This is a genomic window from Halomonas flagellata (genome assembly GCF_022487945.1).
GTDB lineage: Bacteria > Pseudomonadota > Gammaproteobacteria > Pseudomonadales > Halomonadaceae > Halomonas > Halomonas flagellata.
In genome coordinates this window covers 1-54,302 of sequence record NZ_JAKVPY010000023.1, presented here as the reverse complement: position 1 = coordinate 54,302, position 54,302 = coordinate 1, and the positions used below count along the sequence as shown (strand labels likewise).

The following is a 54,302-nucleotide window of genomic DNA, read 5'->3' as shown; positions in this document are numbered from 1 at the left end:
GCGAGCCGAGGGGCTGCCGAGGGGCGACCTCGGCCAGGTCGAATCCTTCGCCCGCCGCGTGTTCGCGCAGGTTGCCGACCACCTGCGAGTCGTCCCGATGTGCGCCGTAGCCTTCCCCTGCCCGTCGGGCCTGACGGGCCCGGTAGCTCAGCCAGGCCTGTCCCGACACCAGCATGACGAGCCCGGCGAGGATGCCGAGCCCCGGAGCGGCAAAGGGGGAAGTGCCGAAATAGGGCATGGGAATGGCGTTCTGGATGGCTGGCGTGCCCGGCAGCGCCGTCATGGTGAAGGTGAAGGCCCCCAGGGCGATGGTGCCGGGGATCAGCCGCTTGGGCAGGCTGGCCTGGCGAAACAGGGCCGCGGCGATCGGGTAGACCGCGAAGGCCACCACGAACAGCGAGACGCCGCCATAGGTCATCACCGCGCAGGAGAGCACCACCGCCAGGATGGCGCGCGTGTCGCCCAGGCGCTCGACGATGGCGCTCGCCAGTACCTCGGCACTGCCCGAATCCTCCATCAGCTTGCCGAACACCGCCCCCAGCAGGAACAGCGGAAAGTAACGGACGATGAAATCACCCGCGGCGCCCATGAAGACCTCGGTATAGCTGGCCAGCAGGGGGGTGTCGACCGAGACCAGTGCCACCAGCGCGGCCAGTGTCGGCGCCAGGATCAACAGGCTGAGGCCGCGATAGGCGAGATACATCAACAGCAGCAACGCCACGGCAATCGCCAGGATACCGATCATCCGCGCTCTTCTCCGCCATGCTTGGTGGGGGCCGCGTCGTCTGCCGTCGAGACCGGGCGAAACGTGTCCGCGAAGACCGCATTCAGGTCGAAGGTCGAGCGCTCGCCAAGAGTGTCGAAGTGCTCATCCAGCCACCGGTCGGCCCAGGCGCGGCCCTGGGCATGCAGGCGGGAGAGGAAGTCCCACTCGGCATTCATCTTGCTGGAGGCGCTCAGCGCTTCGGCCTCGTGCTCGGCATGGATCAGGTGCAGGCGCATCGAGCGGTAACTCTCGAGCTCCAGCCCCTCCGCCTCGATCAACTGGTGCAACAACTGAATGCTGCGTAGTTCCTTGATCAGGCTCGAGTTGAAGGTGATCTCGTTGATCCGGTTGATGATCTCCCGGGAACTGTCGGGCAGCTTGCGACGCACGAGGGGATTGACCTGGACCACCACCAGGTCACGGCAGCCCTGATCGTCGACCAGCGGATAGAGCGCCGGGTTGCCGCTGTAGCCGCCGTCCCAGTAGGCCTCGCCATCGATTTCCACCGCCGGAAACATGAAGGGTAGGCAGGCCGACGCCATCACGGTATCGACCGTCAGTTCGGGTTGGCGAAATATCTTCGCCCGTCCGGTGCGCACATTGGTGGCGGTGACGAACAGCTTGACCTTGCGGCAGGCGTTGACCCGTTCGAAATCGACCAGCTTGAGCACCAGATCGCGCAGCGGGTTGATGGCGAGGGGATTGAGCTTGGCGGGGGCGATCAGCTGCGTGAGGCTCTCGAAGAACAGATAGCTCGGCGAATGGTCGAGGCTGTCGTTACCCATCAGCCGGTCCCAGGGGCTGCGCTGAACGGGCGAAAGGCGTGCCGCATCGCTGACCGCCTTCCAGAAGGTATGCAGTGCCGCACGGGCGCCATCGCGACCGCCCTCGTGTAGCCCATCGGCCAGCACCACGGCGTTCATGGCGCCCGCGCTGGTGCCGCTGATCCCGTCGATTTCCAGCCGATCCTCTTCCAGCAGGCGATCCAGCACGCCCCAGGTCAAGGCCCCGTGCGAGCCACCGCCCTGCAACGCCAGGTCGATGCGCTTCCTGTCGCCCTTCGCCATGCCTTCCCCCGCTCACACATGAATGCTGCAACGCAGTGTAGGCCTCCTGCCGGCATCTGTCTGCACCATGCCGCCGGGTCGCCTAGTGTGCCGCGTCGCCGAGGGGCCGGTAGAAGAGGAAGTCGCCGACCTCGACCGTCTTGATGTATTCCTCGGCCCAGTGGGGGGCCACCGTCCGTTGGTGGAAATAGAGGGCCCCCTCGGTGCGGTCCGGCAGCTGCTGGTTGAGGGCTCGCCGAGCGATCTCCTTGGCGATCTCGTAGCGGTCATCCTCCACGACCTCATCCGGGCGGCCATCGCACCACCACGAGAACTGGCAGGCGCCCTGCTCGGAGCCTTGCTTGACGACGTCACAGACCGTATCGGGGAAGCCCTCGTGACCCAGCCGGTTCATGACGACATTGGCGACGGCCTCCATGTCGGCGATCCCTCCGCCCTTGGCCTCCCAGTAGATGCTGCGGGCGAGGCAGGTGATCGCATCGTCCAGCGGGGCTTCGCCGGCGGGGTCGACCGCCTGTGCCTCGGGCCGCGTGATGGTCTCGGCGGGAGAGGCGGGCGCCTGACTGCCCTCGGGCGCGGCGTTCTGTTCGAGTTCCTCCGCCTTGCTCCTGGCGGCTTCCGCCTGCGCCGACGGATCGGCCGCGACGGCCTGGCCCATGAACAGGAGGAGCGCGACGCAGGTCGCTATCCATAGTCGGCGCATCGGCTGCACCTCTCGGATGAAGCCTGTCTGACCCACGCCCGCACGAGTTGTCGGCGGGCCGTTCCCGCCGAGCACGAGCCCCGGTCGAGCCGCCTGGCGGCATCGGCCGGAGTTGACGCTGGACGGCATCGCCTTCAGGGAAGCGATATCGTTTCAGTATAGTGTTGTGTGCCCGCTATCGGTTCGACTGCCCGCGGGGAGCCGTCCAGCGGTGCGGCACCATGTCGGCCAGGCGCACGGGCTGGCGGCGCCGGCCCCACTGGCCGGGCGGGCCGGCGAAGACGCCGGCGCAGGCGGTACCGCAGTAGCGGCAGTGGCCGTCGTCGGTCAGGTTCCAGCTCGAGAGGGCGTACCAGTCGCGCTCGATCAGCAATTCCCCGCAGCCGTGGCAGTAGGTGCTGCTGCCGAGTGGGTCGTGGACGTTGCCGGTGAAGGCGTAGCGCACCCCGTTGGCCCGGGCGATCTCCCGCGCCCGGCTCAGGGTGGCCGGCGGGGTGGGTGGGGTGTCGCGCATCTTCCAGTCGGGGTGGAAGGCGGTGAAGTGCAGCGGCACGTCCGGGCCGAGATGATCCACCACCCAGCGGCTCAGTGCCTCGATCTCCCGGGACGAGTCGTTGTGATCGGGGATCAGCAGGGTGGTGATCTCGAACCAGACGTCGGTCTCGTGGCGCAGGTAGAGCAGGGTGTCGAGCACCGGGCTCAGGCTGCCGCCGCAGATCTTGCGGTAGAAATCCTCGGTGAAGGCCTTGAGGTCGACGTTGGCGGCGTCCATGTGGGCGAAGAACTCGCGGCGCGGGGCGTCGCAGACATAGCCCGCGGTGACCGCCACCGAGTGCACCCCGCGTTCGCGGCAGGCATCGGCCACGTCCATGGCGTACTCCAGGAAGATCACCGGGTCGTTGTAGGTGTAGGCGACGCTCCGGGCGCCGAGGCCCGCGGCGGCCTCGGCCAGGCTTGCGGGGCTGGCGGCGTCGGCCAGGGTGTCCATCTCTCGGGACTTGCTCATGTCCCAGTTCTGGCAGAACTTGCACGCCAGGTTGCAGCCGGCGGTGCCGAAGGAGAGCACGGCGGTGCCGGGCAGGAAGTGATTGAGCGGCTTCTTCTCGATGGGGTCGAGGCAGAAGCCGCTGGAGCGCCCGTAGCTGGTGAGCACTACCCTGTCGCCCTGGCGGGCGCGCACGAAGCAGAGCCCGCGCTGGCCCTCGCGCAGCTTGCAGGCGCGCGGGCAGACGTCGCACTGCACACGGCCGTCGTCCAGCCGATGCCAGTGGTGGGTGGGATGCACGCTGCCGTCGAGCTCGCGGATCATGGGCAAGGACTCCTCGACTCCTTGAGACTGCCCGGCCCCGGTGTCGTTCCGGTGGCCCGCGGCGCAGGGGGCGGGAGAAGGCGCGCCGGCCGGGCAGGCCGGCGCCTCAGTCGGAGAGCGTGGCGTCCAGATGCGGTTCGACCGATCCCGAATGGTGACCATGGGCCAGCCAGTCGGCCAGGTGGGCGCCGAGTTCCCGGGCGTCGTCGTCGACCCCGTGGATGAAGCTCGACTTGCGCCGGCGCATGAACGGCAAGCCCAGGGCGTAGAGCCCCGGGGCGTCGACCACGCCGCCGTGGTGCCTGAGCTGCCCCTTGCGGTCGAGCACCGGCACCTGCAGCCATGAATAGTCGGGCCGGAAGCCGGTGGCCCAGACGACGGTGCGGATCTCGCCGCTGGCGAGGTCGAGGCCGAGGCGTGGCGAGTCCGGCACCCGGGTCGGCGCCAGGCGCTCCGGCGGCCCCGCCCCGCGATCCAGGCCGCTGTCCCTTGCCCAGCCGTCGATGGCTTCGAGCAGCCGCCCCAGCTTGAGGTCCGCCGCCGCGCAACGGGCCGACAGCGAGCCGGAGAACTGCAGCTTGCCATCGCGCAGGCCGGCCAGGCGCCCGACCAGCTCGACGCCGCGGTCGGTCAGCGCATTCAGGTCCAGGGTCGCCTGGTCCACGCTGCCCGCGAGCTGCGGCGAGGGCACGCGCCGGGCGCGGTCGATGTCGTCCACCTCGTCGAAGCGCTGGTCAAGGATGCCGGCCGCCTCCATCCACCACTGGATGTCCCGGCCCCGGTAGCGCCGGGGCATGCGCACATGCTCGCCCACGGCCAGCGTCACCGGTCGTCCGGAACGGTGGATCTCGTCGGCGAGCTGCAGGCCGGTGGCGGAGGCGCCGACGACCAGCACGCCGCCATCCGGCAACTGGCCCGGGTTGCGGTAGTCCCGAGCCGTCACGCTGGCGATGGCCGGCGGCAACTCGGCGGCCAGGGCGGGGAGTTGGGGCAGGTTGAAGGCGCCGCTGGCGATCACCACCGCCCGGCAGCGCCAGTCGCCCCGGTCGGTGATCACCCGGTAGCCGTCGTCTGCCGGCCGCACCGACAGCACCGTGGTGCCGGTCTGCACCGGGGCCGACAGCCGCCTCGCGTAGGCACGCAGGAAGGCGACGACCTCCGGCATCGTCATGAAGCCGTCGGGGTCGGGCCCCGCATAGCGGAGCCCGGGCAGCCGACATTGCCAGTTGGGGGTCAGCAGGCGCAGCGAATCCCATCGCTCGTGCCGCCATGAATGGGCCACCTCGCCGCGCTCCAGGAGCACGTGGTCGATGCCGCGCCGACCGAGGTGGTGGCTCATGGCGAGCCCGGCCTGTCCCGCGCCGATGACCACGACGGTCACGGCGCGGGCGGGACCGCGTTGCCGATGGCGAAGGCCGTCGATCATTTCACGCGTACCGAGACGTTGGTGGGGTTGGTGAGGGCGTCGTAGACCGCCGAACGCTTCTGGGACTGGGCAACCAGCGCCTCGATTTCCTCCCGGGAGGCGTCGGCGTCGATCTCGAAGCTGACCCTCACGTCGTCGAAACCGTTGCGCACGTCGCTGTCCATGCCCAGGATCCCCTGGATGTCCATGCTGCCTTCCAGGGTGGCAGTCACCGAGCGCAGCTGGATCTGGCGGTTCTGGGCGACGGCGGCGATGCCCGCGGTCAGGCAGCCGGCGAGGCCTACCAGCACGTACTCCACCGGGGTCGGGCCATGGTCCTCCGAGGCGAACACCTCGGGGTGGTCGGCATCGAAGGTGAAGCAGGTCTTGTGCCGCTGCTCTTCGCCGAGGCCGTGGTAGCCCTCGATGGTGGCCCGGCTGTGGGTACCGTTGACCCAGCCGCATCTGGCGCGCCAGGTGAAACGGGCGGCCTCGGGGGCCTGTGCCAGGGCTTCGCGGGCGCCGAGCAGGGCAGTGACGTTGACGCCGTTGTCGATAGGGCGGGTGGCGGTCTGCATGGGGGTCTCTCCTCTGGATGTTGTCGTTGTCTGACCGGTGAGTGATCGGTCAGACACGAGATTGCGCCGGGGCCGTGGGACCCAGCGTGGGAGAGGGCGTGGTTTTTCAGGGGGCGGGCGTGGAAGTGCTGCCGTCCGCGGGGGAAACGAGCTGGAAGGCCCAGACGCGATCCATCGGCATGCCGGCCTGATGCTGGGCCAGGCGCACCGACTCGGCGTCGGGGGCACGGTAGAGGCAGATCATCCGCTTGCCGCTGAGTGAGAAGAAGGTGCGCACGAAGCGCACGCGGTGGTTCTGCAGGCAGGCCGAGCCGGCGTCCTCGAGCGCCTGGATCGCCTCGACGGTGACCGGTTCATCGAAGGAGCGCTCCACCAGCACGTTGGCGCCGGCCAGGTCCGCGGGGGGCGGGCCCGGGGCATCGTGCACCGTGCCGGCCCACAGCCCGGTGACGTCCGCCCCCGCCTGGCGCAGCCCGATCCGCGCCGCTTCCGCATCCGGGGCGTGGAAGTGGCAGAGCAGCCGGTGGCCGTCCTTCGCCAGCAGGCTGCCCTGCCAGGCGATCCGGTGCAGGTCGAAGCACGCCTGTGCCCCCAGCGTCAGTGTCATCACGAGCTCTGCCCCGAGCGGTTCCTCGAAGTATCGCTCGACCAGGACGTCGATCACGTTTCCCCCTCCGCTTCCCTGTCGGCCAGCAGCTCGGCGACCCGGTGGCGGGCCCAGCGGGCGACCGGGGCCCGCTCGAGCTTCGCCATCGCGGCCGCATGACGCCGCCGGGCGACCGTGTCGCCGGCGGCACGGTGGGCCTCGGCGAGCACATAGTGGGCCAGCAGCTGCTCGGTGGCCCGCTCCAGGGTCTGTGCATGCGCCAGCGCCTCCCCGGCGCGTGGTAGGGCAGCGGTCGGCCGGCCTCGCTCAATGTCCAGCAGGGCCGCATGGGTCAGCAGGTACGAGAGCCGGTGCTTGGCGTCGGCGTGGCGCAACGCCGGAAGCGACTCCTCGAGCGGTGATGGGTCGTCATCGATGGCATAGCGACATAGCGCCTCCGCGGCACGGGCGAACGGGGCCTCGCTGCCGTCGCGAAGCCGCTCGCCGATCTCCATGAGGGTGGCGCAGCGTGACCGTGCCGCGGCGAAGCGGGAGCACTCGACATCGATCATCATCAGGTATTCGTTGGCCTGGAACTCGCCCAGGCGGTCCCCGGTGGCCTTGCACAGGGTGCGCGCGTCCTTGAAGTGCTCATCGGCCTCGGCGAGCCGGTTGTCGTGCCATGCCAGCAGGCCGAGGGCCATCGGGATGGCGGGGTGGCTGATCCGTCGCTGTGCGGCCAGCGCCCGGGCCTGGGCCAGCATGGCGGCCGCCTGGTCCAGGTCGCGCTCCAGCATGGCCAGGCACTTCGCCGTCTCCGCCATGGCCACGACCTGGTCGTGGTCGTCGGCGCTACGGGTCACCCGTTCGGCCTGCAGCGCCTCCTCGCGGGCATCCGCCCACTGGCCGTGGGCCCAGCGAACCTGGCTGGCCAACTGGTAGCCGAGACGGGCGTGGGCGAGGGCGCCATGCTCCAGCGCCTGCTCGGCGAGGGCCACCAGCTCATGGGCGGTGGTCTCCCAGTCTTCCAGCGGGGCGGCGCTGAGCATGATGTCGCGCAGTTCCAGCATGAGGCAGACACGCTGGGTGTCGGAGAGCTGCCCGGCCAGGGCCTCGCCCTTGTGGGCGAACCGCAACGCTTCATCGTTGGCGAAGAAACGCAGGCAGAGTCGCCCGGCGGTGATCATGGCCTGGGCCGCCAGCCCCGGATCGCCACTCAACTGGGCGTGATGGGCGAGCACAGCGGCATGATCGAGGTCGCAGGCCGTATCCTCGGTCAACCATTCGGCGATGCGCCGGTGCATCACCTGGCGCCGCGCCGGTGAAATGCCCTCGTAGAGGCGGTGTGCCATCCGGGCGTGGGAAAAGCACAGCCCGCGCTCGGTGGCTTCGAGGAGCTGCAGGCGCTCGGCCGCCTCCAGGGATTCACCGATCCGGTTGGCGTCCAGTCCAGTGAATCGGCTCAGTGATGCCGCATCGATGCAGGGCGACAGCACCGCCGCCCAGTGCAGCGTTTCCAGGGCGTCTGCATCGAGTCTCGCCAGCGCCTGGTGCATCCGCGCGTCGAGCGCTGCCCCGTCGGTGCCGGCCGGTGGGACATCGGTGGATCGGGCCGGGGGTGGCGCCTCGGCTGCCGGAGGGCCGAGCGGCTCCCGCCTGGCTCGCACCAGCGCCCCTGAGGGGGTAATGCCCGCCTCCTTGATCAACCGCATGCCCAGCTGGAAGTGCTGCTCGGCCTCGCGGGGGCGGCGAAGGGTCAGCAGCAGGCGGATCAGGCGGGCACGGGCGTCTTCGTCGAAGGGCGACAGCCGGACCAGGGCATGGGCGTGGGGCAGGGCCCGCTCGGGAGCATCCCCCAGACGCTCGACCAGCGCCGACAGCAGCGCTGTCTGGGCGCGCATGGCACGCTCTCGTTCGGCCAGACACCAGCTGTGGAAATCGTGGAAGTTCGCCAGGTCCAGGCCTTCAAGGAAGGGGCCGCGATAGCGCATGGCGGTCACTTCGAGGGTCTCGGTGTCGGCGCTTGCCACCCCCCGATCGGTCAACCGGTACAGAAGGGCTATATCGATATCGATGTCCGAGGTGTCGAGGCCGACCGTCAACCGATCGGCGATGAGGCGCGTGCGGCCAGGGGTATCCACCAGCCGGCGAAGCTTCGACAGGCTCCAGCGCAGTGAGCCGCGGGGATCGTCCGGCAGTTCCCACAGCAGGTCGCAGAGGTGCTCGCGACTGAATGAGCGGGCATGCAGGGCGAGGTAGGCGAGCAGGGCACGGGTCTTCTTCGATGGGGGGAGTGGCAATGGCTGGCCGTCTCGAAGCACTTCGAGATCACCGAGCAAGTTGAGGGTCAGCGCGCTCATATCGCTAGCCCCGGGTAGGATATCCTTTCCAGTATAGCGCGGTCGCCCATGCCGCCCTCGGCCCGATATCGCTCGGATGAGCCCACTGCCGCTGTGGTGCACCGTCATGCCCGGAGCGGCGACTTCCACGCCGGCCGCTGGAAAAACCACGCTGGCTACCACGATCACTTCCTCGGGCCCGCCCGATACTCCTGGCAGTGGCAGACACCACCGGTTCCCCGAGGAGGCTTGGCATGGCCCGTTACGACAGCATCCTGGAGACCATCGGCCGCACGCCGCTGGTCAGGCTCGACACCTTCGCTCCCCCGGGGGTGAACCTCTACGCCAAGGTCGAGGCGTTCAACCCCATGGGCTCCGTGAAGGACCGCATGGCGCTCGCGATCATCGAGCAGGCCGAGCGCAGCGGCGAGCTGCGCCCCGGCCAGACGGTGATCGAGGCCACCAGCGGCAATACCGGGATCGGACTCGCCATGGTGTGTGCCCGCAAGGGCTATCCGCTGGTGGTGACCATGGCCGAGAGCTTCAGCGTGGAACGGCGCAAGCTGCTGCGCTACCTGGGCGCCCGGGTGGTGCTGACACCGGCCTCGGAGAAGGGCACCGGCATGCTCGCCAAGGCCATCGAACTGGCCGAGACGCATGGCTACTTCCTGTGTCGCCAGTTCGAGAACGAGGCCAACGCCGAGGTGCACTCCCGGACCACGGCCCGGGAGATCCTCGACGACTTCCGGGGCGAGGTGCTGGACTGCTGGGTCTCCGGCTTCGGCACCGGCGGTACCCTCAAGGGGGTGGCCCGCGCCCTGAAGCAGGCAGCCCCGGCGACCCGTGTCGTCGTCGCCGAGCCCGATAATGCCCGGCTGCTGGGCAGCGGCCTGGTTCAGCCGCGTCACGCCGGTGGTGTCCCCGCCAGCCACCCGAGCTTTCGCCCCCACCTGATGCAGGGGTGGAGCCCGGACTTCATCTCCCGGCTCACCGAAGAGGCGCTGGCGGCCGGGCTCGTCGATGAGCTGGTGCCGGTGGCGGGTAGCGAGGCCCTGCGGCTCGCCCGCGAGCTCGCCCGCCAGGAGGGCATCTTCGTCGGCATCTCCAGCGGCGCCACCCTGGCCGCCGCCCTGGACGTGGCCCGGCGCTCGCCCGCGGGCAGCAATATCGTCTGCATGCTGCCGGACACCGGCGAGCGCTACCTCTCCACCCCGCTGTTCGAGGGCATCGGCGAGGAGATGAACGACGAGGAGCTGGCCCTGTCGCGTTCCACGCCGGGCTATCGCTTCGACACCGTGCCCGCCGCGGCCCGGCAGCCACAAGCGGAGCGGGGCGAGCGGGTGGAACTGGATGCGGAGGCCGTACGATTCGTCGACGGGATCGTGGCGGCGGAGCCGGTGGTGATGTTCGCCCTGGAGTGGTGCGAGTTCTGCTGGTCGGTACGCAAGCTCTTCGCGCGGCTGGGCATCGAGTATCGCAGTGTCGACCTCGATTCGGTGACCTACCAGGCGGACGACCTGGGAGGCAGGATCCGCGCCGTACTGGCCGAACGCACCGGGGCCAGGACCATTCCCCAAGTCTTCATCGGCGGCGAGCATGTCGGCGGCTGTAGCGAGCTGTTCGACGCCTGGCGTGACGGCTGGCTGCGCGCTCGTCTCGAGGCGTGCAGCATCGACTACCGCGGCGACGTCGACCTCGATCCCTACGACCTGCTGCCCGGGTGGCTGCACCCCCGCACAGCGACGGCGTGACGGACCCCGTAACCTGCCCATCCATCGAGGAGACCCTGCCATGTCCTTCATCCAGACCGTGGCACCCGAGCAGGCCTCGGGCGAGGTGCTGGCGATGTACCAGCGCCAGCAGGCCCACTTCGGCTACCTGCCCAACTATGCCAGGGCGTTCAGTCACCGCCCCGATGTGATGGCGAGCTGGGCGACGCTGCTGGCGACCATTCGCCGCCATGTCGATCCCCGGCGGTTCGAGTTGGTGACCCTGGCCGCCGCCCAGGCGCTGGGCAACTCCTACTGTGCACTGGCCCATGGCAGGGCGCTGGAGGGGCTGCTCGGTACCGACGATACCCGGGCCATCGTCGCCGGCGATGAACGGAGCACGCTGACCGAGGCGGAACGCGCCATGATGGATTTCGCGCGCCTGGTGGCCCGGGATGCGAGCAGCGTGTGCCAGGGCGATGTCAACCAGTTGCTGGCGCTGGGCTTCGCCGACGAGGAGATCTTCGACATCGTCACCGTGGCCGCGGCGCGGGCCTTCTTCACCAAGGTGCTGGATGGCCTCGGCACCGAGGCGGACGCCGCCTTCCGGGAGATGGCGCCCGAGTTGCGCGAGGAGCTCACCGTGGGGCGGGCCATCGCGGCGGCCGAGTCCGACAGGCGGCTTACGGAACAGCCATGAGGCCACCAGGCTCACCACCCGGGGCATGATCAGATAGACCACCAGGGGCACGATGGTGGCGGCGACCAGGCCGTGGCGGATGCCCCAAGTGACGAGGGCCCGGCAAGTGCCGGGCCCCACACCGTTTAGCCCTTCTGGACGGTGTAGCTCTGCATCAGGTTGGCGTAGGCGGGCAGGTGGCCGGCCAGCAGGCCGCCGAAGCCCTCGATGTCGTTGCGCCAGTCGCGGTGCAGCTCGCAACCGACCCCGAACCAGGTCATCAGCTGGGCGCCGGCCTGGGACATGCGATCCCAGGCGGCGTCACGGGTGGTCTGGTTGAAGGTGCCGGAGGCGTCGGTGACCACGAACACCTCATAGCCCTCTTCCAGGGCCGAGAGCACCGGGAAGGCCACGCACACCTCGGTGACCACGCCGGCGATCAGCAGCTGCTTCTTGCCGGTGGCCTTGAGGGCCGCCACGAGCTCCTCGTTGTCCCAGGCGTTGATCTGCCCGGGGCGGGCGAAGTAGGGGGCGTCGGGGAGGGCTTCCTTGAGTTCCGGCACCATGGGCCCGTTGGGGCCATCCTCGAAGCTGGTGGTGAGGATGGTGGGGATCTCGAAGAACCTGGCGATATCGGCCAGGGCCAGCACGTTGTTCTTGAAGTCGTCGGGGCTGAAGTCGCGCACCAGCGAGAGCAGGCCGGCCTGGTGGTCGACCATCAGCAGGGCGACATCGTCCTTGTTCAGGCGGTTATAGGCATAGGACATCTCATTTCTCCTTTGCTACCTCGGATGGAGCGCCCGGCGGGGATGCCGGGTGCGATCGGCCGCGGCGATGCCGCTAGCCATTCAGGTTGCCGAACTTGCCTTGCTGGAAGTCGGCAAGGGCCTGGTGGATCTCCTCCGCGCTGTTCATGACGAAGGGGCCATGGCCCACCACCGGCTCGTCGAGGGGCTCGCCGCCGAGCAGCAGCAGCCTGGCATCGTTGTTGGCCTCCAGGCGCAGCGCATCGCCCCGACGCTCGAAGGCCACCACCGCCTCGTCGCGTACCACGGCGTCGTCGTTGACCTGCACGGTGCCCTCGAGTACCACCAGCAGGCTGGTATGCCCCTCGGGCACCGCCAGCGAGACCTCGCCGCCTGCCTGCAGGCGCAGGTCCCAGACGTCGATCGGCGTGAAGGTGCGGGCTGGCCCTCGATGGCCCCGATACTCGCCGGCGATCACGCGCAGCTCGCCGGCCCGTCCCGGCAGCGAGACTCGTGGGATCTCGGCGTCGAGCAGGGTCTGGTAGGCCGCGGGCGCCGACTTGTGTTCGGCCGGCAGGTTGACCCACAGCTGCACCATCTCCAGGGAGCCTCCACGCTCGGTGAAGGCGGGGGAGTGGAACTCCTCGTGGACGATGCCCGCCCCGGCGGTCATCCACTGGACGTCGCCCTCGCCGATGCGCCCGCCGCCGCCGCTGGAGTCGCGATGCTCGAGCTCGCCGCGGTAGACCAGGGTCACGGTCTCGAAGCCGCGGTGGGGGTGAGCGCCTACGCCGCGGGGCCGCTGTGCCGGTGCAAAGTCGTGGGGGCCGGCGTGGTCGAGCAGCAGGAAGGGGCTGAGGTGGTCGGCGCCCAGGCGGTCATAGGAGAACAGCGAACGGACCGGAAAGCCGTCGCCGACCCAGTGGCCGCGGGGGGCACCATAGATGCCGAGGATCTTCTTCATGGTGTGGCTCCTGTTCGGATGACAGGCCGTTGGCCCGATGCAGGAAGACTAGGAGGGGAACGATGAAGGCGGTAGTGGGTATAATTCACACTCTCCGTTCCATGAATAGGACGACAAGGGCGGCTCAACCATGCAGGACCTCAACGACCTCTACTACTTCGCCCAGGTGGTGGATCATGGCGGCTTTGCCCCAGCCGGCCGGGCCCTGGGCGTTCCCAAATCGAAGCTGAGCCGGCGCATCGCCCAGCTGGAGGAGCGCCTGGGCACCCGGCTGATCCATCGCTCGACGCGCCACCTGTCGGTCACCGAACTGGGCCAGGCCTACTACCGCCACTGCGTGGCGATGCTGGTGGAGGCGGAGGCCGCCGAGGAGCTGATCCAGCGCAACCTCGCCTTGCCGCGGGGCACGGTGCGACTGAGCTGCCCGCCGAGCCTGCTGCACTACCTGATCACGCCGCTGCTGGTGCGCTTCATGCGGCAGTGTCCCGACGTGGAGGTGCAGGTGGAGGCCACCAGCCGCCGGGTGGACGTGGTCAGGGAGGGCTTCGACATGGCGATCCGGGTGCGCTTCCCGCCGCTGGAGGACAGCGACCTGGCCATGAAGGTGCTGTCGCGCAGCCCCCAGCGGCTGATGGCGGCGCCCGGCCTGTTCGGAGGCACGCCGCTGCCGCGCGCCCCCAGCGACCTGGCACAGCTGCCGAGCCTGGACTTCGAGCAGGTCGACAAGCAGCACGTCTGGGAGCTGGACGGACCGGACGGCATGACCGCCCAGATTCGACATCGGCCGCGGTTGGTCACCGACAACGCCGAGACCCTGCACCAGGCGGCCCTGAACGGCCTCGGTGTGGTCAAGCTGGCCCTGCTGGTGGCGGGGCGGGATCTCCAGGCGGGCCGGCTCGTCGACGTGCTACCCGGCTGGGAGCCGCGGGGCGGCATCCTGCATGCCGTCTTTCCCTCGCGGCGCGGGCTGCTTCCCTCGGTCCGGGCGCTGCTCGACTTCCTGGGCGACAACATCAACGAGCTGGACTTCACCAGCCTGGCGTCGCAGTTCCCGGGAGGGGAGTAAGGGCGTCTGCTGGCGGGTGCCGGGTGATTCCCTCGCGTCGCTGGCGCGAGGGATCAGCACAGCCGGCTGCCGAGCAGCAGCAGGCCGGCATCCAGGCTGTGCCAGCCCCACCAGGCCAGTGCCAGGGCGCCGGCGGTGGTGAGCGCGGCGGAGAGGACCAGGAGCCGATGACTGTGTGTCATGCCCGGACCTCGCTGGGCGTGGAGCGGCTGATGGGCTGTTCGCTGATGAACCAGTGCAAGGCCGCCGCCGCCACCGAGAGCAGGATGGCGAGCTGCCACACCAGGTCATAGTCGCCGTGGAGATCGTAGAAGTAGCCGCCCAGCCAGACGCCCATGAAGGAGCCCAGCTGGTGGAAGAGGAAGACGATGCCGCCGAGCATCGACAGATGGCGCACGCCGAACACCGCGGCCACGATGCCGTTGGTCAGCGGCACGGTGGAGAGCCACAGCAGGCCCATGGCGATGCCGAACAGGTAGGCGCTGGCGGGGCTCAACGGGAAGACGATGAAGGCGGTGATCACCACGCCGCGGATGAGATAGAGCCAGGTCAGCAGCCGCGACTTGGAGAAGTGGCCGCCGAGCCAGCCGGCGGTGTAGGTGCCGAGGATGTTGAACAGCCCCACCAGTGCCAGCACGGTGCTGCCCACGTGCACGGCGATGCCGTTGTCGAACAGGTAGCCCGGCAGGTGTACGCCGATGAACACCACCTGGAAGCCGCAGACGAAGAAGCCCAGGCAGAGCAGCCAGAAGCCGCGGTGGCCGGCGGCCTCGTCGAGGGCGGCCCGCAGGCTGATGTCGCTGTCCCGGCGGGGCGAGGGGCGGTCCCTGAGCATGCCGCCCAGTGGCACCATCAGGGCCGCCAGGGCGCCCATCACCAGCAGTGCCGCCGACCAGCCCAGCCACTCCAGCAGCCCGAGGGTGCCCGGCAGCATGGCGAACTGGCCGAACGAGCCCGCCGCGCTGACGATGCCCATGGCCATGCTGCGTTTCTCCGGTGCCACGGCGCGGCCCACGGCGCCGAGAATCACCGAGAAGGTGGTGCCGGAGAGCCCCAGGCCGATCAGCACCCCGGCGGACAGCGACATGCCCAGTGCGGAATCCGAGAGCCCCATGAACGTCAGCCCCAGGGCATAGAGCAGCCCGCCGATCGCCACCACCCGGGCGGCGCCGAAGCGGTCGGCCAGGGCCCCGGTGAAGGGCTGGGAGAGCCCCCAGAGCAGGTTCTGCAGTGCCAGGGCGAAGGCAAACACCTCGCGCCCCCAGCCGAGCTCGCTGCTCATCGGCTCCATGAAGAGCCCGAAACCATGACGCAGCCCCATGGCCACGGAGATGACCAGGCTGCCGAGCAGGACCAGCAGCAGGGTATGGCGACGAAGGGCGTCCATATCGAGATGCCTGTTTGCAGACTAATGAGTTGCCACTATCGCGCGTCCTCGGCCTGCTGGCCATGGTCGCTTTCTTGCGACAGTGCTGTCGCCCAAACGCCACATGGGTGATGTGGACGCTCTTCGCTAGAATGGGGGCCCGGATCATCACAAGGAGATTTCCATGCCCCGGCGCCTGTTGACCCTGTTCGTTGCCTTGCTCGCTGTCCTGCTGGTGGCCGGTTGCAGCTACCAGCCGGCGCGTATCAAGTCCGAGCCACTGATCGTCATCGATGACGACCGCGGCCACTCCCACGGCGGCAGCTTCTGCCCGCCGGGGCAGGCCAAGAAGGGGCGCTGCTGACCTTGCACGGTCTTTCCTCGCTCCGGGCTTGGCGTGACCGGGGCAGGGGATATACTGATTGGAAACACTGTTCGTTCAGTAGTGCCCGAGCCGCCATCCGCCCACAGAGGCAGTCATGGTCACGGACCGTGAGAGAAGGCGTACCGAGCCGGGAACGCGGGGAGCCGATCACCCGTTCATTGCCTTGCGAGGTATTCGCCATGATGACTCCCATGCGCCTGCTGATGCTCGCCGTGGTAGCCGGTACCCTGACACTGGCCGGTTGCAGCTATACCCCGGCGCGCATCCATTCCGAGCCGCTGATCGAGATCGACGGCTTCAGTGGGCATCGTCACCACGATCGCCATCGCCGCGTGGAGCGACACTACTACTACGATGACCGTCGCCGTGGCGGTTTCTGCCCGCCCGGGCTGAGGATGCAGGGCCGTTGCTGAGGCGAGGTCGAACGAGGATGCGATGAAGCTCTTCTATCACCCCGACCAGGAGCGCCATGCGCCGCCCACCTTCCTGCTGCGTGGCCGGACGGTGGCCTCCCCCGAGGGGCCGGTCCGCGCCGAACTGCTGGCCGAGGGTCTCGCCCGCGCGGGGCTCTCGCTGACCACGCCGGCCGATGCCGACAGTCCGATCCTGCGGGGGCGGCTGGCGCGGGTCCATACGCCGCGTTACCTCGATTTCCTCGAGACCATTCATGCCCGCTGGAGTGAGTTGCCGGATGCCGCCGAGATCGTCGCCCCCAATGTCCATCCCTGCGGCGGCGGGCACCACTATCCCCGGCATCCGGTGGGCCGGGTCGGCTGGCACATGCACGACATGGCCTGCCCCATGACCGCCGACAGCTTTGCCGGCATCCTGGCCAGTGCCGCCAGCGCCGAGGCCGCCGCCGAGGCGGTGCTGGCGGGCGACCGTGCCAGCTATGCGCTGTGCCGCCCGCCGGGGCACCATGCCGGACCGGAGCGGGCCGGCGGCTTCTGCTTCCTCAACAACTCGGCACTCGCCGCCACCGTGCTGCGCGAGCGCTTCTCGCGGGTGGCGATCCTCGATGTGGACCTGCACCACGGCAACGGTACCCAGGACATCTTCTATCACCGCGGTGACGTCTGGACCGGCTCGCTGCACGCCGACCCGGCCGATTTCTACCCCTTCTTCTGGGGCAGCGCCAACGAGGAGGGCCTGGGCGAGGGGCTGGGGACCAATGTCAACCTGCCGCTGCCGCTGGGCAGCGACGGGGCGGTGTTCCTCGAGCATCTCGACCACCTGATCGTGCGCCTGGCCGATTTCCGTCCCGAGGCCGTGATCGTGGCGCTCGGGCTGGACGCCCACAAGGCGGATCCCCTGGCCGGCCTGAGCCTGGAAACCGACGACTTCGCCCGGATGGGCCGACGGCTCGCCGATATCGGCCTGCCCACCGTGCTGGTACAGGAGGGGGGCTACCCCACCGAGCACCTGAGCGAGAACCTGGCCACCTTCATGGGTGGCTTCACCGGTGCCTGAGCGGTACCCTCGATCCGAACACCGGCTTGCGTTACGCCCATCCACCGCAAAGCGAGCAACGTCATGACCGTCCACTACCGCGACAGCAACCTCCGCCTGAACCAGGCCGCCGTTCACAACGGCACCGTCTGCCTCTCCGGCCAGGTGCCGGAGGCCTGAGATGCGCATCATCACGGCTGAGCAGGTGGGCGCCTCGCTCGAGGACCTGGCCGCCGCCATCGAGGTCTGAGAGCAGCTGGCGGCATGCCCATGACGGTGGGCCGCACCGGCCGCTTTCGCTATCCGTCACGGAAGGACGCTGATGATCATCGCTTTCATGGACGGCCTGCTGCGCCTGGCGCTGTTGCTCTCTACCGCCTGGGGCGCGCTGGCGCTGGCCCATCGGCTGCCGTTGTCGACGGCGGGCCGAAGGTTGGGGGTGGCGGGCTGGGTGGCCGCAGGCGGGTTCTGGCTGTGGCTGCACTGGCTGGGCGCGAGAGCCGCCCCGCTGGCCGGCATGGCGGTCCAGATGGCCGCGCTGCTCGCCTGGTGGCGCGGCCTGCGCCCGTCGAAGGACCTCGACTGGGCCGAGGACGTGGCGCAGCTGGCCACCGGCGAGGTCGAGGGTAACCGGCTGACGCTGCACCATGTCCGCCACTTCACCTGGCAGACTCGGGACGAGGCCGTGAGCGCCTGGGAGGCCCGGCATTACGACCTGGACCGGCTGTCGTCGGTGGACCTCATCATCTCCAGTTGGGGCCGCCCGGGTATCGCCCATGTGCTGATCAGTTTCGGCTTCCGGGGTGCCGGCGACGAGATCGACGACTTCGTGGCCTTCTCGGTGGAGGTGCGTCGCGAGCGACACGAGCGCTTCTCGGAGGTCGGCGGCTTCTTCAAGCAGTACGAGCTGGCGATCATCGCCGCCGACGAGCGCGATGCGGTGCGCCTGCGTAGCAACGTGCGCGGCGAGCGGGTCATCCTCTACCGTGTCACCCTTTCGCCCGAGGACCGACGCGAGTTGCTGCTGGCCCTGGTCAAGGTGGCCAATCGGCTCGACCACGAGCCGCGCTTCTATCACACCATCACCGCCAACTGCACCACCCTGGTGTTCGCCATGATGCGCCGCATCATCGAGGGGTTGCCCATGGACCACCGCCTGCTGCTGACCGGGCTGCTGCCCGGCTATGTGCACGACCATGGCGGGCTCGTCGAGGGCTACTCCCTGGCCGAGCTTCGCCGGCTAGGGGATATCACCGAGCGTGCCCGCCGGGCCCATGAGGCCACGGACTTCTCGCGCCGCATCCGCCAGGGCGTGCCGGGCTGGGAGTCGTTCGCCGGCCCGCACGAATAAAAGCGCCACGACGGCGAGCGTCGTGGCGGCATGCGGCTCCTCCCTGGGCATCGTCCCGATGCCATGGCCCCTGCCGTCAAGACCTGGGCCTCCCTCGGGTGCGTCCCGCACCCTCGCATCCCTGGCGTGGGGGTGGCAGTATCCCTTGCCTGTCCCGCCTGGCGGGCCCCTCCTTTATCGCGCATCAGGATGACAGCCCGATCACCGGGCGATGACGATATCGTGACGGCGAGCGTGGCTCACTTCTCCAACGAGCCGAGCAGGCCGCGCAGCAGCGAGAGCTCCTTGCGGCTGGGCCGGGCGCGGGCGAACAACGCCTGCAGCTGCGCCTCGGTGCGGGCGTGGGGCTGGGTGAGGAAGCCGCTTGCCTGCATGACCCGGCTCAGGTGGTCGTGGAAGTGGGCGAGCTGCTCCCGGGTCGGCTGTCGCTCCCCGGCGGGGCGGGGTGGCCGGTAGCCGCTGCCGGGGCGCCGGCACCAGGCCTTGAACACCTCGTAGGCGAGCACCTGTACCGCCTGGGCCAGGTTGAGGATACCGTAGTCCGGGTTGGCGGGAATGCTCACCTGGTGACTGCAGCAGCGGATCTCGTCGTTGGTCAGGCCGAAGCGCTCACGCCCGAACACCAGCGCCACCGGGTCATGGACGGCATGCGTCACCAGCTCGCCGGCCATCGCGTCCGGTTCGTCGAAGTGGGGCAGCGGCAGGCTGCGCAGCCGCGCGCTGGCTCCCACCACCTGCACGCAATCGGCCACGGCTTCCTCGAGGGTGGCCACCAGCCGGGCCTGGTCGACCAGGTCCTCGGCCCCGGCGGCCAGGCGCGAGGCCTCCGGGTCGGGAAACTGGCGCGGATTGACCAGCACCAGGTCGGTGAGGCCCATGGTCTTCATGGCCCGCGCCGAGGCGCCGATATTGCCGGGGTGGTAGGTCTGGACGAGGACGACGCGGATGTTGGAGAGCATCTGGGGTCTTGCGCTTTCGTGTCGAGAGGGCGGAAGGCGACAGTGTACGTGAGCTACGAGCTACGAGCTACGAGCTACGAGCTACGAGCTACGAGCTACGAGCTACGAGCTACGAGCTACGAGCCACGGGCTATTGTCGGCTCGGGGCCCGTGGCGCAAAGCGCGGGGCGCAACAAAAAACCCCGCCGGTCTCCCGGCGGGGTCTGTCTCAGGCGAAGCCTGGGGCAGGGGCTGGCTTACATCATGCCGCCCATGCCACCCATGCCGCCCATGCCGCCCATGTCCGGAGCAGCGTCCTTCTCTTCCGGGTCGTCGGCGATCATGCACTCGGTGGTGATCATCAGACCCGCCACGGAACCGGCGGACTGCAGCGCAGAGCGGGTCACCTTGGCCGGGTCCAGCACACCCATCTCGAACAGGTCGCCGAACTCGCCGGTCTGGGCGTTGTAGCCGAAGTTGCCTTCACCCGCCTTGACCTCGTTGAGGATCACGGAGGCTTCCTGGCCGGCGTTGGTGACGATCTGACGCAGCGGTGACTCCAGGGCGCGCAGCGCGATGGCGATACCGTGGGTCTGGTCCTCGTTGTCGCCCTTGAGGTCCTTGATCTTGGTCAGCACGCGGATCAGGGCGGTACCACCGCCAGGCACCACGCCTTCCTCGACGGCGGCGCGCGTGGAGTGCAGGGCGTCCTCGACGCGAGCCTTCTTCTCCTTCATCTCCACTTCGGTGGCGGCACCGACGCGGATCACGGCGACACCGCCGGCCAGCTTGGCGACACGCTCCTGGAGCTTCTCGCGATCGTAGTCGGAGGAGGTTTCCTCGATCTGGGCGCGGATCTGGTTGACGCGGGCCTCGATGTCACCCTCGCCACCGGCACCATCGATGATGGTGGTGTTTTCCTTGGACATGGTGATGCGCTTGGCGCTGCCCAGGTGGTCCAGGGTGGCCTGCTCGAGGGTCAGACCCACTTCCTCGGAGATCACGGTGCCGTTGGTCAGGATGGCGATGTCCTGCAGCATGGCCTTGCGACGATCACCGAAGCCGGGCGCCTTGGCGGCGGCGACCTTGACGATGCCGCGCATGGTGTTGACCACCAGGGTCGCCAGGGCTTCGCCCTCGATGTCCTCGGCGATGATCGCCAGCGGCTTGCCGGCCTTGGCGACGGCTTCCAGCACCGGCAGCAGTTCGCGGATGTTGGAGATCTTCTTGTCGACCAGCAGCAGGTAGGGGTCTTCCAGCTCGACCGCCATGGTGTCCTGGTTGGTCACGAAGTAGGGCGACAGGTAGCCGCGGTCGAACTGCATGCCTTCGACCACTTCCAGCTCGTCTTCCAGGCCACGGCCTTCGTCGACGGTGATGACGCCTTCCTTGCCGACCTTCTCCATGGCCTCGGCGATGATCTCACCGATAGGCGCGTCGCCGTTGGCGGAGATGGTGCCGACCTGGGCGATGGACTTGCGCTCGGTGCAGGGCACGGCCAGGGCCTCGATCTCCTTGACCGCGGCGATGACGGCCTGGTCGATGCCACGCTTGAGGTCCATCGGGTTCATGCCCGCGGTCACGCCCTTCATGCCTTCGGTGACGATGGACTGGGCCAGCACGGTGGCGGTGGTGGTGCCGTCACCGGCGACGTCGGAGGTCTTGGAAGCGACTTCCTTGACCATCTGGGCGCCCATGTTCTCGAACCTGTCCTTGAGTTCGATCTCCTTGGCGACGGAGACGCCGTCCTTGGTCACGGTCGGGGCACCGAAGGATTTCTCGAGCACCACGTTGCGGCCCTTCGGCCCCAGGGTGGCCTTCACGGCGTTGGCCAGGATATCGACCCCACGGGCCATGCGCTTGCGGGCGTCGTCGGAGAACTTGACTTGTTTTGCTGCCATTTTCGAAGTCTTCCTATGAGTTCGTGAACGTCAGATTTGAGCGGTATTCGTGCGAGTCTCGGCGTTGCTTCGGGCTGTTCAGCCTTCGACCACGGCCAGGATGTCGGACTCACTCATGATCAGGACTTCTTCGCCGTCGATCTTCTGCTTCTCAACGCCGAAGCCCTCCTTGAAGATCACGGTATCGCCGACCTGCACATCCAGCGAGCGGACATCGCCGTTGTCGAGAATCCGGCCATTACCGACGGCGAGTACTTCGCCTCGAGTCGGCTTTTCCTGGGCGTTACCCGGGAGCACGATGCCGCCAGCGGTTTTCTGTTCTTCTTCCACGCGACGGATGACGACGCGATCGTGCAAGGGACGGATGTTCATTGCTCACGTTCTCCTGATGGTTTGCTGTGCCATGACGTCACTGCCATGGCGGTTCATCATCACCCTCGCGGTCGGGCCGCGAGGTGGAGGCGACGAATCGCCTTCCTTGTCGATGGCCCGGGGCTGACCCCGTGCCGAAGCCTGTTGCTGAGCGAGAAGTGGGGGCTGGGCAGGGGCTTTCAAGGGCGCCGAAGAAAAAAAATTCATGCCCGGCCCTCGCTCAACGGCGCCGCTCGTCGCGGCCGATGAAATCACCTTCCAGGGGGGCCTCCCGGGAGTCGCTGCCGGAAGCTTCCTGCTCCTGCCGTGGGGCGTCGTCCCCGCGGCCGGCCTGTTGCCAGTCGGCAGCGGGTCCCTGGTCGGGGCGGGAGCCACGGCGGTGCACCGTGCGGTGCTGCAGGCGGATGCCGAGCCACCCCAGCAGGCGACCGAGCAGGCGCCGGGCATCGGGAACCAGGCAGATAAAGCCCAGGGCGTCGGAGAGGAAGCCCGGCGCCATCAGCAGGGCGCCGCCGAAGATCAGTGCCGCCCCGGTCAGCAACTCGCCGGAGGGTACCTCGCCCCGGGCCATGCGTTCCTGGGCGCGGGCGAAGGTCGCGACCCCCTCGCGGCGTATCAGGTGTAGGCCGATGAAGCCGGTGGCCAGTACCAGAAGCAGCGTGGTCAGCAGGCCGATCTGGCTGCCGACGGAAAACAGGATGACGAAATCGAGCAGGGCGAAGAGGGTGAAGGCGAGCAGAAAGGGCATGACGACTCCGCGGGTGGCAGTTCCGCAGAGGATGGGGGCAGTGGGGGAAAAATCAAGCGGCAGTGGTAGTGAGGCGCCTTTACCTGCCAAAGGTGGAATAAACTTCCATATCTCGATATGACAATGATGCAGTGCATCATAAAGGATGGGGCGGGCCAGCGCCGACCCGCCCGGAGTCCCCCGCTAGAACTCCACCTGATCCTGCAATCCATCGACGGTGCTAGCGCCGATGCCGCTGACCCGGGTGAGGTCGTCGAGGCTCTCGAAGGCGCCGTTCGCTTCGCGCTCCTCGATGATGGCCTCGGCACGGCTGGGGCCGATGCCGGGCAGCTCCGCGAGCAGTTCGGCGTCGGCGCTGTTGACGTTGATCGGCGCGACTTCCTGGGCCAGCGCCGCCAGTGGCGGCAGCCCCAGCAGCAGCCCGAGGATCATGGCGACGACGGGACCTTTCTTCCATTGCTTCATGATGACTCTCCCTTCGGTTTTCCGTTGTGCTCAGGCACCCCGCGGGTGCCCCCTTCAAGCTAGCGTGGGCCTGCCGGCTGCAAGGTCGGCCATTGCCGTCAGTGACTGTCGGCCGGTTGCCATGATCGTTGCGGGTTTTCTCCGACATCTGCTGTCCGCCAGGGCTGATATACTGCCGACAGCATTCCGCCCTCCCACTTCACCCCTGACTGGAGACCGGTCCGTGTCCACCGATTCGCCGCTGATCATCGCCCTCGATTATCCCTCCCTGGATGCCGCCCTTTGCATGGCCGACCAGCTGGACCCCGCGCGTTGCCGGGTCAAGGTGGGCAAGGAGCTGTTCACCCGCAGCGGGCCCGACGTGCTGGAAGCCCTGCACGGGCGTGGTTACGAAGTGTTCCTGGATCTCAAGTTCCACGACATCCCCAATACCGTGGCCGGGGCCGTGCAGGCCGCCGCCGAGCAGGGCGCGTGGATGGTCAATGTCCATGCCAGCGGCGGGCGGCGCATGATGGAGGCCGCCCGCGAGCGGCTCGACAGGCATGGCCTGGCGACCCACCTGATCGCGGTGACGGTGCTGACCAGCATGGCGGCGGGGGACCTCGCCGAGGTGGGGGTCACCGCGAGCCCCGGCGAGCAGGTCGAGCGCCTGGCGCTGCTGGCGCGCGACAGCGGCATGGCCGGCGTGGTCTGCTCGGCCCGGGAATCGACGCGGCTGCGTACGCTGTGCGGCGACGACTTCCTCAAGGTGACCCCGGGCATCCGTCCGAGCTTCGCCGCTGCCGGCGATCAGCGGCGCATCATGGCCCCGCGCGACGCCATGGCGGCCGGCAGCACCCATCTGGTGGTGGGGCGGCCGGTGACCCAGGCGGAAGATCCCATGGCGGCGCTCGCCGCCATCGAGGCGGAACTGGCCGGGGAGTGAGCGCTACTCGCCCTCGATGCCGGTGATCGGCTTGGTGGTGCCCCAGCTGCGACAGCTGGGGCACTGCCAATGCAGCTGTTCGCCGGCGAAGCCGCAGCGTCGGCAACGATGCCGGGGAAGGGCCTTGAGCAGGGTATCGGTGTGGCGCTTGAGCAGCAGGATGCGCTCGGCGGGCTCGCCCCGGCCGTCGTGTCGGTAGAGGTCCATCAGGTAGTCCACCGCCCCCAGGCTCGGTTTCCGGTTGAGCTGTTCGCTGACCAGGTCGATGGCGGCCTGCAGGCCCTCGCGCTGGCGCAGGGTCTCGGCGAGCAGGATGATCACGCTGGTGGAGGGCGCGCGCTCGAGCAGCTCCCGCAGGCACTGGATCAGGCCCTCCTCGTCGTCCAGCAGCCGATAGGCCCTGGCCAGCGGCTCGAGGATGGTGGGGGCGAAGGCCGGATCCTGATCGGGGATGCGCTTGAGGAGGCGGATCTCCTGCTTGTAGTGACCGGTATCGTGCTCCATCCCGGCCAGCAGCAGGTTGGCGCGAACGCAGCGCCCGTCGGTGGCCAGCGCCTGGCGCAGGCGGCGCCGGGCCAGCGCCGGGCTGGAGGTGTGGCGTTCCTGCTCGGCCAGTTCGCAGAGCCAGTGGGCGGCGGCACGGCGGATGTCGTCGTGCTGGCGCACCAGCTGGGGCAGGGCCACGTCCAGCGCCGCCTTCCATTCCCCTTCACGCTCCAGCAGGTCGACCAGCAGTCGCTTGGCCGACTGGCGGATCTCCTCGTCCTGGGTGTCTCGCACCAGGCCGTGCAGCAGGCGTTCGGCGCGGTCGAGCAGCCCCAGCTTGAGGAAGTCGCGTGACAGCTCGAGCTGGACCCGTTCGCTCTGAATGGCGGTGAGGGTCGGGCGGGCGAGCAGGTTCTGGTGGATCTTCACCGCACGGTCGGCCTCGCCACGGGTGCGGAAGAGGTTGCCCAGGGTGATGTGGGTCTCGATGGTTTCGCTGTTGACCTCCAGGGCGGCCACGAAGGTCTCGATGGCTCGGTCCTGCTGATCATTGAGCAGGTAGTTGAGGCCCACGAAATAATCCCGCGCGAGGGGTGTCGAGGGCGCGGGATCGTGGTAGCGACTGCGGTCGCGGCGGCCGAGCCACCAGCCGATGGCCACCGCTGCCAACAACAGGGCCAGCAGCAGAACATCGGGCATTTAGGGGAGTTCCTTCATCTCCTGGATGCGCAGGCGGTCGAGCTCCTTGCGCTGCTGCTGGTTGTGACGCTGGGCGCGGGTCAGCAGGGTGCGCAGGCGGAGGTAGACGCCAGTCATGGCCAGCATCCCCAGCAGCACGCCGCAGGCCAGGGCGGCCAGCAGCCATACCGACAGCGAGGCAGCGGGAAGCTCGATCCAGATCAGGTTGAGGGGCAGCGCCTGCTGATTGTTGACGGCGAAGAGGATGCCGATGAGCAGAACCGCCAGCAAGATGATGGCCAGGATCAGGCCTTTGAGCCAACGCATGAACTTGTCCCCTGTGATGTCAGTCGGTATGGCAATGGAAATGGGAGCCCGGTGGGTGGAGTAGCACTCAGTAGCCGAGGGCACGACTGGCGTCTACCTGCTCGCGCAGCTCCTTGCCGGGCTTGAAGTGTGGCACGAACTTGCCGCTCAGCGCGACCGGTTCGCCGGTCTTGGGGTTGCGGCCGACCCGCGGCTCGCGATAGTGCAGCGAGAAGCTGCCGAAGCCGCGGATCTCCACGCGCCCCCCCTCGGCGAGGGTGTCGGTGATATCGTCGAGGATCAGGCGCACCGCCGCTTCGACTTCCTTGATCGACAGCTCGGGCTGTCGCATCGCAATCTGCTCGATCAACTCTGACTTGGTCATCGGCTCTCTCTCCATGCATTCGTGCCTGGGCCTGTCTGTTTCCCGGCGTTGTTGTTTCGTCAAAGCATACTGTGCAAATCGTGATAAAACAACGAACTACGACTATAGAGGTCGGAATGTCCCCGCGCGGGCCGGCGCAGGCTGTTGCCGGGAGGGGGCTCGGGTATACTGGCGCCACATTCACCCGGACTGTCGAGGTCGACGTTGAGCGAACAATCGTCCATGGACGCTGCCCTGCGCAAGCGACTCTACTGGCACTCCCGCCGTGGCATGTGGGAGCTGGACCTGCTGCTGATTCCCTTCCTCGAGCAGTGCTATGACGCCCTGAGCGAGGCGGACCAGGCCGCCTACCGGTCGCTGATCGACGAGGAGGACCAGGACCTCTTCGCCTGGCTGATGCGCCGCGAGTGGCCGGAGGAGCCGGTGCGCCGGCGCATCGTGCAGATGATCGTCGAGCATGCCGAACACCCCGATAGCGCTGCGCATCGTCCCGTCTAGGCTGTTGCTGCTCGTCCATCTGCTGCTGGCCCTGGCGGTGATCGGCCTGGCGCTGTGGGTCTCGCCGCCCCGTGTCGCCCTGCTCGCCATCGTGAGCCTGGCCGGCGTGCTGGTGTGGGTGGCGCGCCGCCGGGCCCGGGGAGAGCTTCGCGGGTCGCCGCGGGTCTCCGGGGGCACGAGCTGGTGGTGGCGCGAGCGTGCCGGGGCGCCCTGGCAGCCGGTGGCCCTGCGGTGCGACTATCTGGGCCCCTGGCTGATTGGCCTGCGCCTCGACGGGCGTCGACTCTGGCTCTGGCCCGACAGCAGCGACACTGCCTCGCTGCGCGCGCTCAGGCGCGCACTGGTCGCCTTGCCCTGACACGCCGTCGGGTGCATCGGATGGCGTGGCTCGGCGCATCGCCGCCACGCCGGACCGTCACGCCTCGTCCAGATCGCTCAGCCGGATTCTCGAGGGCCGCGGCGCCGGATCACCATGGACCGGACAGTCGGGGTTGTAGTGCAGGCCGCGGGATTCGCGGCGCGCCATGGCGCTGGCCACGGTGAGCCGCGCCAGGCGCAGGGCGTGCCAGAGGCTCGTCAGCCCGGCATCGGCCGCCGCCCGTCGCAGCCGAGGGGCCAACTCGGCCTGGAGGCGAGCCAGGCCGTCGGCGGCCTCGGCGAGGCCGGCATCGCGGCGCACGATGGCGACCCGGGCGCTCATCAGGCTGCGCATCGCCTCGAACGCCTCGGCGATCGTTGCCGCGGGCAGCCGCTCGTCGCCGTCGTGTCCTGGCAGCAGAGGGGCGGTAGAGGCGGGTTCGCTCCGGCTCAGGCACCGGGCGCAGCTGCGGGCAAACACCAGGCACTCCAGCAACGAATTGCTGGCCATGCGGTTGGCGCCGTGCAGGCCGGTGCAGGCGACCTCGCCGATGGCATACAGCCGCGGCACCGTCGTGGCGCCGTCCAGGTCGGTAGCGACGCCGCCACAGCTGTAGTGGGCCGCCGGTACCACGGGGATCGGCGAGCGGGCGATATCGAGGCCACGACTCGCGCAATGGGCATGGATGGTGGGGAAGTGGTGGCGGATCGTTGCCTCGCCCAGGTGGCGGACGTCGAGGAAGACGTGGTCGCTGTCGGTGCGCTGCATCTCGGCATCGATGGCCCGGGCGACGATGTCGCGCGGTGCCAGCTCGGCCCGCGGGTCCAGCGCCGGCATGAAGCGCTCGCCCGCGGCGTTGAGCAGCAGCCCTCCCTCGCCGCGCACCGCCTCGCTGATCAGGAAGGGCGGGCCATCCGGGTCGTAGAGGCAAGTGGGGTGGAACTGCTGGAACTCCAGGTTCATCAGCTCGGCACCGAGTTCGGCGGCCATCATCATGCCCTCGCCGCTGGCCGGGCGCGGGCTGGTGGTGTGGCGGTAGAGCCCGCTGGCGCCGCCGGTGGCGAGCACGGTGTCCTCGGCCAGCAGGTCGTGTCGCTCCCCCCCGGCGTCGAGGCAGCGGACCCCCCGGCAGTGGCCGGCGGCGTCGCCGATCAGGTCGATGGCGGTGAGGTCGGAGCGCAACGTGATGGCCGGGTGCGCCACGGCATGGGCCATCAGGGTGTCGACCACGGCACGGCCGGTGGCGTCGTCGGCGTGGATGATGCGTCGCGCGCCGTGACCGCCTTCGCGGGTCAGGTGGTAGGGGTAGGCGGCCTCGGGGCTGGTATCCAGGGTGAAGGGCACGCCCAGCGACAGCAGCCACTCGATGGCGGCCGGGCCCTCTTCCACGGTGAAGCGCACGGCGCGCTCGTCGCACAGGCCGTCGCCGGCCACCAGGGTGTCGGCGACATGGGCGTCAAAATCGTCCAGCGGCGAAAGCACGGCGGCGATGCCCCCCTGGGCCCAGCGACTGGCACCCTGGTCGTCGCTGGCCGGACGCAGCAGGGTGACCCGGCGCCGGTCGGCGATCTCCAGGGCCAGTACCAGGCCGGCGACGCCGCCGCCGATGATCAGTACGTCATGCTTGCCGTCAGTCATCTCGCTTTCCTTTTTCGAGCAAGGCAGGTTCCTCGCTGGCACCGGCCCGGTGCGAGGCACTGCGCAGGCGCTTGCTGGGCAGCCGGACCAGGCTGCCCAGGCGTTCCACCAGGGCGTCGGTCAGGCGCGCCAGCTCCCGGTTGAGCCACAGATAGCCGCTGGGACTGAAGAGGGCCCGGCCGTCGTCGGTGCGGGCATTGCAGGCCAGGTCGGCATGGCGCTGCAGGTCGAACTGGCCGACCCGGACATCGATGGGGTGGCCGGTGCGTACCTGGAAGGCCAGGCTGCCGAGCACCCGGGCCAGGCCGTGCTGCTCGTCGCGCAGCCCGGTCATGGCATCGATACGATCATGTCCGGCGCGCGTCGTCCAGTGCGTCTCGAGCAGCAGCTCGATGGTCGAGAGCATGCGACGCTGCAGGGAGATGATGTCGTCGAGCTCGTTGCGGCGCAGTCGACGCTCCCGGTGGATGGCGTCCACCAGGCCGCGCTGCTTGACCAGCGACGAGCTGGTGGCCTTGAGCAGCGCCCGGGTGTCGACATCCACCGACGAGGTGGCCGAGGTGTGGGCGTGATAGAGCCGCGCCATGCGATCCAGGTTCTCGGCGAGCATGAAGCGCATCATGTCGGTGGCCTTCTGGGGCAGCACCAGCACCGTGACGGCGATGCCCACCAGGGTGCCGAGCAGCACGTCGAAGGCTCGCCACAGGCCGATGCCGAGGTCATGGCTGCCGTCGCCGATCACCAGCAGCAGGCTGATGGCGAACATCAGGCCGCTGTAGCCGTGACGTTTGCCGAAGGTGATCCAGGTGGCCACGCCGATACCGGCCAGGGCGCCGGCCGGCACCAGCTGAGGCACGGGCAGCGGCAGCAGGATCAGCGCCAGCCCCCAGCCCGCGCCGAGCAGGGTGCCCAGCAGGCGCTGTCGCCCCTTGTCGAGCACGCCGCCGATGTGCGGCAGGTTGCCCATCACCATGATGGTGCTGACCAGCGCCCAGCTCGAGTGGGGAATGGGGAAGACCGTGATGACGGCGAAGGTGATCACCAGAGCCAGCAGGACACGCAGCACGTGCAGCTTTCGCCGGTGCCGATAGTTGACATGGGGGTCGCGCAAACGCGGCAGGTTCATGAAGCGATGCCCCGTCCGTAGGCTGGAAGCGGAAGGGTCCAGAAGCGAGGCCAGTAGGCTGGTGCCCGGAGCCGGGCTCGAACCGGCACGGTGTTGCCACCGAGGGATTTTAAGTCCCTTGCGTCTACCAATTTCGCCATCCGGGCGGCACGGGTTCGAGCGAAAATACGGGGGAAAGTGGAGGCTGGAGTCGGAATCGAACCGGCGTACACGGAGTTGCAGTCCGCTGCATAACCACTCTGCCATCCAGCCTCATCGAGCCGTTCCCCGTCGAGAAGCTTCGACGGAGAGAATGGAGCGGGAAACGAGATTCGAACTCGCGACCCTCGCCTTGGCAAGGCGATGCTCTACCACTGAGCTATTCCCGCTCGACTCGAGAGCGAATTATACGGATAAGTCGGTGACTGTCAAACGCTTTTCACTGCCTGCCATCACATCGAACGACTCAGGTGGGGCCAGGCGGCGCGCAGGTAGAGGATCATCGACCACAGGGTCAGCACGGCGGCCACATAGAGGGTGGCGACGCCGAGAGCGGCCAGCGGCGTGGTGGGGGGGAAGGCCAGCAGCACCAGCAGGGCGATCATCTGCAGGCTGGTCTTGACCTTGCCGATCCAGGACACCGCCACCTGGCCGCGCTTGCCCATCTCGGCCATCCATTCGCGCAGCGCGGAGATGACGATCTCCCGACCGATGATCACCAGCGCCGGCAGCGTCAGCCAGATGGCCTCGTAGCGTTCGATCAGCAGGGCCAGGGCCACCACCACCATCAGCTTGTCGGCCACCGGATCGAGAAAGGCGCCGAAGGGGGTCGACTGGTCCCACCGGCGTGCCAGGTAGCCGTCGAGCCAGTCGGTGACCGAGGCCAGGCCGAAGAGGGCGGCGGCCACCGGCATGCTCCAGGCGAAGGGCAGATAGAACAACACCACCAGCAACGGAATGAAGATGATACGAGCCAGGGTGAGGAGGTTGGGTATGTTCATCGCGTGATGCAGTCCTTGCCGGAGAGGGTGGGGCCAAGAGGTCACTCATTCTATCCAGCTTGGGCGTCGTCATCCATGCAGGGCGCGATGAATCGCCTCGGCGAGGGTGGCGCTGATCCCCGGGACCCGGGCCAGCTCCTCGCGGCTGGCCTGCTTCACGCCCTGCAGGCCGCCGAAGAAGCGCAGCAGCTCGCGTCGGCGGCGCGGGCCGACCCCGGGGATCTCCTGCAGGGTCGAGGTGCGCCGGGTCTTGTCGCGCCGTGCCCGGTGCCCGGCGATGGCGAAGCGGTGCGATTCGTCGCGGATGTGCTGGATCAGGTGCAGGGCGGGGGAGGCGCCATCGAGGTCGAGGCTGCGGTCGACGGTCTCGACGAACAGCCTCTCGAGCCCTGCCTTGCGGGTGGTGCCCTTGGCCACGCCGAGCAGCATCACGCCGGCGACGCCGAGTTCGGCGAACACCTCGCGCGCCATGTTGAGCTGCCCCTTGCCGCCGTCGACGATCAGGATGTCGGGCCGCTCGCCCTCGCCCTCGGCGAGGCGCTTGAAGCGGCGGGTCAGTGCCTGGCGCATGGCGGCGTAGTCGTCGCCGGCGGCCACCCCCTCGATGTTGAAGCGGCGGTAGTCGGACTTGCGCGGCCCGCCCTGGTCGAACACCACACAGGAGGCCACCGTGGCCTCGCCCTGGCTGTGGCTGATGTCGTAGCACTCCAGGCGCCGTGGCACCGCCTCGAGGTTCAGTGCCTCGCGGAGCGCCTCGAAGCGATGCGACAGCTGGGCCTGGCCGGCGAGCTGGCTGGCGAGCTGCTGCTCGGCATTGGTGCGGGCCAGCTCCCGCCACTGGGCGCGGTGACCGCGTACCTGGTCGGTCAGCCGCACGCGCCGACCGGCGCGCTCGCCCAGCGCCCGGGCGATCAGCTCGGCATCCGGCACCCGGTGGCTGGTGATCACCTCCTGGGGGATCTCCCGGGCCTGGCCCAGATAGAACTGGCTGACGAAATCGCCGAGCAGGGCCTCGGGACCCAGGTCCAGGCCGTTGGTCGGGGCGTGATGGCGGGCGCCCAGCAGCCGGCCCTGGCGTACCGTCAGCACCGAGATGCAAAGCGCCCCCGGGCGACTGGCCAGGGCGAAGACATCGGCGTCGCCGCCGGCGGTATCGACGAACTGGCGCTGCTGGAGCTGGCGCAGGTGCTGGATCTGGTCGCGCAGCCGGGCGGCCTCCTCGAAGTTCAGCTCGCGGCTGGCGGCCTCCATGTCGCGGGTCAGCTCCCGGGTGACCTGCTCGCTCTTGCCCTCCAGGCACTGCACCGCGTGCTCGAGATCGCGCCGGTAATCGGCCTCGCTGATGTAGCCGACGCAGGGCGCGCTGCAGCGCTGGATCTGGTACTGCAGGCAGGGACGGGTGCGGTGGGCGAAGACGCTGTCCTCGCAGTTGCGGATGCGGAAGATCTTCTGCATCAGCGACAGGCTCTCGCGCACGGCGCCACTGCTGGGGTAGGGCCCCAGGTAGCGGCCATCGTCGCGCCGGGCGCGGGCGCGCTTGTACTCCAGCGCCGGAAAGGGGTGGCGATCGGTGACGAAGACGAAGGGGTAGGACTTGTCGTCGCGCAACAGGATATTGTAGGGCGGACGCAGCTCCTTGATCAGCGTCTGCTCCAGCAGCAGTGCCTCGGTCTCGCTGTTGGTCACCGTGACCTGGATATCGCCGATGCGGGCGACCAGCGCCTGGGTCTTGGCGTTCAGCGCGCCGCGGAAGTAGCTCGCCAGTCTCGCCTTGAGCCGGCGAGCCTTGCCCACGTAGAGGGTCTCGCCCTGGTCGTCGAGCATGCGGTAGACGCCGGGGGACTCGCTGACGGTGTCGAGGAAGTGGCGGTGATCGAAGCTCATGCAGGGAAACGAGGCCGGGACGTCGAGAGTGCCATCCTAGCAGATCGTGCGAACAGGGGGGGATTCACTCCACGCTGGCGTAGCCATCCACCAGGCCGTGGCGCAGCCCCAGGTGCGTCAGCTCCACGTCGGAGTGCACGCCGAGCTTCTCGAAGATCCGGTAACGATAGGTATTGACCGTCTTGGGGCTGAGGAAGAGCCGGTCGGAGATATCGGCGACCTTCTGGCAGTTGACGATCATCATCGCCACCTGCAACTCGCGCTGCGAGAGCTGGTCGAAGGGATTCTCCTGGGAGTCGATGCGTGACAGCACCAGGCGCTGGGCGATCTCGGGGCTGACGTAGCGCTGGCCGGCAAAGACGCAGCGGATGGCACCGACCATCTCGTCATGCTGCGAGCCCTTGCTGATGAAGCCATGGGCCCCGGCGTCGAGCAGGCGCTGGGCGAAGGTCTCCTCGAGAAAGGCGGTGAGCACCAGTACGCGGGTATCGTCCATGCCGCGGGTGATCTTGCGGGTCGCCTCGAGTCCCCCGATGCCGGGCATGCGGATGTCCATCAGTACGATATCCGGGCGCAGGCTGCGTGCCTGGGAGATGGCGTCTTCCCCGTCGGCGGCCTCGCCGACCACGCTGATGTCCTCCTCGGCATTCAGCAGGTGGGCGATGCTGGTCCTTACCAGGTGGTGATCATCGGCAACAAGAACCCGGATCAAGGCAGCGCCTCCTGAGCATAGTGACGGATCACCGGCTAAGACGTCGGGGTGGCGTCTCCGGTAGCCTAAGGGTGACACAACTTCATCCTAAGAGGAATTGGCTTTTGGTGGGGAATATTCTCGCCCACCCTTATTCTTCGCTCGGGGCTTGACCCGGCTGGCGACCCTGCGTAGGATATGCCTCGTTCTCGCACGGCGAGACAGCGTGGGGCCTTAGCTCAGCTGGGAGAGCGCAACACTGGCAGTGTTGAGGTCAGCGGTTCGATCCCGCTAGGCTCCACCAACGAGTTTAGAAGAATCAGCCGCCTGGAGCAGTGCTCCAGGCGGCTTTTTCGTGTGCTCGTAAAACGCTGCCGAAGCGTCCAGCAAGCCTGCGGGGCGGACCGTGGGTGAGGGTGGGCGGCGACAGAGACGGCATCGCCCATGCTGGGGAGTGGCGCCGTCGTCAGGCCGGTACGGGTGGCGGCGGCTGAAGGGGGTCAGGCGCAGTCGGCGGCGCCTTGGCCGAACATGTCGAACAGCAGCTCGCGGCCCAGGGCGGTGAGGACGAAGCGGTCATGCTCGTTGTAGGCGGCGGCCTCGCTGCGCTCGAGGACGCTCTGGCAGGTGGACCAGTCGCCCGAGGCGGCGGTCAGGTCGCGAATCGCCTGGCGGTCGAGGCCGCGGTGGGGAACCGTCACCGACTCCAGGACGTGGCCATGGTGATAGAGCAGGGCGGCCATGTTCGACAGGCACTGGCGCAGGCTGCGCTGCATGCCGGCCGTGGCGGAAGTGTCGAGTGTCATGCGCTGCATCTCCCTATGACTCGAGTGTGCTGCAGCGCACTATACCACGAAAGTCGATATGCGACCAAAGTCGCACGCCACCCGGCCGGCTGCTATCCTTCGACGCGGCCGAGCAGCAGGAACTCCAGCAGCGCCTTCTGGGCATGCAGGCGGTTGCCGGCCTCCTGCCAGACCACGGCGCGGGGGTCGTCGAGCAGGGTCTCGCTGATCTCCTCGCCCCGGTGGGCGGGCAGGCAGTGCAGGAAGAGCACATCCTCCCTGGCGCGGTCGAGCAGCGCCTCGGTGACCTGGAGGTCGGCGAAGTCTGCCTGGCGCCTGGCCTGCTCCTCTTCCTGGCCCATGGAGGCCCAGACATCGGTGGTCACCAGGTCGACGTCGGCCACCGCCTGCTGCGGGTCGCGGTAGAGGGTGACGCGCTCCCCGGCGGCGTCGAGGATGTCCTGGCGCGGCTCGTAGCCCTCCGGGCAGCAGATGCGCAGCTGGAAGTCGAACTGGCGGGCGGCGTTGATCCAGGAGTGGCACATGTTGTTGCCGTCGCCGATCCAGACCGCGGTGCGCCCCTTCACGCCCCCCCGCAGCTCGGTCCAGGTCATGATGTCGGCGAGCAGCTGGCAGGGGTGGTAGTCGTCGGTCAGGGCGTTGATCACCGGCACCGTGCTGGCGGCGGCGTAGGTCTCGAGCCCCTGGTGGGAGAAGGTGCGGATCATCACCGCGTCGACCATCTCCGCGAGCACCCGGGCGGTGTCCGCGATGGGCTCGCCGCGGCCGAGCTGGGTATCGCGGGGCGACAGGAACAGCGCATGGCCGCCGAACTGCGCCATGGCGGTCTCGAAGGAGACCCGAGTGCGCGTCGACGACTTCTCGAAGATCATCGCCAGGGTGCGGTTGGCGAAGGGGGTGTAGGTCGGGCCGTGAGTCTTCAGGCCGTTCTTGATCGAGATGGCGCGTTGGATCAGGTAGCGCAGCTCTTCCGGGCTGAGGTCCAGCAGGGTCAGGAAGTGGCGGGTGGCCATGGGGTCGCTCCACGGGAAAAAACGACCATCCTAGCCAGCGGCAGGGGGATGCGCAATGCGCCTTGCATCAGTAGAATGGATCCACACTCAATGCCGACAACCGCACTCGGGTATTCCGGTGCGACGGTCCATCCCTCACATTTTCAGACACCCAGGTTCAGAAAGGACAGGCCCATGAGCACTACCGTCGAGAACATCCAGCGCCAGATCAGCGAGAACCCCATCCTGATCTACATGAAGGGCACGCCCCAGCTGCCCCAGTGCGGTTTCTCCGCCCAGACCGTCCAGGCCCTGATGGCCTGCGGCGAGCGTTTCGCCTTCGTCAACGTGCTGGACAACCCGGACATCCGCGCCGAGCTGCCCAAGGTGGCCAACTGGCCGACCTTCCCGCAGCTGTGGGTCGAGGGCGAGCTGGTCGGCGGCTGCGACATCGTGGTCGAGATGTACCAGAACGGCGAGCTCGAGAAGCTGGTCAAGGAGGCCGCCGAGAAGCACAAGGACGATCAGCCGGAAGGCTGACCGGGCTTCGCCCGGAGCTGTAAGCTGTAAGCCATAAGCTTTAAGAGGCAGGCCCGCCAGATATCTGGCGGGCCTGCCTCAGTTTGTACAGTACTGGAACGAAGGCAAGCTACTGCCCGGCTTCCAGCTTCCAGCTTCCAGCTTCCAGCTTCCAGCTTCCAGCTTCCGGCTTACGGCTGCTCCTCCAGGCCCTGCTCGCGCTGGGCCAGCGCCCAGCCGCCCAGGTCCTTGTAGCGGTTGACCATGGCGCAGAACAGCTCGGCGGTGCGCTCGGTATCGTAGCGGGCCGAGTGGGCCGCGCTGTTGTCGAACTCGATGCCGGCCGCCCGGCAGGAGCGGGCCAGTACCGTCTGGCCGTAGATCAGGCCGGCCAGCGAGGCGGTATCGAAGCTCGAGAAGGGGTGGAAGGGGTTGCGCTTGATGCCGCAGCGGGCCACGGCGGCGTTGAGGAAGCCGTGGTCGAAGGCGGCGTTGTGCCCCACCAGCACCGCCCGGGTGCAGCCGTGGGCCTTGATCGCCTTGCGCACCGGGCGAAAGATCTCCCCCAGCGCCTCGGCCTCGGTGAGCGCCACCTGCTGGCGCAGCGGGTCGTCGAGCCGGATGCCGGTGAAATCCAGCGCCGATTGCTCCACGTTGGCCCCGGTGAAGGGCTTGACGTGGAAGGCATAGGTGGCGTCGGGGACCAGGCTGCCCTCCGGGTCCATGGTCAGGGTCACGGCGGCGATCTCCAGAATCGCGTCGCGTTCGGCATTGAATCCGCCGGTTTCCAGGTCCATTACCACCGGCAGGAAGCTGCGGAATCGCTGCGCCATCAGTTCGCGGGCGATCGCCTCGCTCATTCACCTCTCCTTGCGTCTTTCCGACTCGTCACGACCACTGCATCGCCCCCGGGAACACCGTCGCGTCCCGGTCGGCATCGAATCGCGAAAGTCTAGCAGTTTGGCCTGGCTGCGTCCCGCGGCCGGTATTCGCTGGCGGGTTGCCGCGCTATAATCATTGGTTCATGACGTTTATCGCTGTCATTCATTTCAATTTCAGGAGCCCCTAAATGTCCGATGTCAAGAAGGTCGTTCTCGCCTATTCCGGCGGCCTGGACACATCCGTCATCGTCAAGTGGTTGCAGGAGACCTATGACTGTGAGGTCGTGACCTTCACCGCCGACATCGGCCAGGGCGAGGAAGTCGAGCCGGCACGCGCCAAGGCACAGGCGCTGGGCGTCAACGAGATCTACATCGAGGACCTGCGCGAGGAGTTCGTGCGCGACTACGTCTACCCGATGTTCCGCGCCAACACCATCTACGAGGGCGAGTACCTGCTGGGCACCTCCATCGCCCGCCCGCTGATCGCCAGGCGCCTGATCGAGATCGCCAACCAGACCGGCGCCGACGCCATCTCCCACGGTGCCACCGGCAAGGGCAACGACCAGGTGCGCTTCGAGATGGGCGCCTATGCGCTGAAGCCCGGCGTCAAGGTGATCGCCCCCTGGCGCGAGTGGGACCTGACCTCCCGCGAGAAGCTGATGGCCTACTGCCAGCAGCACGAGATCCCGGTGGACTTCTCCTCGAGCAAGAAGAAGTCGCCGTACTCCATGGACGCCAACCTGCTGCACATCTCCTACGAGGGTGGCATCCTCGAGGACCCCTGGGCCGAGGCCGAGGAGGACATGTGGCGCTGGAGCGTCTCGCCGGAGACCGCCCCGGACCAGCCCACCTACGTGGAGCTGACCTATGAGAAGGGCGACATCGTCGCCATCGACGGCACGCCGATGCGCCCCCACGAGGTGCTGGAGACGCTCAACAAGCTGGGCGGCGACAACGGCATCGGCCGTCTCGACATCGTCGAGAACCGCTACGTGGGCATGAAGTCCCGCGGCTGCTACGAGACCCCCGGGGGCAGCATCATGCTGCGCGCCCACCGTGCCATCGAATCGATCACCCTCGACCGCGAGGAGGCCCACCTCAAGGACGAGCTGATGCCGAAGTACGCCAAGGTGATCTACAACGGCTACTGGTGGAGCCCGGAGCGCCGCATGCTGCAGGCCGCCATCGACGAGACCCAGAAGAACGTCTCCGGTGTGGTGCGCATGAAGCTCTACAAGGGCAGCGCCACCGTGGTCGGCCGCAAGTCCGACCAGTCGCTGTTCGACGAGTCGATCGCCACCTTCGAGGACGATGCCGGCGCCTACGACCAGAAGGACGCCGAGGGCTTCATCAAGCTCAACGCCCTGCGCCTGCGCATCGCCGCCGGCAAGGGGCGCAAGCAGGACTGAGCGGGCCCGCGAGGATCGTTCCTGTGACGCCGGCCCGATGCCGGCGTCGTTGTTTCGAGGCTTATCATCTGTGAGGAATGGATCATGCTCAAGAAACTGTTTTCCGGGCTGTTCGGCGGTGGCGACGAGAAGCCGAAGGGGGCGGCCGCCGCCGAGCCGGTGGAGTACAAGGGCTACCAGATCGTCTCCGAACCCGCCAACCAGGGGGGGCAGTATCGCGTCAGCGGCTGGATCCGCAAGCCCGTCGAGGGCGGGGAGCCCCTCGAGCACCGCTTCGAGCGCTCCGACATGGTGTCCGGCCGCGAGGCCTGCGACCAGCTGATGGTCAGCAAGGCGCAGCGCTTCATCGACGACGTGGGCGACGAGATGTTCACGTCACGCTGATCCGGAGCCTCCATGCGCCTGCTGCATCGCGCCTCGCCCTGGCGGGACCTCTTCGCCGCTGACGCCCTGCCCGATCCCGCCCGGCTGCCATCGCTGGTCGCGCCGCTGCGCGATGCCCTCAAGTCGCTGGGGCCGCACCCGAGTCTCGCCGCCGCCCACCGCTGGCAGGCCGAGCTGGTCGAGGCGCTGGATCGCCTCGACCTGCCGGCCTGGCGGATCGGCCAGTTGATCAGCGACCACAACGACTGGCTCTACCGCCGCGCCATCGACCTCTCGCTCAACGAGATGCAGGGGCAGGGCTGGGGCGCGCCCCCCGCCGCCTGGTGCGTGCTGACCCTGGGCTCGGCCGCCCGCCACGAGAGCCTGCTGGGGACGGACCAGGACAACGCCATGATCATCGCCGACTACCCCGACAACCGGCACACCGAGATCGATGGCTTCTTCCAGGCGCTCGGCGAGCGCTTCACAGCGCGCCTCGACGAGGCGGGCATCCCGCTGTGCAGCGGCCATGTCATGGCGCGCTGGCCCATGTGGCGCAAGCGGCTGTCCGAGTGGACCGAGCAGCTGACGATCTGGACCGCCGAGCGCCGGGTCAAGCGGGTGCAGCAGGCCAATATCCTGCTCGACTTCTTCCCGGTGCATGGCGAGGCGGCCCTGGCCGAGGCGCTGGCCGACCGCATCGCCGGGCTGATGCCCCGGGCGCCGCTGTTCCTCGACGAGATGACCGCGCTGCTCGACGAGCTGCCGGTGGCGCTGGACCGCTTCGGACGGCTCGCCGGCAGCCGCGAGGGGGCGCCCCACGAGCGCGCCGTCAACCTCAAGCACCAGGGCGTGCTGCCGCTGGTCAATGCCGTGCGCCTGCTGGCGCTGCGCCACGGCGTGCGGCCTCCGGACACCCGCGCCCGGCTCACCGCGCTGGTGATGAAGGAGGTGCTGAGCGCCGTACGGGCGCAGGCCCTGACCTCGGCGCTGGAGCGGCTGCAGGGGCTGCTGCTCGACGAGCAGCGCACCAACCTCCAGGAGGGGCGGCCGGTGGATGGCTGGGTGGATGTCGCCCGCCTCGGCGAGGACCAGCGCCTGCTGCTGCGCCACGACCTCCAGCAGATCCGTTCGCTGGTCAGGCTGGCCCGGGGACGGTCGTCGGGGTAGGGCTGTCGACCGCCTGCTCGTCGGGCGGGGCGGCCGGCAGCTCCATCACCAGGCAGGCGCCGCCCAGGTGCGGCGCCTCCTCCACCCACAGCCGGCCCCCCAGGTGGGCGACGATGCCGCGGCTGATCGGCAGGCCCAGGCCGCTGCCCCGGGGGCGGCCACGGGCCTGGCCGCCGCTGCGCTCGATCTGGTGGAACTTCTCGAACACCCGCTCGCGCTCCTCCGCGACGATGCCGGGGCCGTTGTCCTCCACCGCCAGGCGGAAGTGGCCCTTGTGGCGCTCGAGGCGCAGCCGCACCCGCGGGTCCTCGTCGGCGGCGAACTTGCCGGCGTTGTCGAGCAGGTTGATGATCACCTGCTCGAGCCGGTCCGGGTCACCGATCACCGGCGCCGTCTCCAGCGCCATCTCGACCTCGAGGGCCACCCCACGGTTCTCCTGCAGGCGGTGCACGGCGTCCACGCTGTGCCGGGCCAGGGCGACCAGGTCCAGCGGCTGCGGGTTGAGGGTCAGGCGGCCGCTCTCCAGCCGCGCCAGGTCGAGGATCTCCTCGATCAGCCGCGACAGGCGTTGGCTCTCCAGCACCACCACGTCGAGGAAGTGTTCGCGCTTCTCGTCGGGCAGGTCCTGGCCATCGCGCAGGATCTCGGCGAAGGCGCGGATCGAGGTGAGCGGGGTGCGCAGCTCGTGGCTGACCATGGCCACGAACTCGTCCTTGAGCCGGTCGAGCTCGCGCAGCCGCTCGTTGGCGGCGCGCAGCTCCTCGCCGATGCGCGCCAGCTCCCGCGACTTCTGCTCCAGGCGGCGGTTGTACTCCAGGGTCTGGGAGGTGGTGTCGAGGATGCTGAGGATCGACTCCAGGTCGAGGGCCTCGCCGCGCACCACCGAGTTGATCAGCACCCGGGCCGAGGCGCTGCCCAGCGCACCGGCCAGGGCCTGCTCGGCCCGGGCGATCAGTTCCGGCGGGGCGGGCTGGTCGTCGCCCTCGTGCTCGCCCTGCCGGGCGAAGACCCGCGCCGTGGCGTTGATGCCCAGGTAGCGGTCGAGCAGGGTGCGCAGCTCGCCGCGGGTGGTCTGGCCCCGCCACAGCGAGGTCTCCATCAGCCCCGGGTGCATCGCCTCGGCGAACAGCGCCGCCTGGGTCTGCTCCAGCGGCCCCTGGCGGGTGAAGAGCGACACCCCGACCAGCAGGCCGACGTTGGCGAGCAGGCTCCACAGCAGCGAGTGGGTATAGATGTCCCAGCCCTCGAGACCGAACAGTGCATAGGGCCGCAGCCAGGACTGCCCCCAGGGGCCCTCCTCGACGAAGCCGGCATCGAGCCATCCCGACAGCGCGAAGCCGGGCAGCAGCAGGGTCCAGGCCCAGATCAGGAAGCCGGCGATCAGGCCCAGGCCCGCGCCGTTGCGGGTGGCGCCGCGCCAGTACATGCCGATCAGCATGGCCGGGGCGAACTGGGCGGCGGCGGCGAAGGAGACCAGGCCGATGGTCACCAGGCTGTAGGAGTCGCCGATCAGGGCGTGGTAGAGGTAGCCCAGCAGCAGGATCAGCACGATGGCCACGCGCCGGATCCCCAGCAGCCAGCCGGCGAGCTCGCCGCGGGAGCCCAGGTGGAGCCGCCGGGAGCGCAGCAGCAGCGGCATCACCAGCTGGTTGCTGACCATGGTCGAGAGCGCAATGGTCTCGACGATCACCATGCTGGTGGCCGCCGAGAGCCCGCCGATGAAGACCAGCAGCGGCAGCCCCTCCAGCCCGGCGGAGAGCGGCAGGGTGAGCACGAAGCTGTCCGGGTCGCTGCCCGTCCCGCCGAGCAGCAGCCCGGCCATGGCGATGGGGATCACGAACAGGTTGATCCCCAGCAGGTAGAGCGGGAAGAGCCAGCTGGCGCGCTTGAGGTGCCGCTCGTCGACGTTCTCGACCACCAGCACCTGGAACTGGCGGGGCAGGGTGAGGAAGGCGAGGAAGGCCAGCAGCAGGGTGCCGACCCAGCCCGCCGCGCCGCCGGGCACCGCCTCGAGGCTCAGGGCGTCGGTCAGTGCCGGCGCCGCGGCGACCCGGGCGAAGAGGTCGCCGGGGCCGTTGAACAGCACGAAGACGGTGAACACCCCCACCGACAGGAAGGCCACCAGCTTGACCAGCGACTCGAAGGCGATGGCGGCGACCATGCCCTCGTGGCGCTCGCTGGCGTCCAGGTGGCGGGTGCCGAAGAGGATGATGAACACCGCCAGCACCAGGGCCACCCAGAACGACCTGTCGTGCCAGAAGCTCTCCTCGGCCAGGCTCAGCGCGGCGGCCTCGGGGTAGTTGACCAGCACCGCGTGGCTCAGGGTGATCGCCTTGAGCTGCAGCGCGATGTAGGGGGTGATGCCGATCAGGGCGATCAGCGCCACCAGGGCGCCCAGGCTCGAGCTCTTGCCGTAGCGGGCGCTGATGAAGTCGGCGATGGAGGTGAGGCGCTGGGCGCTGGCGATGCGCACCATCTTGCGGATCACGAAGGGTGCCATGAGCATGGCCAGGGTCGGGCCGAGGTAGATCAGCAGGAAGCTGGGGCCATGCTCGGCGGCCCGGCCGACGCTGCCGTAGAAGGTCCAGGCGGTGCAGTAGACGGCGATCGACAGGGCGTAGACGGTGGGCGAGCCGATCACCGAGCGACCCTGCTCGGCGCGGCGGTCGCCCCAGGCGGCGATCACGAACAGCAGCGCCAGGTAGCCGAAGGCGACCCCGAGCACGACCATGTCGCCCCTCATGGCCCGGTCACTCCTCGTGGCGCCGTTCCATCAGCCAGGCGGCCAGGGCGATCACCGCCCCCCAGGCGAGGAACAGGTAGAGGGGGAGCACGGAGAGCCCGGAGGCGGACGGGCGGTCCGCCACCAGCAGCAGCGGCGGCGAGAAGAGCAGCGCCGCCAGCACGATCAGGGCGACCAGCCGCTCCTTGAGCCGTGGCGTCTTCATGCGCTGGCATCCTCGCGGTCGAAGGCGACGGCCTGCAGCGCCAGGACCTGCTCCAGGGTGTCGAAGCCGCGGGCCTCGAGCCGCGGCAGCAGCGCCAGCCACAGCTCGGCGGTGACCCGGGCGTCGCCCAGGGCGGTGTGGCGGGCGCCCGGGGGAATCACCAGGCCATAGCGCTCGGCCAGGGTATCCAGGTCGTGGCCGTCAAGGCCCTCGTCGAGGGCGCGCGACAGCAGCAGGGTGTCGAGCACCGGCATCTCGAAGGTGACGCCGGCCCCCGGGGGCTGGATGGCCAGCAGGTCGAAGGCGGCGTTGTGGGCCAGGATCACCGCCTCGCCGATGTAGTCGCGAAAGCGCGGCAGCGCCACGTGCAGGGGCGGGGCACCGGCCACGTCGCGGTCGGTCAGGCCGTGGATGGCGGTGCTGGCCGGCGGGATCGGGCGGCCCGGGTCGATCCGGATGTCGAAGTTGTCGCTGGCCAGCAGCCGGGCGTTGACCACGCGACAGGCGCCGATGCTGATCACGCGGTCGCCGCGGCGCAGCTCGAGGCCGGTGGTCTCGGTGTCGAAGGCGACGATCTCCAGCGCCCGCAGCGAGCGGCCGGCGAGTTCGGCGTCGGGGGGCGGCAGGTCGGCGATGCCGAAGTCGTGGAACTCGGGCCGCGGCGGCGTCCGCGGGCGCGGCGCGCCGACCCGCTCGGTGGCCGGCAGCGGCAGCCGCAGCCGGGCGTGCTGGCCGTCCGGGTCGGCCAGGCTCCAGGCGTCGCTGTCGTGCTGGCGCAGCACATCGCCGACCCGCGGGGCGAGCGGCAGGGCCTCGAGGGGCGTTCGGCTCCAGTCGGCGAGCTGGCGTTCGCCGAGCGGCCGGCCGCGCCACACCAGGTCGAGGTAGACCCGCTTGTTGCCGAGGCATATCTCGCCTTCGATGTCGCCGCCGCCGGTATGCTCCGCCAGCCGCTCGAGCAGCGAACCGAGCAGCACCAGTAGCGCCGTGGCATCGCCCTTGAGCCAGGCCGGCATGCCGATCGGCACGACGCCCCGGCCTTCGCCGGCGTGGCGCTCGTTGAGGGCGTCCCAGAGGTCGTTGGACCACAGCGGCACCAGCCGCTCGCCCTGGCGCTGCATGTCCTCGATCAAGGCCCCCATGCGTTCGATATCGCGGCCCAGCGCCAGGCTCTCCTCCTCGATCACCGTCTCCAGCCGGCGGCGCAGCTCGCTCGCCTCGCCATCGGGGCGCAGGCTGGTCAGGGCGTCGGCGGCACTGGTCAGGCTGGCGCTGTGGCGGCGCAGCAGCGGCAGGGTATCGACCAGCTCGACCCGGGCGCCCATCTCGCTGGTCCAGGCGGCGGTGGTGTCGGTGAGGGTCAGCAGGGTCTCGCCGTTGCTGCCGGGGACCCGACGCAGGATGGCGCACAGCCAGCGCTCGTCGCAGGGCACCAGGATCTCGCGGGGGGTGCCGTCGTCGGGCAGCTGGCCCAGGGCATCCTGCAGGCTGGACACCGGGAGCAGCGCATCGAGCCGCTTGCCGAGGCCGAGCCCGGGGTGGCCCTCGAAGAGGGATTCGGCGGCCTGGTTGAACAGCAGCAGGCGGCGGTGGTGGTCGCAGAGCAGCAGCGGGGTGTCCAGCACCTGCAGCAGCGTCTCGAGCTCCTGGCGGATGCGGGCCGCACTGCGCGCACCCTCGGCATGGGCGGTGGCCAGGCGGTTGCGATCCGCCCGCCAGGCATCGCGGATCCGTACCAGGTCGGGGCCGAGGCCGCGCAGCCAGCCTTCCGGCGGGTAGTCCTCCCGGGCGTCGGGATTGGCCACCAGCCGCGCCAGCTGGACCTGCAGGTGGCGCAGGGGAGTGAACAGCTGGCGCTCGAGCAGCAGGCCGACCAGGAAGATGGTGCCGCCGCCGGAGAAACAGCCCAGCCAGAGCACCCAGCGGGCCAGCCCCTGGGGCTGGAGCAGGCTGTCGAGCCAGAGGGCGAACACCGCTCCGCCGAACAGGCTGACCCCGCTGAGCAGCAGCCACAGCCCCACCAGCCGCTGGCGCTTGGGCAGGCCGGAGAGACGACGCCCCATCAGTTGGCCTCGTCGAGCAGGGTCTTGACCTTCTCCACCAGGGCCTGGGTGGAGAAGGGCTTGGTGATGTAGTCGTCGGCCCCCAGCGCCATGCCCTTCTCGCGCTCGACCTCGCGACCGTGGGCGGTGAGCATGATGATCGGCAGGCGGGCATGGGCCGGGTCGGCCCGCAGCTGCTCGAGCACGTCGAAGCCACTGATGCCCGGCAGGCTGATATCCAGCAGCACCAGGTCGGGCACGCCCTCGGCCACCCTGGCCAGGGCCCCCTCGCCGTCCTCGGCGGTGACCACCTCGAAGCCGGCCTGCTGCATCAGGAACTCCAGCGACAGGACGATGTTGGGTTCATCGTCCACCACCAGGACCTTGGCCATGGGCGCTCTCCTCGTAAGCGTGCTGCTATGCATTGTTACCGATCAGTCTAGTGGGCGGCCAGGGCGCGGCAAAGACGACCTTGGCCGGAGGTGCCGGCCGGGGCGGCCGCCAGGAGGCGGGGCAGGGGCATTCGGGCGGGGGATCAGCGTCCGTTGTCGCCGTTCCCGGTGTCGCGGACCTTCGGCCCCAGCGGACCGAGCCACAGCCATATCTGCACCACCACCAGCACCGGCAGCAGCCAGATCGGCGCCCCCACGGTCGCGACCAGCACATAATGAATGACGAAGGCGGTAATACCGGCGATCAGTCCGACCACCGGGAACAGCAGGGGACGCCGGCGACCGGGCAGGCGCGAGAGGCGAAACAGCGAGCCGATGAAGGCGCCGAAGGCGGCTGCCATGGCCAGGGGGATCAACAGTTCTTGCATGGGGAGTCTCGTGCCGTGGGCGGGAAGTGGCCGTGTCGCCAGCGTAGCGTTTCCGCGGGGCGCCTGACCCTTCGACTTTTGATGTAGTCAGCGACAGTCAAAGGGTCAGGCCGACCGCCCGGAGGTCGCGGGGTTCTCGCCGGCGTGACGCCGAATCGGGATCCCCGGGAGCAAGGCAGGAATGGGCTCGCACCATTGCCATATGGCAGCAATGTAGTGCGGCGGAGCGGCCTACTCCGGCCGGGGATGTCTCGGCTACACTGTCGCCCTTTCGCTTCATCTGCCGTCCGGAGGGGGCATACCATGTCCGACAGTGTCCAGCTGATTCAGCGCTACTACGCCGCCTTCAACCGGGGCGACTGGGACGCCATGCTCGACTGCCTCGACGAGGAGGTCGCCCACGACCTGAACCAGGGGCCGCGGGAAACCGGCCGCGAGGCCTTCCGCGCCTTCCTCGCGCGCATGGACCGCAGCTACGTCGAGCGGCTGCAGGACATCGTCGTCATGGCCACCGCCGATGGCCGGCGCCTGGCCGCCGAGTACGTGGTGCATGGCGAGTACCGCGCCACCGACGAGGGGCTGCCGCCGGCCACGGGCCAGCGCTATGTGCTGCCCGGCGGTGCCTTCTTCGAGGTGCGCGACGGCCGCATCACCCGGGTGACCAACTACTACAACCTGCAGGAGTGGCTGCGTCAGGTGGGAGCCGAGGCGTGATACCGGCGTGGCGTTCGATCTCGAGGGAGGGGCATTGATGCGTGTGGCGGTGGCCAAGTACCCGATCGGGATGCCGCGGGACTTCGATGAGTTCGCCCGGCGCCAGGCCGACTGGCTGGCCGAGGCCAAGGCACGGGGCGCACGCATCGCCGTGCTGCCGGAGTACCTGAGCCTGGAGCTGGCGGCGGGCTTCGCGCCGGCGGTGCGCGACGACCTGGCGGCATCGCTGGCGGCGCTGCAGCCGCTGCGCGAGGCGTGGTGCGCGCTCTATCGGCGGCTGGCCCGGGAGCTCGATCTCTACATCGTGCCCGGCACCTTCCTGCTGGCCACCGGCAGCGGTCGTTATCGCAACCGGGCCGACTGGTTCGCCCCCGATGGCTTTCACGGCTGGCAGGACAAGCTGCAGCTGACCGGCTACGAGAAGGCGAGCGGGGTGGTCGAGCCCGGCGATGCCCTGCACGGTTTCGACTGCGACGGGCACCGGGTGGGCATCGCGGTCTGCTATGACGTCGAGTTCCCGCTGCCGGTGCGCGCCCAGTACGAGGCGGGGGTGCGCCTGCTGCTGGTGCCCAGTTGCACCGACACCGCGGCCGGGGCGACCCGGGTCAGGGTCGGCTGCCTGGCGCGGGCGCTCGAGAACCGCTTCTTCGTGGCCCAGGCGGTAACCGCCGGCGACGCCCCCTGGAGCCCGGCGCTGGACGTCAACACCGGCGAGGCCACCCTCTATGCGCCCATGGACCACGGCTTCCCCGCCGACGGCCTGCTGGCCGTCACCGAGGCCGGCCAGCCGTGGGCCTGCGGCGATGTCGATATCGACGCGCTGGAGCGCAGTCGCGCGCACGCCCAGGTCGCCAACGACCGGGACTGGCCCGCCCAACTGGCGTCGCCGGTGCGGATGATGGCAGTGGACGAGGCGCAGGCGGACACGGCCGAGGCGTGAGGCCGGCGATGTCCCTGTCCCTCAATCGCCGCGGTCGAACAGCTGCCGGCGCAGGGCCTGCTCGCCGCGGCCCAGCCACTCGTGCAGGGCCCGGGTGCTCTGGTGCAGGTGATAGCTGCGGGGCAGCCAGCCGGCCAGGCCCGGCGGCGGGGCGCTGGCGAACTCGGTGGGGGCGGGAATCACCGTGAAGCCGGCGCGCTCGAACTCCGCCACGGCCCGGGGCAGGTGCCAGGCCTGGGAGACCAGGGCGATGCGCTCCACCTCCGCGACGCGCAGCATCTCGGCGCTGTAGCGGGCGTTCTCGGCGGTGTTGCGGCTCTGCCCCTCCAGCCAGGCCACCGGCACCTCGAACACCTCGCGCAGGGCCGCGGCCATCAGGCTCGCCTCGGCACTGTGCTCGTCGTGGACCCGGCCGCCGCTGACCAGGATCGGCAACCCACTCTGGCGATGCAGGTGGGCCCCGTAGGCGAGCCGCCGCCAGCTGGCGTTGGCGGGGGCGTCGCCCCAGCCGAATTCCGGGGCGAGGTAATCCCGGCCGCCGCCGAGAATCACGATCGCCTGGGCCGCTTCCAGCTGGCCCGGCCCCGAGAGCGGCGCCGGCTCCAGGCCCTGGCGCAGGGCGTGGCTCGCCACCGGGGTGGCGAGGGCGAGCAGCCCGCCCAGGCCGAGCAGCACCAGCAGGCCGCCGAGCAGGCGCATCCGCGGCCAGAGCAGGCCACCGAGCAGCGTCAACAGCACGTTGGCGAGAGGCGGCAGCAGCAGGTACTTGAGCATCTCCATGGGGCGGCCTCGCTGTCGGTTAGCCCGGCGTGGGGCGGCGTCGCGGCTGTCAGCCGATATCGACCTTGTCCGGGTACTCGCAAAGGTCCTCGATCACGCAACTGCCGCAGCGCGGGCGGCGGGCCACGCAGGTGTAGCGCCCGTGCAGGATCAGCCAGTGGTGGGCGTCCTTGAGGAACTCGTTCGGGACGTGGCGCAGCAGCTTCCTCTCCACTTCCACCACGTCCTTGCCCTTGGCCAGGCCGGTGCGGTTCGCCACCCGGAAGATATGGGTGTCCACGGCGATGGTCGGCTCGCCGAAGGCGGTGTTGAGGATGACGTTGGCGGTCTTGCGGCCGACGCCCGGCAGCGCCTCGAGGGCGGCGCGGGTGCGCGGCACCTCGCCGCCGTGCTGCTCGACGAGGATCCGGCAGGTCTTCATCAGGTTCTCGGCCTTGGTGTTGTAGAGGCCGATGGTCCGGATGTGCTCCTTGAGGCCGTCGAGGCCGAGGTCGAGGATCGCCCTGGGCGTATTGGCCACCGGGAACAGCCGCGCGGTGGCCTTGTTGACCCCCACGTCGGTGGCCTGGGCGGAGAGCAGCACCGCGGTGAGCAGCTCGAAGGGCGTGGCCCAGTCGAGCTCGGTGGTGGGCTCGGGGTTGTGCTCGCGCAGCCGCGCGAAGATCTCGTAACGTTTCTGGGCGTTCATGAATCCAGTGGGGGTCCTTCTGCAGACGGTACTGACAGGAGATACTCTTCCGGTGTCATGGCGGGAACAGGGGAGCCTGCGAAGTCGCGGACGTTACGGGTCACGATGGTGTGGCAACCCCGGGTTTCTGCGGCGGCCGCGACGACGGCATCCTCGAAGTCGGCCCAGCCAAGCCCCTGTGCTCGCCACAGCTCGGCTCGGCCGACGGACGCGATGTCGAAGTGGCGCAATAGCCAGGCAACGGCCTGGTGGGCCAAATCGCCATTCTGGTAGCGGTGTACCAGGAAGTGAATCGTCGTCACCGCATGCGCGGAGAGCGTGCCGCGGTAGCGGTGCCGGAGAATGCCGTCGATGACCGCCGCGGATGCCGGGTAGTGGGGCTCACGCTTCTGGATCACATCGAGCAGCACATTGGTATCGACCAGGATCATCCGTGCTTCTCATACTGATGCTGGCGGAACTCTTCCAGACCGTCGACATCGTCGGGCACCAGGCCCGTAATGAAATCGAGCTCTGGCGAGAGCGTGGCGTGTTCCAGCTCGCGCATTTGCCGCAGGTAGCGGTCGATGACTTCCGTGACGGTCAGGCCGTGCGCCTTGGCATAGGCCTTGGCGAATTCCACATCCTGACGTGGCAGGCGGATGGTCAGCTTCACGGTGTCGGGCGGCATGCGAGCCTCCTGGTACGGCAATTATTCTTATTTTATACGGCTTGTGGGCCGTCGTCCAAATCAGCGGGATGTGGCGCTCTCGAGGGCGGTGCGGGCGTCGTCGAGCAGCCTGGTCGCCTGCGCCACCTGATCCCGGGCCGTCGCGATCGCCTCGGCAACGCCCTGGCGCTCGGCGTGGGCGAGCTGCTGGTGGGCCCGGCGCAGGGCCTGCTCGGCGGCCTTGACGGCCATCTGGCGCTGACGCTGCTGGAGCCGGGTGTCCGAGGCGCTGCGGGTGGCGCGCGAGGTCTGGCGGATCAGGCGCCGCTGGCGTTCCAGGCGCCTTTCCCGCGCCTCACGGGCCAGGCGGCGGTTGCGCGCCTCGAAGCGCTTGCGCCCGCGCTCGGCGCGCGCGGCCAGGTAGTCGCGGCGCCGGGCCTCGGTCTCGGCCGCCACCCAGGCGGGGTGGGGCAGCAGGTCGATGCAGTCGACCGGGCAGGGGGCCACGCAGAGCTCGCAGCCGGTGCACTCCGCGGCGATGACCGTGTGCATCCGCTTGGCGGCGCCGAGGATGGCATCGACCGGGCAGGCCTGGATGCACTTGGTGCAGCCGATGCACTCGGCCTCGCGAATCCATGCCACCAGCGGTTCCTGGGCGGGCTGCTCGAGCGGCACGGGCTCCCGGCCGGTCAGCTCGGCCAGCCGCGCGACGGTGGCCTCGCCGCCGGGCGGGCAGCGGTTGATCGGCTCGCCCGCGGCAATGGCCTCGGCATAGGGGCGACAGCCGGGATGGCCGCACTTGCCGCACTGGGTCTGCGGCAGTTCGGCGTCAATGGCGTCGATCAAGGCGGGGTGGCCCGTCACATTCGCTCCTCGGTGGGGTCGTCGGCAGCGGCGCTGACAGGGCAATATTGTACGCCCTTTGCGACCACCGATGTACCTCAGCCCGGGGGAGGCGTGGTCAGCGCACCCGCTGGCCGGGCTCGGCGCCGGAGTCCGGCGAGAGCAGGTAGATGCCCTCGTCGCTGCCGGCGGCCAGCACCATGCCTTCCGACACGCCGAAGCGCATCTTGCGCGGCGCCAGGTTGGCGACCATCACCGTCAGCCGGCCCTCGAGGGCCTCCGGGGCATAGGCGGCACGGATGCCGGCGAACACGGTACGGGTCTCGCCGCCCAGGTCGAGGGTCAGCTGGAGCAGCTTGTCGGCCCCCTCGACATAATCGGCCTTGGCGATGCGCGCGATGCGCAGGTCGACCTTGGCAAAGTCGTCGAAGGCGATCTCGGCGGCGATGGGCTCCTCGGTCAACGGCCCCTTGGGAGCGTCCTTGAGCTTCTGTTCTTCCACCAGGTCCTCCTTCGATGCCGCCATCATGGCATCGATCTTGTCGCGCTCGATGCGCGTCATCAGCGGCTTGAACTTGTTGATCTCGTGATTCAGCAGCAGGTCGTGGCGGCTGTGCCAGGCGAGGGTCTCCAGCTTCAGGAACTCGCGGGCCCCCTCGGCCATGGCCGGCACCACCGGGGCCAGGTAGACCATCAACTGGCGGAACAGGTTGATGCCCACCGAGCAGATCTCCAGCACCTCCTGTTCACGGCCGGCCTGCTTGGCCAGCACCCAGGGCTCCTTCTCGGCGATATAGGTGTTGGCCTCGTCGGCGAGTTCCATCACCTTGCGCATGGCGCGACCGAACTCCCGTGTCTCGAAGTCCTCGGCGATGCCGTCGCCGGCGGCGATGAAGCGCGCCACGAGGTCGGGCTCGGCACAATGCGCCGAGAGCTTCCCATCCCCCAGCTTCTTGACGAAGCCGGCGCAGCGGCTGGCGATGTTGACCACCTTGCCCACCAGGTCCGAGTTCACCCGGGCGGTGAAGTCCTCGAGGTTGAGGTCCAGGTCGTCGATCCCTGAGGTGAGCTTGGCGGCGAAGTAGTAGCGCAGGTACTCCGGGTTGAGGTGCTCGGCGTAGGTGGCGGCCTTGATGAAGGTGCCGCGGGACTTCGACATCTTGGCGCCGTTCACCGTGACGAAGCCGTGGCAGTGCACCGCCGTGGGGGTGCGCAGCTTGGCGCCGTGGAGCATGGCCGGCCAGAACAGCGCATGGAAGTAGACGATATCCTTGCCGATGAAGTGGTAGACCTCGGCCTCGGCATCCTTCTGCCAGTAGGCGTCGAAATCGATGCCCTCGCGGTCGCACAGGTTCTTGAAGCTGGCAAGGTAGCCGATCGGCGCGTCGAGCCACACGTAGAAGTACTTGCCCGGCGCATCGGGAATCTCGAAGCCGAAGTAGGGCGCATCGCGGGAGATGTCCCACTCGTTGAGCCCGGACTCGAACCACTCCTGCAGCTTGTTGCCGATCTGCGTCTGGACGTGGCCGCCGCGGGTCCACTGCTTCAGGAAATCGGCGAAGTCGGGCAGCTTGAAGAAGTAGTGGGTAGAGCTGCGCACCTCGGGGGTGGCGCCGGAGATCGCCGACACCGGGTCGATCAGTTCGGCCGGGGTGTAGGTGGCGCCGCACGCCTCGCAGTTGTCGCCGTACTGGTCCGGGGTGTGGCACTTGGGGCAGGTGCCCTGGATGAAGCGGTCGGCCAGGAACAGCCCCTTCACCGGGTCGTACATCTGCTCGATGTCGCGGGTGGCGATATGGCCGGCGTCGCGCAGCCGGGTGTAGATCAGCTCGCTGAAGTGGCGATTTTCCTCGGAATGGGTCGAGTGGTAGTTGTCGAAGGCCACGCCGAAGGTCGCGAAGTCCTGCTGGTGCTCGCGGGAGACCCGCTCGATCAGCGCCTCGGAGCTGATGCCCTCCTGCTCGGCGCGCAGCATGATGGCGGTGCCGTGGGCGTCGTCGGCACACACATAGTGGCACTCGTGCCCGCGGCTCTTCTGGAAGCGCACCCAGATGTCGGTCTGGATGTACTCCAGCAGGTGACCCAGGTGGATCGAGCCGTTGGCGTAGGGCAGGGCGCTGGTGACCAGGATCTTGCGCGGATGGCGTGCGGTGTTCGACATGTCGGCTCTGGAATTCCCAAGAAAATCAGACCCTCGATTGTAGCCATCTTCGGCGCCCACTGCACCCGCCGGGACGCGTGCCGTGCCCATCTGTAGCACTGCTCCGGTGTCTCGGATAGAATGCACCGGCGGTAGGCAGGCACGTCAAAGGGATTGACGGCCGTAACCGCCGCTCAGCGCTTCGCACGTCACACATCCAGGGAGCTGCGATACAACGACTGATCATTCATGGAGGAACCACCATGCGACTTCACCACGCCCTGCCGCTGCTGCTGGCCACCGCCCTGCTGGCTGGCTGTGCCGGCAACTCGATCTCGCCGCGGTACACCAGCGAGAACCCCGACATCATGCGCATCAGCGACGAGCGTCCCGCCAACCCCGAGAAGACCACCGAGGACCTCGGTTCCTACTGCGTCGAGGTCAGCGAGACCTGGAACGCCCACGGCACCACCCCGGACGGCCAGAGCCTCTGGGCCAAGGATACCGCCCGCGCCGTCGTTCCCTGCGACTGAGCAACACCCCCGGCCCATGCCCCGCATGGGCCGGACCCCTATGCATCCCGACATCGGCGACACCTCCGGGGAACCCTCGGCAACATTGGTAGCCAATCAGCTGGTTGGGGACACGCTCGTGGTAGGTTGCCAACGCTGGGAGGCGCCTTCATCTTCGAATATGCAGTCATCATCGAGAAAATCCAGAACCCCCCCCGTATACGGACCCGCAATACAGCCTGCTCTGCCTTAGCTCACCATCTGCACCACCCCCCTCCTTTCGCAAAATACCCAGGATTCTCCTTAGCAACCCGAAGAAAGGTTGATTAGGCTGTAGTGTAAAAGCATGTATCAGCCTCATGCGCCTGCGTCGCTATAAGGCGACGCTACATGCAGCCACTGCCAGGGAAGGTGACATGCACGCCACCATTCCCTCGGCGGTAGCGTACCCGCCAGACGACCCAGGCCAGCCCCATAGGCGACACGGAACTGTGGGAGATCGCTTTAGCGCGCGACTGGCGGAGGTGACCCACGCTGGATAGAGACAATCATGGTGTCAGCGGACGCCGATTTATCAGACGAAGGGCAGCAATCGACCCACAGCGGCCATGCCGGCCAAAGCAGCACGATTGTTCATCGGTGTTATGCAGCGAGCGTGATGATTGGTGTTATGCTGCCGAGCTATAATTAATAATCTGGCATATCAGTAGGTTAGATGGCAAGCGGCGTGCGGCATAATATTGTTGAACAAGCTTGCGCGTTTATCCAATAACAGAGCGTGCGGTCTAATTACTTAGGTGTCGACGCAACCTTCCAATCGATGGTCGAGCCTTGCCGTACAGAGGAGATTGTAGATGAGCAAGTCCGAACTATCGAACGTCTATCGAGACTACATCGCCTGCTTGAACAGGCAGGATTGGCCATCGTTGGGGCGCTTCGTTCATGAAGACGTCAAGCATAATGGCAAGCAACTCGGGGTATCAGGCTACCGGCGCATGCTGGAGAGAGACCTCTCCGAGATCCCTGATCTATCTTTCAATGTTGAATTGCTGGTTTCCGATCCACCCTACATAGCCAGCCGACTCCGCTTCAACTGCACACCAAAGGAGAGATTTCTTGGCCTGGGTGTTTACGGAAGAAGGGTGTCCTTCTCCGAGAACGCCTTCTATGAGTTCCGCGACGAAAAGATCGTGCAGGTGTGGTCCGTCATCGACAAAGCGGCTATCGAGGCGCAGCTACCGCCTCCTGACGACCCGAGCCACACCTAACCCCTCCATCGAGCGGACGCTTACCGGCAGGCTTCGCCTGTCGGCAGCCGCCGCTCATGTCGAACGTTATATAAGAGTTACCTGGAGGTCCGCATCTGGCCGAGTGGAGAACTCTAGTCTACGCTGACGCAAAGGATTGAGGTGGCGGCAGATAACGACCAATGCGACTGTTTCGAAAAATGCAACTGGCACGTTCATCTAATAAGAAGACGGGTAGCTTAATAACTGTTGGGCACCATGGAGGTTGCAAAAATGAATTCGAAGGAAAATTTCGATTTTTTCTGGAAGAGGCTTCAAGTTAATATTAATCCCGGAGACACAATCAGAAATTGGACAGCCGCAAAGGGCTATCTCGGAGATATTTTCACAATTTTCGCTATATCCGATAACGCTGTAGATGTAGATGCGCCTAATGCAGAGACTATACAGCATGTCTCAAAGAATGAGTTTAAGTATATGCACTCGAATTGGGAGGCATATAAATCAAGACGAATGCGGCGGCACGAATTGCGAGATAAGACGAGGTTTTCCAAGTATACAATCAGCATCCTCAAGGAACTGGAGGATTAACGGCGAACCCCCTGTCTTCACATCTAATTGCTGCCATTATATCAGCTTCCTCTGAAAGTCTGCTTCTGGCCGAGGCTGTGTGAAAACGTGGCTCCCGCTATACTTTACCCGTGACAGCTCGTGGAGGTGCCAATGAAGCGCTTCGTTTCAGGTGAGTCCCGGTCTCAAGCCACGTTGTTCCCTGAGCTTCTGGATGATTTCGTCTCAGAGGACAACCCGATCCGAGCCATCGAGGCCTTCGTCGAGGCTCTCGACCTCAGACAACTAGGTTTCAACCCCTGATATTCACCGGGCAGCCCTGGAAATGAAGATGGCGGTTGGTATCCTACTGATAAATCAGAGAGTTCCTGGCAGAACCTGATTCAGGAGGACCAACCGCCATGGGTGAAACCCTAACGACC

57 protein-coding genes, 4 tRNA genes and 1 pseudogene (1 of these 62 running past the window's edge) are annotated in these 54,302 nt (G+C 68.2%); 20 read left to right on the top strand and 42 right to left on the bottom strand.

The genetic code is table 11. From position 1 onward, the window contains the following. The 8 genes from MKP05_RS16880 to MKP05_RS16845 form a co-directional block, all read right to left on the bottom strand. Positions 1–745, bottom strand: partial view of a GntP family permease gene (locus MKP05_RS16880; protein ID WP_110281640.1) — the 5' portion only. The gene continues 704 nt to the left of window position 1, outside the view; 745 of the gene's 1,449 nt are visible here — the first part of the coding sequence; the start codon lies at positions 743–745; its stop codon lies off the left edge, out of view. After that, a complete protein-coding gene (locus MKP05_RS16875; protein ID WP_240569371.1) occupies positions 742–1,833 on the bottom strand; it encodes a patatin-like phospholipase family protein in 1,092 nt (363 codons plus the stop codon). The genes MKP05_RS16880 and MKP05_RS16875 overlap by 4 nt, the downstream gene beginning before the upstream one ends. Before the next feature lie 82 nt (positions 1,834–1,915). Further along, positions 1,916–2,536 (bottom strand): cell wall hydrolase, encoded by a 621-nt coding sequence (locus MKP05_RS16870; RefSeq protein WP_240569370.1) that lies wholly within the window; start codon positions 2,534–2,536, stop codon positions 1,916–1,918. A gap of 175 nt (positions 2,537–2,711) precedes the next feature. Further along, the gene (amrS, locus tag MKP05_RS16865) at positions 2,712–3,845 is read right to left on the bottom strand and encodes an AmmeMemoRadiSam system radical SAM enzyme (RefSeq protein ID WP_240569369.1); all 1,134 of its coding nucleotides are present in this window, start codon (positions 3,843–3,845) and stop codon (positions 2,712–2,714) included. Positions 3,846–3,951: 106 nt separating this feature from the next. Further along, entirely contained in the window at positions 3,952–5,271 is a 1,320-nt protein-coding gene (locus MKP05_RS16860; RefSeq protein ID WP_240569368.1) for an NAD(P)-binding domain-containing protein, read from the bottom strand. Further along, positions 5,268–5,828 (bottom strand): OsmC family protein, encoded by a 561-nt coding sequence (locus tag MKP05_RS16855; RefSeq protein ID WP_240569367.1) that lies wholly within the window; start codon positions 5,826–5,828, stop codon positions 5,268–5,270. Before MKP05_RS16855 ends, MKP05_RS16860 begins: the two co-directional genes overlap by 4 nt. A 106-nt stretch (positions 5,829–5,934) precedes the next feature. Further along, positions 5,935–6,492: a DUF4242 domain-containing protein gene (locus tag MKP05_RS16850; protein ID WP_240569366.1), complete on the bottom strand. Its 558-nt coding sequence runs from the start codon at positions 6,490–6,492 to the stop codon at positions 5,935–5,937. After that, a complete protein-coding gene (locus MKP05_RS16845; protein ID WP_240569365.1) occupies positions 6,489–8,774 on the bottom strand; it encodes an ATP-binding protein in 2,286 nt (761 codons plus the stop codon). Before MKP05_RS16845 ends, MKP05_RS16850 begins: the two co-directional genes overlap by 4 nt. A 233-nt stretch (positions 8,775–9,007) precedes the next feature. Here MKP05_RS16845 and cysK point away from each other — a divergent pair, with 233 nt between their 5' ends. After that, positions 9,008–10,504 (top strand): cysteine synthase A, encoded by a 1,497-nt coding sequence (gene cysK, locus MKP05_RS16840; protein ID WP_240569364.1) that lies wholly within the window; start codon positions 9,008–9,010, stop codon positions 10,502–10,504. Between the two features lie 40 nt (positions 10,505–10,544). Beyond that, entirely contained in the window at positions 10,545–11,162 is a 618-nt protein-coding gene (locus MKP05_RS16835; protein ID WP_240569363.1) for a carboxymuconolactone decarboxylase family protein, read from the top strand. Between the two features lie 125 nt (positions 11,163–11,287). Here MKP05_RS16835 and ycaC read toward each other — a convergent pair whose 3' ends face one another. Continuing rightward, positions 11,288–11,908, bottom strand: a complete 621-nt coding sequence (gene ycaC, locus MKP05_RS16830) for an isochorismate family cysteine hydrolase YcaC (protein ID WP_240569362.1) — start codon at positions 11,906–11,908, stop codon at positions 11,288–11,290. 73 nt (positions 11,909–11,981) lie between these two features. Then, positions 11,982–12,851 (bottom strand): pirin family protein, encoded by an 870-nt coding sequence (locus MKP05_RS16825; RefSeq protein ID WP_240569361.1) that lies wholly within the window; start codon positions 12,849–12,851, stop codon positions 11,982–11,984. 130 nt (positions 12,852–12,981) lie between these two features. Here MKP05_RS16825 and MKP05_RS16820 point away from each other — a divergent pair, with 130 nt between their 5' ends. Further along, complete coding sequence (locus tag MKP05_RS16820) at positions 12,982–13,917, top strand: LysR substrate-binding domain-containing protein (protein ID WP_240569360.1); 936 nt, start codon at positions 12,982–12,984, stop codon at positions 13,915–13,917. A gap of 53 nt (positions 13,918–13,970) precedes the next feature. Here MKP05_RS16820 and MKP05_RS21815 read toward each other — a convergent pair whose 3' ends face one another. Together MKP05_RS21815 and MKP05_RS16815 are read right to left on the bottom strand one after the other, a co-directional pair. Then, the gene (locus MKP05_RS21815) at positions 13,971–14,099 is read right to left on the bottom strand and encodes a hypothetical protein (protein ID WP_258364031.1); all 129 of its coding nucleotides are present in this window, start codon (positions 14,097–14,099) and stop codon (positions 13,971–13,973) included. Then, a complete protein-coding gene (locus MKP05_RS16815; RefSeq protein ID WP_240569359.1) occupies positions 14,096–15,304 on the bottom strand; it encodes an MFS transporter in 1,209 nt (402 codons plus the stop codon). Before MKP05_RS16815 ends, MKP05_RS21815 begins: the two co-directional genes overlap by 4 nt. Positions 15,305–15,467: 163 nt before the next feature. Between MKP05_RS16815 and MKP05_RS16810 the strand changes: the two genes are divergently transcribed. The 4 genes from MKP05_RS16810 (at position 15,468) to MKP05_RS16795 (ending at position 18,468) form a co-directional block, all read left to right on the top strand. Then, on the top strand, positions 15,468–15,647 hold the full coding sequence (locus tag MKP05_RS16810; RefSeq protein ID WP_240569358.1) for a hypothetical protein: 180 nt from the start codon (positions 15,468–15,470) through the stop codon (positions 15,645–15,647). Between the two features lie 200 nt (positions 15,648–15,847). After that, the gene (locus MKP05_RS16805; RefSeq protein WP_240569357.1) at positions 15,848–16,081 is read left to right on the top strand and encodes a hypothetical protein; all 234 of its coding nucleotides are present in this window, start codon (positions 15,848–15,850) and stop codon (positions 16,079–16,081) included. Positions 16,082–16,103: 22 nt separating this feature from the next. Beyond that, positions 16,104–17,138: a histone deacetylase family protein gene (locus tag MKP05_RS16800; RefSeq protein WP_240569356.1), complete on the top strand. Its 1,035-nt coding sequence runs from the start codon at positions 16,104–16,106 to the stop codon at positions 17,136–17,138. A 301-nt stretch (positions 17,139–17,439) separates the two neighbouring features. Next, the gene (locus MKP05_RS16795) at positions 17,440–18,468 is read left to right on the top strand and encodes an Lnb N-terminal periplasmic domain-containing protein (protein WP_240569355.1); all 1,029 of its coding nucleotides are present in this window, start codon (positions 17,440–17,442) and stop codon (positions 18,466–18,468) included. 239 nt (positions 18,469–18,707) lie between these two features. On the opposite strand, the gene MKP05_RS16790 is transcribed toward MKP05_RS16795, so the two are convergent. The 5 genes from MKP05_RS16790 to MKP05_RS16770 all read right to left on the bottom strand — a co-directional run bounded on the left by MKP05_RS16790 (position 18,708) and on the right by MKP05_RS16770 (position 22,892). Next, the gene (locus MKP05_RS16790; protein WP_240569354.1) at positions 18,708–19,427 is read right to left on the bottom strand and encodes an RNA methyltransferase; all 720 of its coding nucleotides are present in this window, start codon (positions 19,425–19,427) and stop codon (positions 18,708–18,710) included. A gap of 236 nt (positions 19,428–19,663) precedes the next feature. Further along, positions 19,664–21,307: a chaperonin GroEL gene (groL, locus tag MKP05_RS16785; protein ID WP_110281621.1), complete on the bottom strand. Its 1,644-nt coding sequence runs from the start codon at positions 21,305–21,307 to the stop codon at positions 19,664–19,666. Positions 21,308–21,385: 78 nt separating this feature from the next. Beyond that, the gene (locus MKP05_RS16780; RefSeq protein WP_110281620.1) at positions 21,386–21,679 is read right to left on the bottom strand and encodes a co-chaperone GroES; all 294 of its coding nucleotides are present in this window, start codon (positions 21,677–21,679) and stop codon (positions 21,386–21,388) included. A 220-nt stretch (positions 21,680–21,899) separates the two neighbouring features. Beyond that, positions 21,900–22,427: an FxsA family protein gene (locus tag MKP05_RS16775; protein WP_240569353.1), complete on the bottom strand. Its 528-nt coding sequence runs from the start codon at positions 22,425–22,427 to the stop codon at positions 21,900–21,902. A gap of 183 nt (positions 22,428–22,610) precedes the next feature. Further along, a complete protein-coding gene (locus tag MKP05_RS16770) occupies positions 22,611–22,892 on the bottom strand; it encodes a ComEA family DNA-binding protein (protein WP_240569352.1) in 282 nt (93 codons plus the stop codon). A 223-nt stretch (positions 22,893–23,115) separates the two neighbouring features. Between MKP05_RS16770 and pyrF the strand changes: the two genes are divergently transcribed. Continuing rightward, positions 23,116–23,817, top strand: a complete 702-nt coding sequence (gene pyrF, locus MKP05_RS16765) for an orotidine-5'-phosphate decarboxylase (RefSeq protein ID WP_240569351.1) — start codon at positions 23,116–23,118, stop codon at positions 23,815–23,817. Positions 23,818–23,820: 3 nt separating this feature from the next. Here pyrF and lapB read toward each other — a convergent pair whose 3' ends face one another. The 3 genes from lapB to MKP05_RS16750 form a co-directional block, all read right to left on the bottom strand. Next, positions 23,821–25,002, bottom strand: coding sequence for a lipopolysaccharide assembly protein LapB (gene lapB / locus MKP05_RS16760; RefSeq protein ID WP_240569350.1), 1,182 nt, complete (start codon positions 25,000–25,002; stop codon positions 23,821–23,823). Beyond that, positions 25,003–25,308 (bottom strand): lipopolysaccharide assembly protein LapA domain-containing protein, encoded by a 306-nt coding sequence (locus tag MKP05_RS16755; RefSeq protein ID WP_110281615.1) that lies wholly within the window; start codon positions 25,306–25,308, stop codon positions 25,003–25,005. It abuts the gene before it with no gap. Positions 25,309–25,375: 67 nt separating this feature from the next. Then, complete coding sequence (locus MKP05_RS16750) at positions 25,376–25,735, bottom strand: integration host factor subunit beta (protein ID WP_276316655.1); 360 nt, start codon at positions 25,733–25,735, stop codon at positions 25,376–25,378. A 141-nt stretch (positions 25,736–25,876) separates the two neighbouring features. On the opposite strand from MKP05_RS16750, the gene MKP05_RS16745 reads away from it, so the two are divergent. After that, the gene (locus MKP05_RS16745; RefSeq protein WP_240569348.1) at positions 25,877–26,170 is read left to right on the top strand and encodes an FAD assembly factor SdhE; all 294 of its coding nucleotides are present in this window, start codon (positions 25,877–25,879) and stop codon (positions 26,168–26,170) included. Next, positions 26,130–26,528: a protein YgfX gene (locus tag MKP05_RS16740; RefSeq protein WP_240569347.1), complete on the top strand. Its 399-nt coding sequence runs from the start codon at positions 26,130–26,132 to the stop codon at positions 26,526–26,528. The genes MKP05_RS16745 and MKP05_RS16740 overlap by 41 nt, the downstream gene beginning before the upstream one ends. Positions 26,529–26,585: 57 nt before the next feature. Here the strand turns inward: MKP05_RS16740 and nadB are convergent, their stop codons facing one another. The 8 genes from nadB to uvrY all read right to left on the bottom strand — a co-directional run bounded on the left by nadB (position 26,586) and on the right by uvrY (position 32,868). Then, positions 26,586–28,166, bottom strand: coding sequence for an L-aspartate oxidase (gene nadB, locus MKP05_RS16735; protein WP_240569346.1), 1,581 nt, complete (start codon positions 28,164–28,166; stop codon positions 26,586–26,588). After that, positions 28,159–29,292 (bottom strand): FUSC family protein, encoded by a 1,134-nt coding sequence (locus MKP05_RS16730; protein ID WP_240569345.1) that lies wholly within the window; start codon positions 29,290–29,292, stop codon positions 28,159–28,161. The genes nadB and MKP05_RS16730 overlap by 8 nt, the downstream gene beginning before the upstream one ends. A 59-nt stretch (positions 29,293–29,351) precedes the next feature. Then, positions 29,352–29,438 (bottom strand) — tRNA-Leu (locus MKP05_RS16725). Positions 29,439–29,470: 32 nt separating this feature from the next. Beyond that, positions 29,471–29,544 (bottom strand) — tRNA-Cys (locus MKP05_RS16720). Positions 29,545–29,585: 41 nt separating this feature from the next. Then, positions 29,586–29,660, bottom strand: a tRNA-Gly gene (locus MKP05_RS16715). A 63-nt stretch (positions 29,661–29,723) separates the two neighbouring features. Next, positions 29,724–30,272, bottom strand: a complete 549-nt coding sequence (gene pgsA / locus MKP05_RS16710) for a CDP-diacylglycerol--glycerol-3-phosphate 3-phosphatidyltransferase (protein ID WP_110281610.1) — start codon at positions 30,270–30,272, stop codon at positions 29,724–29,726. A 69-nt stretch (positions 30,273–30,341) separates the two neighbouring features. Next, positions 30,342–32,156 (bottom strand): excinuclease ABC subunit UvrC, encoded by a 1,815-nt coding sequence (gene uvrC / locus MKP05_RS16705; protein WP_240569344.1) that lies wholly within the window; start codon positions 32,154–32,156, stop codon positions 30,342–30,344. 64 nt (positions 32,157–32,220) lie between these two features. Continuing rightward, entirely contained in the window at positions 32,221–32,868 is a 648-nt protein-coding gene (gene uvrY, locus MKP05_RS16700) for a UvrY/SirA/GacA family response regulator transcription factor (protein WP_240569343.1), read from the bottom strand. Positions 32,869–33,075: 207 nt separating this feature from the next. Between uvrY and MKP05_RS16695 the strand changes: the two genes are divergently transcribed. Then, a tRNA-Ala gene (locus tag MKP05_RS16695) sits at positions 33,076–33,151 on the top strand. A gap of 196 nt (positions 33,152–33,347) precedes the next feature. On the opposite strand, the gene MKP05_RS16690 is transcribed toward MKP05_RS16695, so the two are convergent. Beyond that, complete coding sequence (locus MKP05_RS16690; RefSeq protein ID WP_240569342.1) at positions 33,348–33,653, bottom strand: hypothetical protein; 306 nt, start codon at positions 33,651–33,653, stop codon at positions 33,348–33,350. A 92-nt stretch (positions 33,654–33,745) separates the two neighbouring features. Beyond that, positions 33,746–34,666 (bottom strand): ornithine carbamoyltransferase, encoded by a 921-nt coding sequence (gene argF, locus MKP05_RS16685; RefSeq protein ID WP_240569341.1) that lies wholly within the window; start codon positions 34,664–34,666, stop codon positions 33,746–33,748. Between the two features lie 174 nt (positions 34,667–34,840). On the opposite strand from argF, the gene MKP05_RS16680 reads away from it, so the two are divergent. Beyond that, on the top strand, positions 34,841–35,185 hold the full coding sequence (locus MKP05_RS16680) for a Grx4 family monothiol glutaredoxin (protein ID WP_240569340.1): 345 nt from the start codon (positions 34,841–34,843) through the stop codon (positions 35,183–35,185). Positions 35,186–35,355: 170 nt separating this feature from the next. On the opposite strand, the gene rnt is transcribed toward MKP05_RS16680, so the two are convergent. Then, the gene (rnt, locus tag MKP05_RS16675; RefSeq protein WP_240569339.1) at positions 35,356–36,024 is read right to left on the bottom strand and encodes a ribonuclease T; all 669 of its coding nucleotides are present in this window, start codon (positions 36,022–36,024) and stop codon (positions 35,356–35,358) included. A gap of 209 nt (positions 36,025–36,233) precedes the next feature. On the opposite strand from rnt, the gene MKP05_RS16670 reads away from it, so the two are divergent. The 3 genes from MKP05_RS16670 (at position 36,234) to MKP05_RS16660 (ending at position 38,987) form a co-directional block, all read left to right on the top strand. After that, on the top strand, positions 36,234–37,454 hold the full coding sequence (locus tag MKP05_RS16670; RefSeq protein ID WP_240569338.1) for an argininosuccinate synthase: 1,221 nt from the start codon (positions 36,234–36,236) through the stop codon (positions 37,452–37,454). Between the two features lie 84 nt (positions 37,455–37,538). After that, a complete protein-coding gene (locus MKP05_RS16665; RefSeq protein ID WP_110281603.1) occupies positions 37,539–37,838 on the top strand; it encodes an HlyU family transcriptional regulator in 300 nt (99 codons plus the stop codon). Positions 37,839–37,850: 12 nt separating this feature from the next. Beyond that, the gene (locus MKP05_RS16660; RefSeq protein ID WP_240569337.1) at positions 37,851–38,987 is read left to right on the top strand and encodes a DUF294 nucleotidyltransferase-like domain-containing protein; all 1,137 of its coding nucleotides are present in this window, start codon (positions 37,851–37,853) and stop codon (positions 38,985–38,987) included. Here the strand turns inward: MKP05_RS16660 and MKP05_RS16655 are convergent. The 5 genes from MKP05_RS16655 to MKP05_RS16635 form a co-directional block, all read right to left on the bottom strand. Beyond that, positions 38,956–41,730, bottom strand: a complete 2,775-nt coding sequence (locus MKP05_RS16655) for a sensor histidine kinase (RefSeq protein WP_240569336.1) — start codon at positions 41,728–41,730, stop codon at positions 38,956–38,958. The genes MKP05_RS16660 and MKP05_RS16655 overlap by 32 nt on opposite strands. Before the next feature lie 7 nt (positions 41,731–41,737). Beyond that, positions 41,738–41,935 (bottom strand): hypothetical protein, encoded by a 198-nt coding sequence (locus tag MKP05_RS16650; protein ID WP_110281600.1) that lies wholly within the window; start codon positions 41,933–41,935, stop codon positions 41,738–41,740. Beyond that, positions 41,932–43,998 (bottom strand): 3'-5' exonuclease, encoded by a 2,067-nt coding sequence (locus MKP05_RS16645; protein WP_240569335.1) that lies wholly within the window; start codon positions 43,996–43,998, stop codon positions 41,932–41,934. Before MKP05_RS16645 ends, MKP05_RS16650 begins: the two co-directional genes overlap by 4 nt. Continuing rightward, complete coding sequence (locus MKP05_RS16640; RefSeq protein ID WP_110281598.1) at positions 43,998–44,369, bottom strand: response regulator transcription factor; 372 nt, start codon at positions 44,367–44,369, stop codon at positions 43,998–44,000. The genes MKP05_RS16645 and MKP05_RS16640 overlap by 1 nt, the downstream gene beginning before the upstream one ends. A gap of 143 nt (positions 44,370–44,512) precedes the next feature. Continuing rightward, positions 44,513–44,797, bottom strand: a complete 285-nt coding sequence (locus MKP05_RS16635) for a hypothetical protein (RefSeq protein ID WP_110281597.1) — start codon at positions 44,795–44,797, stop codon at positions 44,513–44,515. A gap of 303 nt (positions 44,798–45,100) precedes the next feature. On the opposite strand from MKP05_RS16635, the gene MKP05_RS16630 reads away from it, so the two are divergent. After that, positions 45,101–45,511 carry a ketosteroid isomerase-related protein gene (locus MKP05_RS16630; RefSeq protein ID WP_110281596.1) on the top strand — a complete coding sequence of 137 codons (411 nt, stop codon included), beginning with the start codon at positions 45,101–45,103 and terminating at the stop codon, positions 45,509–45,511. Between the two features lie 37 nt (positions 45,512–45,548). Then, positions 45,549–46,451: a carbon-nitrogen hydrolase family protein gene (locus MKP05_RS16625; protein WP_240569334.1), complete on the top strand. Its 903-nt coding sequence runs from the start codon at positions 45,549–45,551 to the stop codon at positions 46,449–46,451. 21 nt (positions 46,452–46,472) lie between these two features. On the opposite strand, the gene MKP05_RS16620 is transcribed toward MKP05_RS16625, so the two are convergent. The 6 genes from MKP05_RS16620 to metG all read right to left on the bottom strand — a co-directional run bounded on the left by MKP05_RS16620 (position 46,473) and on the right by metG (position 51,572). After that, positions 46,473–47,231 carry a YdcF family protein gene (locus MKP05_RS16620; RefSeq protein WP_276316654.1) on the bottom strand — a complete coding sequence of 253 codons (759 nt, stop codon included), beginning with the start codon at positions 47,229–47,231 and terminating at the stop codon, positions 46,473–46,475. A gap of 49 nt (positions 47,232–47,280) precedes the next feature. Then, positions 47,281–47,919, bottom strand: coding sequence for an endonuclease III (gene nth, locus MKP05_RS16615; protein ID WP_240569333.1), 639 nt, complete (start codon positions 47,917–47,919; stop codon positions 47,281–47,283). Continuing rightward, positions 47,916–48,350 carry a type II toxin-antitoxin system VapC family toxin gene (locus MKP05_RS16610; RefSeq protein WP_110281592.1) on the bottom strand — a complete coding sequence of 145 codons (435 nt, stop codon included), beginning with the start codon at positions 48,348–48,350 and terminating at the stop codon, positions 47,916–47,918. Before MKP05_RS16610 ends, nth begins: the two co-directional genes overlap by 4 nt. Then, positions 48,347–48,589 (bottom strand): DUF6364 family protein, encoded by a 243-nt coding sequence (locus MKP05_RS16605; RefSeq protein WP_110281591.1) that lies wholly within the window; start codon positions 48,587–48,589, stop codon positions 48,347–48,349. Before MKP05_RS16605 ends, MKP05_RS16610 begins: the two co-directional genes overlap by 4 nt. A 60-nt stretch (positions 48,590–48,649) precedes the next feature. Further along, on the bottom strand, positions 48,650–49,432 hold the full coding sequence (gene rsxB, locus MKP05_RS16600; RefSeq protein ID WP_240569332.1) for an electron transport complex subunit RsxB: 783 nt from the start codon (positions 49,430–49,432) through the stop codon (positions 48,650–48,652). Positions 49,433–49,529: 97 nt separating this feature from the next. Next, positions 49,530–51,572 (bottom strand): methionine--tRNA ligase, encoded by a 2,043-nt coding sequence (metG, locus tag MKP05_RS16595; protein ID WP_240569331.1) that lies wholly within the window; start codon positions 51,570–51,572, stop codon positions 49,530–49,532. Between the two features lie 242 nt (positions 51,573–51,814). Between metG and MKP05_RS16590 the strand changes: the two genes are divergently transcribed. From MKP05_RS16590 to MKP05_RS16580, 3 genes and pseudogenes are all read left to right on the top strand, one after another. Then, positions 51,815–52,084: a hypothetical protein gene (locus MKP05_RS16590; protein WP_240569330.1), complete on the top strand. Its 270-nt coding sequence runs from the start codon at positions 51,815–51,817 to the stop codon at positions 52,082–52,084. A gap of 833 nt (positions 52,085–52,917) precedes the next feature. Continuing rightward, positions 52,918–53,331 carry an ester cyclase gene (locus tag MKP05_RS16585; protein WP_240569329.1) on the top strand — a complete coding sequence of 138 codons (414 nt, stop codon included), beginning with the start codon at positions 52,918–52,920 and terminating at the stop codon, positions 53,329–53,331. Between the two features lie 702 nt (positions 53,332–54,033). Beyond that, positions 54,034–54,177: pseudogene (locus tag MKP05_RS16580) on the top strand (IS5/IS1182 family transposase); the annotation flags it as partial. Positions 54,178–54,302: the final 125 nt, after the last annotated feature.

Coding starts and splice junctions, on each gene's coding strand:
- uvrC (WP_240569344.1), bottom strand. CDS start 32,156: ATGAGCTTCGATCACCGCCACTTCCTCGACACCGTCAGCGAGTCCCCC.
- MKP05_RS16790 (WP_240569354.1), bottom strand. CDS start 19,427: ATGCTCTCCAACATCCGCGTCGTCCTCGTCCAGACCTACCACCCCGGC.
- cysK (WP_240569364.1), top strand. CDS start 9,008: ATGGCCCGTTACGACAGCATCCTGGAGACCATCGGCCGCACGCCGCTG.
- MKP05_RS16820 (WP_240569360.1), top strand. CDS start 12,982: ATGCAGGACCTCAACGACCTCTACTACTTCGCCCAGGTGGTGGATCAT.
- rnt (WP_240569339.1), bottom strand. CDS start 36,024: ATGAGCGAGGCGATCGCCCGCGAACTGATGGCGCAGCGATTCCGCAGC.
- MKP05_RS16770 (WP_240569352.1), bottom strand. CDS start 22,892: ATGAAGCAATGGAAGAAAGGTCCCGTCGTCGCCATGATCCTCGGGCTG.
- MKP05_RS16800 (WP_240569356.1), top strand. CDS start 16,104: ATGAAGCTCTTCTATCACCCCGACCAGGAGCGCCATGCGCCGCCCACC.
- MKP05_RS16805 (WP_240569357.1), top strand. CDS start 15,848: ATGATGACTCCCATGCGCCTGCTGATGCTCGCCGTGGTAGCCGGTACC.
- MKP05_RS16730 (WP_240569345.1), bottom strand. CDS start 29,292: ATGAACCTGCCGCGTTTGCGCGACCCCCATGTCAACTATCGGCACCGG.
- nadB (WP_240569346.1), bottom strand. CDS start 28,166: ATGACTGACGGCAAGCATGACGTACTGATCATCGGCGGCGGCGTCGCC.
- MKP05_RS16650 (WP_110281600.1), bottom strand. CDS start 41,935: ATGAAGACGCCACGGCTCAAGGAGCGGCTGGTCGCCCTGATCGTGCTG.
- MKP05_RS16585 (WP_240569329.1), top strand. CDS start 52,918: ATGAGCAAGTCCGAACTATCGAACGTCTATCGAGACTACATCGCCTGC.
- MKP05_RS16605 (WP_110281591.1), bottom strand. CDS start 48,589: ATGCCGCCCGACACCGTGAAGCTGACCATCCGCCTGCCACGTCAGGAT.
- nth (WP_240569333.1), bottom strand. CDS start 47,919: ATGAACGCCCAGAAACGTTACGAGATCTTCGCGCGGCTGCGCGAGCAC.
- MKP05_RS16660 (WP_240569337.1), top strand. CDS start 37,851: ATGCGCCTGCTGCATCGCGCCTCGCCCTGGCGGGACCTCTTCGCCGCT.
- MKP05_RS16630 (WP_110281596.1), top strand. CDS start 45,101: ATGTCCGACAGTGTCCAGCTGATTCAGCGCTACTACGCCGCCTTCAAC.
- MKP05_RS16670 (WP_240569338.1), top strand. CDS start 36,234: ATGTCCGATGTCAAGAAGGTCGTTCTCGCCTATTCCGGCGGCCTGGAC.
- MKP05_RS16645 (WP_240569335.1), bottom strand. CDS start 43,998: ATGGGGCGTCGTCTCTCCGGCCTGCCCAAGCGCCAGCGGCTGGTGGGG.
- MKP05_RS16655 (WP_240569336.1), bottom strand. CDS start 41,730: ATGAGGGGCGACATGGTCGTGCTCGGGGTCGCCTTCGGCTACCTGGCG.
- MKP05_RS16855 (WP_240569367.1), bottom strand. CDS start 5,828: ATGCAGACCGCCACCCGCCCTATCGACAACGGCGTCAACGTCACTGCC.
- pgsA (WP_110281610.1), bottom strand. CDS start 30,272: ATGAACATACCCAACCTCCTCACCCTGGCTCGTATCATCTTCATTCCG.
- MKP05_RS16610 (WP_110281592.1), bottom strand. CDS start 48,350: ATGATCCTGGTCGATACCAATGTGCTGCTCGATGTGATCCAGAAGCGT.
- MKP05_RS16740 (WP_240569347.1), top strand. CDS start 26,130: ATGCCGAACACCCCGATAGCGCTGCGCATCGTCCCGTCTAGGCTGTTG.
- groL (WP_110281621.1), bottom strand. CDS start 21,307: ATGGCAGCAAAACAAGTCAAGTTCTCCGACGACGCCCGCAAGCGCATG.
- MKP05_RS16795 (WP_240569355.1), top strand. CDS start 17,440: ATGATCATCGCTTTCATGGACGGCCTGCTGCGCCTGGCGCTGTTGCTC.
- MKP05_RS16815 (WP_240569359.1), bottom strand. CDS start 15,304: ATGGACGCCCTTCGTCGCCATACCCTGCTGCTGGTCCTGCTCGGCAGC.
- MKP05_RS16755 (WP_110281615.1), bottom strand. CDS start 25,308: ATGCGTTGGCTCAAAGGCCTGATCCTGGCCATCATCTTGCTGGCGGTT.
- MKP05_RS21815 (WP_258364031.1), bottom strand. CDS start 14,099: ATGACACACAGTCATCGGCTCCTGGTCCTCTCCGCCGCGCTCACCACC.
- lapB (WP_240569350.1), bottom strand. CDS start 25,002: ATGCCCGATGTTCTGCTGCTGGCCCTGTTGTTGGCAGCGGTGGCCATC.
- ycaC (WP_240569362.1), bottom strand. CDS start 11,908: ATGTCCTATGCCTATAACCGCCTGAACAAGGACGATGTCGCCCTGCTG.
- MKP05_RS16635 (WP_110281597.1), bottom strand. CDS start 44,797: ATGCAAGAACTGTTGATCCCCCTGGCCATGGCAGCCGCCTTCGGCGCC.
- MKP05_RS16835 (WP_240569363.1), top strand. CDS start 10,545: ATGTCCTTCATCCAGACCGTGGCACCCGAGCAGGCCTCGGGCGAGGTG.
- MKP05_RS16860 (WP_240569368.1), bottom strand. CDS start 5,271: ATGATCGACGGCCTTCGCCATCGGCAACGCGGTCCCGCCCGCGCCGTG.
- MKP05_RS16825 (WP_240569361.1), bottom strand. CDS start 12,851: ATGAAGAAGATCCTCGGCATCTATGGTGCCCCCCGCGGCCACTGGGTC.
- MKP05_RS16845 (WP_240569365.1), bottom strand. CDS start 8,774: ATGAGCGCGCTGACCCTCAACTTGCTCGGTGATCTCGAAGTGCTTCGA.
- MKP05_RS16690 (WP_240569342.1), bottom strand. CDS start 33,653: ATGACACTCGACACTTCCGCCACGGCCGGCATGCAGCGCAGCCTGCGC.
- MKP05_RS16640 (WP_110281598.1), bottom strand. CDS start 44,369: ATGGCCAAGGTCCTGGTGGTGGACGATGAACCCAACATCGTCCTGTCG.
- metG (WP_240569331.1), bottom strand. CDS start 51,572: ATGTCGAACACCGCACGCCATCCGCGCAAGATCCTGGTCACCAGCGCC.
- MKP05_RS16875 (WP_240569371.1), bottom strand. CDS start 1,833: ATGGCGAAGGGCGACAGGAAGCGCATCGACCTGGCGTTGCAGGGCGGT.
- MKP05_RS16620 (WP_276316654.1), bottom strand. CDS start 47,231: ATGGAGATGCTCAAGTACCTGCTGCTGCCGCCTCTCGCCAACGTGCTG.
- MKP05_RS16590 (WP_240569330.1), top strand. CDS start 51,815: ATGCGACTTCACCACGCCCTGCCGCTGCTGCTGGCCACCGCCCTGCTG.
- MKP05_RS16680 (WP_240569340.1), top strand. CDS start 34,841: ATGAGCACTACCGTCGAGAACATCCAGCGCCAGATCAGCGAGAACCCC.
- MKP05_RS16870 (WP_240569370.1), bottom strand. CDS start 2,536: ATGCGCCGACTATGGATAGCGACCTGCGTCGCGCTCCTCCTGTTCATG.
- MKP05_RS16625 (WP_240569334.1), top strand. CDS start 45,549: ATGCGTGTGGCGGTGGCCAAGTACCCGATCGGGATGCCGCGGGACTTC.
- MKP05_RS16780 (WP_110281620.1), bottom strand. CDS start 21,679: ATGAACATCCGTCCCTTGCACGATCGCGTCGTCATCCGTCGCGTGGAA.
- MKP05_RS16810 (WP_240569358.1), top strand. CDS start 15,468: ATGCCCCGGCGCCTGTTGACCCTGTTCGTTGCCTTGCTCGCTGTCCTG.
- MKP05_RS16775 (WP_240569353.1), bottom strand. CDS start 22,427: ATGCCCTTTCTGCTCGCCTTCACCCTCTTCGCCCTGCTCGATTTCGTC.
- amrS (WP_240569369.1), bottom strand. CDS start 3,845: ATGATCCGCGAGCTCGACGGCAGCGTGCATCCCACCCACCACTGGCAT.
- MKP05_RS16665 (WP_110281603.1), top strand. CDS start 37,539: ATGCTCAAGAAACTGTTTTCCGGGCTGTTCGGCGGTGGCGACGAGAAG.
- argF (WP_240569341.1), bottom strand. CDS start 34,666: ATGGCCACCCGCCACTTCCTGACCCTGCTGGACCTCAGCCCGGAAGAG.